Annotated in this window: 53 protein-coding genes (1 of these 53 running past the window's edge); 22 read left to right on the forward strand and 31 right to left on the reverse strand. The window is 72.1% G+C overall.

Annotation, left to right across the window (positions count from 1 at the left end; all coding sequences use genetic code 11):
* Both IEY30_RS07650 and IEY30_RS07655 read left to right on the forward strand, forming a co-directional pair.
* Positions 1–258: the 3' end of a long-chain-fatty-acid--CoA ligase gene (locus tag IEY30_RS07650; protein ID WP_030195057.1), read on the forward strand. 1,254 nt of this gene lie to the left of the window's left edge; only the last 258 of its 1,512 coding nucleotides appear in the window; its start codon lies beyond the left edge, outside the window; the stop codon is at positions 256–258.
* 181 nt (positions 259–439) lie between these two features.
* Positions 440–1,675 (forward strand): L,D-transpeptidase, encoded by a 1,236-nt coding sequence (locus IEY30_RS07655; protein WP_229674897.1) that lies wholly within the window; start codon positions 440–442, stop codon positions 1,673–1,675.
* Between the two features lie 86 nt (positions 1,676–1,761).
* Here the strand turns inward: IEY30_RS07655 and IEY30_RS07660 are convergent, their stop codons facing one another.
* On the reverse strand, positions 1,762–2,742 hold the full coding sequence (locus IEY30_RS07660; protein WP_030195053.1) for a uroporphyrinogen decarboxylase/cobalamine-independent methonine synthase family protein: 981 nt from the start codon (positions 2,740–2,742) through the stop codon (positions 1,762–1,764).
* Between the two features lie 165 nt (positions 2,743–2,907).
* Here IEY30_RS07660 and IEY30_RS07665 point away from each other — a divergent pair, with 165 nt between their 5' ends.
* Positions 2,908–3,795 (forward strand): GNAT family N-acetyltransferase, encoded by an 888-nt coding sequence (locus IEY30_RS07665; RefSeq protein ID WP_030195052.1) that lies wholly within the window; start codon positions 2,908–2,910, stop codon positions 3,793–3,795.
* A gap of 16 nt (positions 3,796–3,811) precedes the next feature.
* On the opposite strand, the gene mnmA is transcribed toward IEY30_RS07665, so the two are convergent.
* Complete coding sequence (gene mnmA, locus IEY30_RS07670) at positions 3,812–4,918, reverse strand: tRNA 2-thiouridine(34) synthase MnmA (RefSeq protein WP_030195049.1); 1,107 nt, start codon at positions 4,916–4,918, stop codon at positions 3,812–3,814.
* Positions 4,915–6,105, reverse strand: a complete 1,191-nt coding sequence (locus IEY30_RS07675) for a cysteine desulfurase family protein (protein ID WP_030195047.1) — start codon at positions 6,103–6,105, stop codon at positions 4,915–4,917. Before IEY30_RS07675 ends, mnmA begins: the two co-directional genes overlap by 4 nt.
* 111 nt (positions 6,106–6,216) lie before the next feature.
* Here IEY30_RS07675 and IEY30_RS07680 point away from each other — a divergent pair, with 111 nt between their 5' ends.
* Positions 6,217–6,690 carry a hypothetical protein gene (locus IEY30_RS07680; RefSeq protein WP_030195045.1) on the forward strand — a complete coding sequence of 158 codons (474 nt, stop codon included), beginning with the start codon at positions 6,217–6,219 and terminating at the stop codon, positions 6,688–6,690.
* Positions 6,691–6,831: 141 nt separating this feature from the next.
* Here the strand turns inward: IEY30_RS07680 and IEY30_RS07685 are convergent, their stop codons facing one another.
* Positions 6,832–7,797, reverse strand: a complete 966-nt coding sequence (locus IEY30_RS07685) for an electron transfer flavoprotein subunit alpha/FixB family protein (RefSeq protein WP_030195043.1) — start codon at positions 7,795–7,797, stop codon at positions 6,832–6,834.
* A gap of 39 nt (positions 7,798–7,836) precedes the next feature.
* Positions 7,837–8,619: an electron transfer flavoprotein subunit beta/FixA family protein gene (locus IEY30_RS07690; RefSeq protein ID WP_030195041.1), complete on the reverse strand. Its 783-nt coding sequence runs from the start codon at positions 8,617–8,619 to the stop codon at positions 7,837–7,839.
* A 248-nt stretch (positions 8,620–8,867) separates the two neighbouring features.
* Here IEY30_RS07690 and IEY30_RS07695 point away from each other — a divergent pair, with 248 nt between their 5' ends.
* Positions 8,868–9,665 (forward strand): SDR family oxidoreductase, encoded by a 798-nt coding sequence (locus IEY30_RS07695; protein WP_030195040.1) that lies wholly within the window; start codon positions 8,868–8,870, stop codon positions 9,663–9,665.
* 53 nt (positions 9,666–9,718) lie between these two features.
* Here the strand turns inward: IEY30_RS07695 and IEY30_RS07700 are convergent, their stop codons facing one another.
* The 3 genes from IEY30_RS07700 to IEY30_RS07710 are packed head-to-tail and all read right to left on the reverse strand — an operon-like array spanning position 9,719 to position 11,351.
* Positions 9,719–10,051: a YqfO family protein gene (locus tag IEY30_RS07700; RefSeq protein ID WP_030195037.1), complete on the reverse strand. Its 333-nt coding sequence runs from the start codon at positions 10,049–10,051 to the stop codon at positions 9,719–9,721.
* A complete protein-coding gene (locus tag IEY30_RS07705) occupies positions 10,048–10,827 on the reverse strand; it encodes an enoyl-CoA hydratase/isomerase family protein (protein ID WP_030195036.1) in 780 nt (259 codons plus the stop codon). The genes IEY30_RS07700 and IEY30_RS07705 overlap by 4 nt, the downstream gene beginning before the upstream one ends.
* Entirely contained in the window at positions 10,827–11,351 is a 525-nt protein-coding gene (locus IEY30_RS07710) for a YbjN domain-containing protein (protein ID WP_030195035.1), read from the reverse strand. Before IEY30_RS07710 ends, IEY30_RS07705 begins: the two co-directional genes overlap by 1 nt.
* A 78-nt stretch (positions 11,352–11,429) precedes the next feature.
* On the opposite strand from IEY30_RS07710, the gene glgX reads away from it, so the two are divergent.
* Entirely contained in the window at positions 11,430–13,574 is a 2,145-nt protein-coding gene (gene glgX / locus IEY30_RS07715; protein ID WP_030195034.1) for a glycogen debranching protein GlgX, read from the forward strand.
* Between the two features lie 15 nt (positions 13,575–13,589).
* Here the strand turns inward: glgX and IEY30_RS07720 are convergent, their stop codons facing one another.
* Positions 13,590–14,168: a TetR/AcrR family transcriptional regulator gene (locus IEY30_RS07720; RefSeq protein WP_030195033.1), complete on the reverse strand. Its 579-nt coding sequence runs from the start codon at positions 14,166–14,168 to the stop codon at positions 13,590–13,592.
* Between the two features lie 144 nt (positions 14,169–14,312).
* Here IEY30_RS07720 and IEY30_RS07725 point away from each other — a divergent pair, with 144 nt between their 5' ends.
* Positions 14,313–15,332, forward strand: coding sequence for an aldo/keto reductase (locus tag IEY30_RS07725; RefSeq protein ID WP_030195032.1), 1,020 nt, complete (start codon positions 14,313–14,315; stop codon positions 15,330–15,332).
* A 114-nt stretch (positions 15,333–15,446) separates the two neighbouring features.
* On the opposite strand, the gene glgP is transcribed toward IEY30_RS07725, so the two are convergent.
* A complete protein-coding gene (glgP, locus tag IEY30_RS07730; protein WP_030195031.1) occupies positions 15,447–18,035 on the reverse strand; it encodes an alpha-glucan family phosphorylase in 2,589 nt (862 codons plus the stop codon).
* Positions 18,036–18,157: 122 nt separating this feature from the next.
* Here glgP and IEY30_RS07735 point away from each other — a divergent pair, with 122 nt between their 5' ends.
* The 6 genes from IEY30_RS07735 to IEY30_RS07760 are packed head-to-tail and all read left to right on the forward strand — an operon-like array spanning position 18,158 to position 28,083.
* Positions 18,158–20,437 carry an alpha-1,4-glucan--maltose-1-phosphate maltosyltransferase gene (locus IEY30_RS07735; RefSeq protein ID WP_081920361.1) on the forward strand — a complete coding sequence of 760 codons (2,280 nt, stop codon included), beginning with the start codon at positions 18,158–18,160 and terminating at the stop codon, positions 20,435–20,437.
* Positions 20,438–20,440: 3 nt separating this feature from the next.
* Complete coding sequence (gene treS, locus IEY30_RS07740) at positions 20,441–22,147, forward strand: maltose alpha-D-glucosyltransferase (RefSeq protein WP_030195029.1); 1,707 nt, start codon at positions 20,441–20,443, stop codon at positions 22,145–22,147.
* On the forward strand, positions 22,147–23,574 hold the full coding sequence (locus IEY30_RS07745; RefSeq protein ID WP_030195028.1) for a maltokinase N-terminal cap-like domain-containing protein: 1,428 nt from the start codon (positions 22,147–22,149) through the stop codon (positions 23,572–23,574). The genes treS and IEY30_RS07745 overlap by 1 nt, the downstream gene beginning before the upstream one ends.
* Positions 23,571–25,913, forward strand: a complete 2,343-nt coding sequence (gene glgB, locus IEY30_RS07750) for a 1,4-alpha-glucan branching protein GlgB (protein WP_081920360.1) — start codon at positions 23,571–23,573, stop codon at positions 25,911–25,913. The genes IEY30_RS07745 and glgB overlap by 4 nt, the downstream gene beginning before the upstream one ends.
* On the forward strand, positions 25,910–27,556 hold the full coding sequence (gene pgm / locus IEY30_RS07755) for a phosphoglucomutase (alpha-D-glucose-1,6-bisphosphate-dependent) (protein WP_030195022.1): 1,647 nt from the start codon (positions 25,910–25,912) through the stop codon (positions 27,554–27,556). The genes glgB and pgm overlap by 4 nt, the downstream gene beginning before the upstream one ends.
* The gene (locus IEY30_RS07760; protein WP_030195018.1) at positions 27,553–28,083 is read left to right on the forward strand and encodes a hypothetical protein; all 531 of its coding nucleotides are present in this window, start codon (positions 27,553–27,555) and stop codon (positions 28,081–28,083) included. The genes pgm and IEY30_RS07760 overlap by 4 nt, the downstream gene beginning before the upstream one ends.
* 134 nt (positions 28,084–28,217) lie before the next feature.
* Here IEY30_RS07760 and IEY30_RS07765 read toward each other — a convergent pair whose 3' ends face one another.
* The 7 genes from IEY30_RS07765 to IEY30_RS07795 form a co-directional block, all read right to left on the reverse strand.
* Entirely contained in the window at positions 28,218–29,165 is a 948-nt protein-coding gene (locus IEY30_RS07765; RefSeq protein WP_030195015.1) for a tetratricopeptide repeat protein, read from the reverse strand.
* 14 nt (positions 29,166–29,179) lie between these two features.
* Entirely contained in the window at positions 29,180–30,166 is a 987-nt protein-coding gene (locus IEY30_RS07770; protein ID WP_229674898.1) for a DUF8094 domain-containing protein, read from the reverse strand.
* Between the two features lie 223 nt (positions 30,167–30,389).
* Positions 30,390–30,893: a GNAT family N-acetyltransferase gene (locus tag IEY30_RS07775; RefSeq protein ID WP_052358353.1), complete on the reverse strand. Its 504-nt coding sequence runs from the start codon at positions 30,891–30,893 to the stop codon at positions 30,390–30,392.
* The gene (locus IEY30_RS07780) at positions 30,886–31,200 is read right to left on the reverse strand and encodes a thiamine-binding protein (protein ID WP_030195005.1); all 315 of its coding nucleotides are present in this window, start codon (positions 31,198–31,200) and stop codon (positions 30,886–30,888) included. Before IEY30_RS07780 ends, IEY30_RS07775 begins: the two co-directional genes overlap by 8 nt.
* A gap of 70 nt (positions 31,201–31,270) precedes the next feature.
* Positions 31,271–32,278, reverse strand: coding sequence for a GNAT family N-acetyltransferase (locus IEY30_RS07785; protein WP_030195003.1), 1,008 nt, complete (start codon positions 32,276–32,278; stop codon positions 31,271–31,273).
* 209 nt (positions 32,279–32,487) lie between these two features.
* The gene (gene meaB, locus IEY30_RS07790) at positions 32,488–33,453 is read right to left on the reverse strand and encodes a methylmalonyl Co-A mutase-associated GTPase MeaB (RefSeq protein WP_030195001.1); all 966 of its coding nucleotides are present in this window, start codon (positions 33,451–33,453) and stop codon (positions 32,488–32,490) included.
* A 17-nt stretch (positions 33,454–33,470) separates the two neighbouring features.
* Positions 33,471–34,676 (reverse strand): acetyl-CoA C-acetyltransferase, encoded by a 1,206-nt coding sequence (locus tag IEY30_RS07795; RefSeq protein ID WP_030195000.1) that lies wholly within the window; start codon positions 34,674–34,676, stop codon positions 33,471–33,473.
* A 137-nt stretch (positions 34,677–34,813) separates the two neighbouring features.
* Here IEY30_RS07795 and mce point away from each other — a divergent pair, with 137 nt between their 5' ends.
* Complete coding sequence (gene mce / locus IEY30_RS07800) at positions 34,814–35,254, forward strand: methylmalonyl-CoA epimerase (RefSeq protein ID WP_030194997.1); 441 nt, start codon at positions 34,814–34,816, stop codon at positions 35,252–35,254.
* Here mce and IEY30_RS07805 read toward each other — a convergent pair.
* On the reverse strand, positions 35,237–36,484 hold the full coding sequence (locus IEY30_RS07805) for a glycoside hydrolase family 15 protein (RefSeq protein WP_229674899.1): 1,248 nt from the start codon (positions 36,482–36,484) through the stop codon (positions 35,237–35,239). The genes mce and IEY30_RS07805 overlap by 18 nt on opposite strands.
* Before the next feature lie 112 nt (positions 36,485–36,596).
* Here IEY30_RS07805 and IEY30_RS07810 point away from each other — a divergent pair, with 112 nt between their 5' ends.
* Entirely contained in the window at positions 36,597–37,409 is an 813-nt protein-coding gene (locus IEY30_RS07810) for a polysaccharide deacetylase family protein (protein ID WP_030194992.1), read from the forward strand.
* Here IEY30_RS07810 and IEY30_RS07815 read toward each other — a convergent pair.
* On the reverse strand, positions 37,340–37,990 hold the full coding sequence (locus tag IEY30_RS07815; protein ID WP_162180985.1) for a DUF998 domain-containing protein: 651 nt from the start codon (positions 37,988–37,990) through the stop codon (positions 37,340–37,342). The genes IEY30_RS07810 and IEY30_RS07815 overlap by 70 nt on opposite strands.
* Before the next feature lie 284 nt (positions 37,991–38,274).
* Between IEY30_RS07815 and ccrA the strand changes: the two genes are divergently transcribed.
* Positions 38,275–39,615, forward strand: coding sequence for a crotonyl-CoA carboxylase/reductase (gene ccrA, locus IEY30_RS07820; protein WP_030194985.1), 1,341 nt, complete (start codon positions 38,275–38,277; stop codon positions 39,613–39,615).
* 104 nt (positions 39,616–39,719) lie between these two features.
* Here ccrA and IEY30_RS07825 read toward each other — a convergent pair whose 3' ends face one another.
* Positions 39,720–40,151 (reverse strand): SRPBCC family protein, encoded by a 432-nt coding sequence (locus tag IEY30_RS07825; protein ID WP_030194983.1) that lies wholly within the window; start codon positions 40,149–40,151, stop codon positions 39,720–39,722.
* 204 nt (positions 40,152–40,355) lie between these two features.
* On the opposite strand from IEY30_RS07825, the gene IEY30_RS07830 reads away from it, so the two are divergent.
* Positions 40,356–41,807, forward strand: coding sequence for an AI-2E family transporter (locus tag IEY30_RS07830; RefSeq protein ID WP_229674900.1), 1,452 nt, complete (start codon positions 40,356–40,358; stop codon positions 41,805–41,807).
* 8 nt (positions 41,808–41,815) lie between these two features.
* On the opposite strand, the gene IEY30_RS07835 is transcribed toward IEY30_RS07830, so the two are convergent.
* On the reverse strand, positions 41,816–42,763 hold the full coding sequence (locus tag IEY30_RS07835) for an NAD(P)-dependent oxidoreductase (protein WP_229674901.1): 948 nt from the start codon (positions 42,761–42,763) through the stop codon (positions 41,816–41,818).
* Positions 42,764–42,865: 102 nt separating this feature from the next.
* Between IEY30_RS07835 and IEY30_RS07840 the strand changes: the two genes are divergently transcribed.
* Entirely contained in the window at positions 42,866–43,444 is a 579-nt protein-coding gene (locus IEY30_RS07840) for an LmrA/YxaF family transcription factor (protein WP_030194975.1), read from the forward strand.
* Between the two features lie 42 nt (positions 43,445–43,486).
* On the opposite strand, the gene IEY30_RS07845 is transcribed toward IEY30_RS07840, so the two are convergent.
* Together IEY30_RS07845 and IEY30_RS07850 are read right to left on the reverse strand one after the other, a co-directional pair.
* Entirely contained in the window at positions 43,487–43,795 is a 309-nt protein-coding gene (locus IEY30_RS07845) for an Rv1322 family protein (protein ID WP_030194966.1), read from the reverse strand.
* Between the two features lie 16 nt (positions 43,796–43,811).
* A complete protein-coding gene (locus tag IEY30_RS07850) occupies positions 43,812–45,590 on the reverse strand; it encodes a 3-hydroxyacyl-CoA dehydrogenase family protein (protein WP_030194964.1) in 1,779 nt (592 codons plus the stop codon).
* An 85-nt stretch (positions 45,591–45,675) separates the two neighbouring features.
* On the opposite strand from IEY30_RS07850, the gene nucS reads away from it, so the two are divergent.
* On the forward strand, positions 45,676–46,371 hold the full coding sequence (nucS, locus tag IEY30_RS07855; RefSeq protein ID WP_030194960.1) for an endonuclease NucS: 696 nt from the start codon (positions 45,676–45,678) through the stop codon (positions 46,369–46,371).
* 63 nt (positions 46,372–46,434) lie between these two features.
* On the opposite strand, the gene IEY30_RS07860 is transcribed toward nucS, so the two are convergent.
* The 5 genes from IEY30_RS07860 to murA all read right to left on the reverse strand — a co-directional run bounded on the left by IEY30_RS07860 (position 46,435) and on the right by murA (position 51,465).
* Complete coding sequence (locus IEY30_RS07860) at positions 46,435–47,097, reverse strand: DNA alkylation repair protein (protein WP_229674902.1); 663 nt, start codon at positions 47,095–47,097, stop codon at positions 46,435–46,437.
* Between the two features lie 26 nt (positions 47,098–47,123).
* Positions 47,124–47,471 (reverse strand): hypothetical protein, encoded by a 348-nt coding sequence (locus IEY30_RS07865; protein ID WP_030194958.1) that lies wholly within the window; start codon positions 47,469–47,471, stop codon positions 47,124–47,126.
* A 20-nt stretch (positions 47,472–47,491) separates the two neighbouring features.
* Complete coding sequence (locus IEY30_RS07870) at positions 47,492–49,573, reverse strand: ethylmalonyl-CoA mutase (RefSeq protein WP_030194957.1); 2,082 nt, start codon at positions 49,571–49,573, stop codon at positions 47,492–47,494.
* 40 nt (positions 49,574–49,613) lie between these two features.
* Positions 49,614–49,994: an STAS domain-containing protein gene (locus IEY30_RS07875; protein ID WP_052358351.1), complete on the reverse strand. Its 381-nt coding sequence runs from the start codon at positions 49,992–49,994 to the stop codon at positions 49,614–49,616.
* Between the two features lie 184 nt (positions 49,995–50,178).
* The gene (gene murA / locus IEY30_RS07880) at positions 50,179–51,465 is read right to left on the reverse strand and encodes a UDP-N-acetylglucosamine 1-carboxyvinyltransferase (protein WP_030194953.1); all 1,287 of its coding nucleotides are present in this window, start codon (positions 51,463–51,465) and stop codon (positions 50,179–50,181) included.
* A gap of 66 nt (positions 51,466–51,531) precedes the next feature.
* Between murA and IEY30_RS07885 the strand changes: the two genes are divergently transcribed.
* Both IEY30_RS07885 and IEY30_RS07890 read left to right on the forward strand, forming a co-directional pair.
* Complete coding sequence (locus IEY30_RS07885) at positions 51,532–52,173, forward strand: cob(I)yrinic acid a,c-diamide adenosyltransferase (RefSeq protein WP_030194951.1); 642 nt, start codon at positions 51,532–51,534, stop codon at positions 52,171–52,173.
* A 221-nt stretch (positions 52,174–52,394) separates the two neighbouring features.
* Positions 52,395–53,420, forward strand: a complete 1,026-nt coding sequence (locus IEY30_RS07890; protein WP_030194949.1) for a hypothetical protein — start codon at positions 52,395–52,397, stop codon at positions 53,418–53,420.
* A 125-nt stretch (positions 53,421–53,545) separates the two neighbouring features.
* Here IEY30_RS07890 and IEY30_RS07895 read toward each other — a convergent pair whose 3' ends face one another.
* Entirely contained in the window at positions 53,546–53,983 is a 438-nt protein-coding gene (locus tag IEY30_RS07895) for a DUF2550 domain-containing protein (protein ID WP_030194947.1), read from the reverse strand.
* 8 nt (positions 53,984–53,991) lie between these two features.
* On the reverse strand, positions 53,992–54,267 hold the full coding sequence (locus IEY30_RS07900) for a F0F1 ATP synthase subunit epsilon (protein WP_030194945.1): 276 nt from the start codon (positions 54,265–54,267) through the stop codon (positions 53,992–53,994).
* Positions 54,268–54,385: 118 nt separating this feature from the next.
* Between IEY30_RS07900 and IEY30_RS07905 the strand changes: the two genes are divergently transcribed.
* Entirely contained in the window at positions 54,386–54,823 is a 438-nt protein-coding gene (locus IEY30_RS07905) for a DUF6918 family protein (protein WP_030194944.1), read from the forward strand.
* A gap of 90 nt (positions 54,824–54,913) precedes the next feature.
* On the opposite strand, the gene IEY30_RS07910 is transcribed toward IEY30_RS07905, so the two are convergent.
* Positions 54,914–56,413: an NAD(P)/FAD-dependent oxidoreductase gene (locus IEY30_RS07910; protein WP_081920357.1), complete on the reverse strand. Its 1,500-nt coding sequence runs from the start codon at positions 56,411–56,413 to the stop codon at positions 54,914–54,916.
* Between the last annotated feature and the right edge of the window lie 9 nt (positions 56,414–56,422).

The following is a 56,422-nucleotide window of genomic DNA, read 5'->3' on the forward strand; positions in this document are numbered from 1 at the left end:
GAGGTGCTCTACACCCACCCCGACGTGCTCGAGGCCGCGGTCGTGGGCGTGCCGGACGATCTCATGGGTGAGGAGGTCGGTGCCGCCGTCGTGCTGCGACCCGGGTCGTCCGCGACCCTCGAGGACGTCCAGAACTACGTCAAGGAGCGCCTCGCCGCCTACAAGTACCCCCGCCGGATCTGGAGCCTCGACGAGCTGCCCAAGGGCCCCACGGGCAAGATCCTGCGCCGCGAGGTGCGTCCGCAGAACGCCTCCTGAGGAGCCCGCACGGCTCACCGGGACCGTGCGGGCAGGGTGCGACACGCGTAGCGGTTGGACTCGCCGTACGTTTTGGAGTATTGGCGCGTATCGGTGACACTGGAGCAGGGTCACTATCGACGTGTCGCACCCCGTCCCGCCCTGGGGCGCCCGGCGTCACGTCTGCGAAGGGTATTCACGCGTGAAGTTGAGCATCCGTTCCGCCGCAGTCTCGGGGATGGCCGTCCTGGCCATGCTGGGCGCCACGGCCTGCAACGCGACCGCCACGGCTGACAACGGCAAGCCGGCGAGCTCGTCTGCCGGCGCGTCGGACGGCTCGTCCGAGTCGCCCAGTCCCACGCCGACCACCGACCCGGTCGTGTTCACGACCACGCCCGCCGCCGGGGCCGAGGACGTCGCCGTCGACACGCGCGTCACGGCCTCCGCCCAGAAGGGCACCCTGACCAAGGCCTCGCTGTCCTACAAGAGCAAGAAGGGCAACCGCATCCCGGTCGACGGCACGCTCGAGGGAGGCACGTGGACGGCGGGCGACCTGCTCGAGCCGGGCGTGAAGTACACCCTGGACATGGAGGCCAAGGACGCCGACGGCAAGGTCACCGAGACCTCCAAGACGTTCCGGACCGCCAACCTCACCCTCGACGACCAGGTCTACGTCGCCGTGTCACCGCGTGACGGCGGCACCGTCGGCATCGGCATGCCGGTCGTCGTGCGCTTCGACCTGCCGGTCGTCGACAAGGCCAGCTTCGAGAAGCACATGAAGGTGACGGCGAGCCCGGCGCAGGAGGGCAGCTGGTACTGGCTCAGCTCCCGCGAGGCCCACTGGCGCCCCAAGACGTACTGGAAGGCCGGCAGCAAGGTGCACGTCGAGGCCAACCTCAACGGCGTGCCCGCGGGTGGCGGTCGCTTCGGCGAGATGTCACGCACCTCGGACTTCACGATCGGTCGCTCGGTCATCGCCAAGGTCAACCTCAAGACGGACCAGATGGACGTCATGATCGACGGCAAGCTGGCCAAGCGGATCCCGGTCACCGGCGGCCGGGACGGGTTCATCACCCGCTCGGGCGTCAAGGTCATCATGGACAAGCAGACCAACATCACGATGCGCGCCGAGACGATCGGCCTCAAGAAGGGTGACACGGGCTACTACTCCGACACCCCGGTCAAGTACGCCATGCGAGTCACCAACTCCGGCGAGTTCCTCCACACCGCACCGTGGTCCGTCGCCGACCAGGGCCATCGCAACGTCAGCCACGGCTGCACCGGCATGAGCGACGCCAACGGCAAGTGGCTCTACGGCCAGATGCAGATCGGCGACGTCGTCGAGACCACCGGCACCAACCGGCCCATGACGATGGGCAACGGCTACGCCGACTGGAACCTCAGCTGGGCCAAGTGGACGGCAGGCTCCGCGCTCTGAGTTCCCCCAGCGCCTGAAGAGGCCGGTCACCCCTGCGGGTGGCCGGCCTCTCGCGTTCCCCGGCCCCAGACCGGCACGACGTCCTCTCAGCCGACGCTGCGCTCCTCGAGCTCGCGGGCAGTCTCGACGGCGGCGCGCTGGACGGCCCGGGCCACGTCGGGCGAGGCACCCGCGAGCCCGCAGGCCGGTGTGACGACGACGTCGGCCAGCGAGGCGAGCGGCAGCCCCGTCCGGGTCCAGGCGTCGACCACGAGGGCCGCCAGGTCCTGCGGTCGCGTGCGGCTGCCGTCCGTGGGCACCACCCCGGCGTGCAGGCGTATGCCGTCCTCCACGGCCACCGCGACGCCCTCCCACTCGCGGGGGCGCAGCAACGAGACGTCGAGCGAGAGCGCGGTCGGGCCGGTCGCCCGCAGGAGCGCGAGGGGCGGGTTCGCCGCGCAGCAGTGCACGACGGTGTCCCCGTCGTGGGCGTCGAGCACGGTCCTCAGGCCGGCCGCCGCCACCTGGGGGTCCAGGCTCGGCAGCCGGCCGAAGCCCGACGACGTCGGCAGCCGTCCGGCGAGGACGGTGGGCAGGCTCGGCTCGTCGACCTGGAGCACGACCTGCGCGCCTGGGACGAGGCTGCGGACCGCCGCGACGTGCAGCCGGACTCCCTCGGCGAGCGACTCGACTAGGTCACGACGGGCCCCGTCGTCGACGATGACGCGCTCGCCGCGCGAGAGCCACACGTTCGCCGCCAGCGTCCACGGCCCGACGACCTGCAGCTTGAGGGCTCCCGTGTGGCCGTCGAAGGCCTCAGCGAGCTCGTCGAGGTCCTCGCGGAGCAGGGCGGCGGTGCGCGAGGCGTCGCGTCCGGGTCGGTCCACGAGCCGCCACCCGATCGGCTGGAGGTCCACGGGCAGCTCGACGAGCAGGCCCGCGGTGCGCCCCACCATGTCGGCGCCCGGCCCGCGCGCCGGCAGCTCGGGGAGGTAGGGCAGCTGCCCGTCGAGCAGCTCGCGCACCTGCGCCAGCGCGTCACGCACGGAGGTGCCGGGCCAGGAGCCGATGCCGGTAGCGAGAGTCACCGCGCCAGCCTAGGCGCAGCCGGTCCACCGCCTGACACGCCGTCTGACACGCCGCCTGACCGGCTGCTGGCCACGCTGCTGCCCACGATGCGGGTCGGCGGTCGACCCCGCCCGAGACGGCCTGCGGGGAGGGCGCCGCCCTCCCCCGGCGGTAGCGTGGCGCCGGTGCGACGCCACGACTTCTCCGGACCCGACGACCTGCGCGCGATGCAGGCGCTCGCCTCGCGGCTCTGGTCGCCGACGAGCCGCTTCCATCCCGGCCAGCTGGCGTGGAGCCGCTACTACCGGCCCGTCGACCCGGACGCCCTCGACGAGGGCGAGGCGATCGCGCTGTGGACCGACGGCGCCGAGGTGGTCGGCTTCGCTTGGGCCGAAGCCCCGGACTGGCTCGAGCTCCAGGTCGACCCGGCGCGGCCCGACGTGGCCGCAGAGGTCGTGGACTGGTTCGAGGAGGTGAGCGACGCCGAGACGCAGTCGGCTCTCGTCATGGAGGGCGACGTCGCCGAGAACGCCCTCGCCGCAGCGGGATTCGCGCCGCAGCCCGAGGAGCCGTTCTTCACCCACCACTCCCTCGACCTCGTCGACCTGCCCCCGGTGCCGAGCGTCCCCGGCTACCGCTTCCGCCACGTGGAGCAGCACGAGGCTGCGGCGCGCGCCGCCGTGCACGCCGCCTCGTGGTCCGACGTCGGGCCGTCGAGGGTGGACGAGCAGGCCTACGAGCAGGTCATGGGGGCGTGGCCCTACCGCCTCGACCTCGACTGGGTCGCCGTCGACGCGAACGGCGAGATGGTGGCCTCTGCGCTCGTGTGGCTCGACCCCGCCCAGGGCGCCGGGCTGGTCGAGCCGGTCGGGTGCGTGCCCGAGCACCGCGGTCGCGGACTGGCCGGTGCGGTCACGCTGGCCGCGCTGCACCGGCTCGCCGGGCTGGGCGCCGCCGTCGCCCAGGTCAGCCCGCGCGGCGACGACGGCTACCCGGGCCCGCAGCGGCTCTATCGCGCGATGGGGTTCCGGCCGCGCGCCCGCACCGTCACGTGGAGCCGTTCGCTGGACTGAGCCCGTCCCGGACGGCTCAGTCGACGACGGCGCGCTCGAGCCGGGACGCCGCGATCGTCGCGGAGCCGACGACGCGGGTGCCGTCGTAGAGCACGACCGACTGCCCCGGAGCCACACCGCGGATCCGGCTGTCGAGCCGCACCTCGACGTGGTCGCCGTCGGCCCAGGCCGTCGCGGCGTGCTCCTCGCCGTGGGCCCGCACCTGCGCGCCCACGCGCACCACGCCCTCGGGCGCCGGACCGCACCACCGGGCGTGGTCGCCGGTGATGGCGTTGACGCCGAGGAGCTCGGCCGCACCGACGACGACCTGGTTGGTCTCGGGCCGGACCTCGACGACGTAGCGCGGCTCGCCGTCGGCGGCGGGCCGCGAGAGCCCGAGCCCGCGGCGCTGGCCGACCGTGTAGGCGAAGGCCCCCTCGTGGTGGCCGACGACGTCGCCGCTGGTGTCGACGATGTCACCGGGCGCCGCGCCGAGCTGGCGCGTCAGCCAGCCGCGGGTGTCGCCGTCGGGGATGAAGCAGATGTCGTGGCTGTCAGGCTTCTTCGCGATGTAGAAGCCGCGCTCGGCGGCCTCCTCGCGGATCTGCGGCTTCCTCGTGTCGCCGAGCGGGAAGAAGGAGTGGGCCAGCTGGTCCGCGTCGAGCACGCCGAGGACGTAGCTCTGGTCCTTGGCCGAGTCGACCGCGCGGTGCAGCTCGCGCCGCACTCCCCCGTGGCCGTCGTCGGCCTCGACGACCTGGGCGTAGTGCCCGGTGGCGACGGCGTCGAAGCCGAGCGCGAGGGCCTTGTCGAGCAGGGCCGCGAACTTGATCTTCTCGTTGCAGCGCAGGCACGGGTTGGGGGTGCGACCCGCGGCGTACTCGGCCCGGAAGTCGTCGACGACGTCCCGGGTGAAGCGGGCCGCCATGTCCCAGACGTAGAAGGGGATGCCGAGCACGTCGGCCACGCGCCGCGCGTCACCGGCGTCCTCGATGGTGCAGCAGCCCCGGGCGGACTCGCGCAGGGTCGCTGCGCTCTGGCTCAGGGCGAGGTGCACGCCCACGACCTCGTGCCCAGCGTCGAGCATGCGGGCAGCGGCGACCGCCGAGTCGACGCCGCCGCTCATCGCCGCCACGACCCTCACGACGCGGTCGCCTCCCGGGCGCGACGGGCCCGCTCGATGGCCGCGGGGAGCGCCTCGACGAAGGTGTCGACGTCGGCCGCGGTCGAGGTGTGCCCGAGCGTCAGGCGCAGCGCCCCCCGGGCGTCGCTCTCGGCCACGCCCATGGCGAGCAGGACGTGGCTGGGCTGCGGCACGCCGGCCTGGCACGCCGAGCCGGTCGAGCACGACACCCCGGCCGCGTCGAGCAGGTAGAGCAGGGAGTCACCGTCGCAGCCCGGCACGAGCAGGTGCACGTTGCCCGGGAGCCGGCTCGCGCCGTCGCCGCGGTGCCACACCCCGGACGGGCGGATGTCGGGCGAGATCGCCATGGCGCGGTCGATGAGGTCGTCGCGCAGGGCCACGAGGCGCGCGGCCTCGGCCTCCATCGACGCGGTGGCCTCGACGAGGGCGGCGGCGAAACCGACGATGGCCGGGGTGTCGAGCGTGCCGGAGCGGACCTGCCGCTCCTGGCCGCCGCCGTGGGTGAGCGGGACGAGAGCGGCCCCGCGCCGGACGACGAGCGCCCCGACGCCGATGGGGCCGCCGAGCTTGTGGGCCGTGACGGACATGAGGTCGGCGCCGCTCGCGGCGAAGTCGACGGGTAGGTGCCCGGCGGCCTGCACGGCGTCGGTGTGAAGGGGCACCCCGAACTCGTGGGCGACCTCGGCGAGGGCGCGGACGTCCTGCACCGCGCCCACCTCGTTGTTGGCCCACATCACCGACACGAGGGCGACCGATTCGGGGTCGGACTCGATCGCGGCGCGCACCGTCGCGGGCTCGACGACGCCCTCGGGCGTGCACTCGAGCCAGGTGACCTTGGCGCCCTCGTGCGCAACGAGGAAGTCGACGCAGTCGAGCACGGCGTGGTGCTCGGTGGCGCCGACGAGCAGGCGCACGCGTGCGGGGTCGCGGTCGCGCCGGGCCCAGAAGGTGCCCTTGACTGCGAGGTTGTCGGACTCGGTGCCGCCGGAGGTGAAGACGACCTCGGAGGGTCGCGCACCGAGGCAGCGGGCGATCTTCTCGCGCGACTCCTCGACGGCACGGCGGGCCGCGCGGCCCGTGCGGTGCAGCGAGGAGGCGTTGCCCACGACCGCGAGCTGCTCCGTCATCGCCGCGAGGGCGGCGGGGAGCATCGGCGTCGTCGCCGCGTGGTCGAGGTAGGCAGTCACCCATCGATTCTAGGCCGCCACGACGTCTCTCCCGACCGCCGCCGATGGGGCTGCCGGCGGCCCTTCCGGTGCTCGCCCCACGGGCGCGGCCGCGTGCCTATGATCAGCCCCATGGGTGGCAGGCACGAGGGCACCGGCGGGAGCCGGCTGTGCGCGCCCGCTGCCCACCGGGCCGTCGCCGGGCTCGCCTGCCCGGTCGTCGGCTACTTCGTGGCCCGCCTGCTCGTGCGGCTCGTGCCGTCCCTGCCGACCGCGATGACGTATGCCGTGTGCCTGGCCGTCGCGCTCGCCCTGGGTTGGCGTGCCTGGTCGGCGCGCATCGAGCTCGGGACCCGGAGCCTGCGCGTGCACAACACGCTGGCCACGACCACGGTCGACCGGCGCGACGTGCGCCGGGTGTCGGCGAACGGGCGGCTCGAGTGGCGACGTGACAGTGGCCGGCCGGTGCGCCTGCCGTCGGAGGCGCTGCGCGGCGCGTGGTGGACCCTCGGCACGGGTCGCGAGGCCTACGCGTTCAACCGCGAGCGGCTCGAGAGCTGGGCGCGCCTGACGGCCCGGCTCGACCTCGACACCGAGCCCGCCTGACCCGCCCGAACCATGCCTGGGCCCGCCTGAGCGAGACGGACACACGTCGAGAGGCCACGAACCGGTCCGGTTCGTGGCCTCTCGACGTTCAGAGCTGGCGCAGATCTAGCGCAGGGCCCCGCGCCGTGGCGCGGGACGCGTTCAGTCCTTGGCGGCCTTGATCGCGTCGGTGGCCTGCGGGAGCACCGCGAAGAGGTCACCCACGACGCCGAAGTCGACGAGCTCGAAGATCGGGGCCTCGTTGTCCTTGTTGACGGCCACGATCGTCTTGGACGTCTGCATGCCGGCGCGGTGCTGGATCGCGCCGGAGATGCCGCAGGCGACGTAGAGCTGCGGGCTGACCTGCTTGCCGGTCTGGCCGACCTGCGAGGTGTGGGGGTACCACCCGGCGTCGACGGCCGCACGGCTCGCGCCGACCGCGGCGCCGAGCGAGTCGGCGAAGTCCTCGACCTTGGAGAAGTCGCCTGCGGTGCCACGACCACCCGAGACCACGATGGCGGCCTCGGTCAGCTCGGGGCGGCCGGTGGCCTGCTTCGGCTTGGACTCGGTGATGCGGGCGCCCTTGGCGGCGTCGGACGGGGTGAAGTCGAGCACCTCATCGGCGGCCGCACCCGCGAGCTCCTCGGGGGTGGCCGAGTTCGGCTTGACGGCGACGATGGGCGTGCCCTTCGTGACCGTGGCCGACACGGTGTACGAGCCGGCGAAGACCGACTGCGTCGTGGCGACGCCACCGCTGCCATCACCAGCGGCCTGGACGTCGACGGCGTCGGTGATCAGGCCCGACTCGGTCTTGACGGCGAGGCGCGCGGCGATCTCCTTGCCCTCCGGCGAGGACGGCACGAGGACCGCGGCCGGGGCCTTGTCGGCGACGAGCTGCGCGAGCAGCTCGGCCTGCGGCACGACGAGGTGCTCGAGCACCTCGGGCGACTCGACGCGGTAGACCTTCTCGGCGCCGAAGCGGGCGAGGGTCTCCTTGGCGGCGTCGAAGCCGGAGCCGACGAAGACGGCGGACGGCTCACCGAGACGGCGGGCGATCGTCAGCAGCTCGGACGTGGTCTTGCGGACCTTGCCGTCGACGTGGTCGACGAGCACGAGTACTTCAGCCATGGTGCGGATCTCCTTTGCTGGCTGGGAAGTTCAGGAGGGTCAGACGAACTTGCGCTCGGTGAGGAACGCCGCGAGCTTGGCTCCGCCGTCGCCCTCGTCGGGGACGATCTCGCCCTGCGTGCGCGGCGGGCGGGCGGCGAAGGACTCGACCTTCGTCCAGGCGGCGTCGAGGCCGACCTGCGCGGCGTCCACGCCGAGGTCGGCGAGGCTCCACGTCTCGACGGGCTTCTTCTTCGCGGCCATGATCCCCTTGAACGAGGGGTAGCGCGGCTCGTTGATCTGGTCGGTGACCGAGACGAGGGCCGGCAGCGTGGCCGTGATCGTCTGGGTCGAGGCGTCGCCGTCGCGGCGGATCGTCGCGACACCGCCGTCGACACTCAGCTCGGACGCGAAGGTCACGGCCGGCAGGCCGAGGCGCTCGGCGAGCATCGCGGGGACGACACCCATGGTGCCGTCGGTGCTGGCCATGCCGGTGACCACGAGGTCGACGTCTCCGATCTTCTTCACGGCCTCGGCGAGCACGAGCGAGGTGGCGACCGCGTCGGAGCCGTGGATGGCGTCGTCGCTGACGTGCACACCCTTGTCGGCGCCCATCTGCAGGGCCTTCTTGATCGCGTCGGCGGCGGCGTCGGGGCCGACCGTCAGCACGGTCACCTCACCCTCGCCGGCCTCGATGATCTTCAGGGCCTCCTCGACCGCGTACTCGTCGAGCTCGGACAGCAGGCCGTCCACGTTCTCGCGGTCGGTCGTGTTGTCAGATGCGTTGAACGTGCGCTCGGCCTGGGCGTCCGGCACGTACTTGACACAGACGACGATGTTCATGGGTGAACGTCCTCTTCCGTTGCTGGTGGTGGTGCTCATGGAGCTGCCGGAGGTCGCTCCGGCACTGCCTGCCATCCTCTCACTGAGCGCTCGCTCAGTCCGCACGCGTCAGGCGTGACGCTCACCACCAGAGCACCGAGGGCGTATGCCGCGTGCCCCCTCGCGCGTCGACGACCGGCACCCGGGGCGGGTCCGTCAGGGCCAAAACCCTTCGTGCGCGCAGGCGCCCCATGCAGAGGATGGGCCGCATGTCGCTCGCCTCCTCACCCCGTTCCGCCCCGCCGCGTGTCGCCCTCGTCACCGGCGTCGGGAGGCGCCGCTCCATCGGGGCGGAGCTCGCCCTCGGCCTGGCCGCCGACGGCTGGGACGTCGCCCTCGGCCACTGGCAGCCCTACGACGACCGCCTCGGCTACGAGCGCGGCGCGGACGACCCCGCGGCGGTGGCCGACGAGTGCCGCGCCCTCGGCCGTCGCGTCGAGCTGCTCCCGGGCGACCTCGCCGACCCGGCCACGCCGGAGGCGCTCGTCGCCGCAGCGACCGACCGGCTGGGACCGGTGACGGGGCTCGTCATGTCGCACTGCGAGTCGGTCGACAGCGGCATCCTGTCGACCTCGCTCGAGAGCTGGGACCGGCACTACGCCGTCAACGCCCGCGCGACCTGGCTGCTCCTCAAGGCACTCGCGGACCGGCTGCCGGAGGAGCCTCCGGGAGCGCCGGCCGCAGCCCGCGTCGTCGCGCTGACGAGCGACCACACGGCCCACAACCTGCCCTACGGCTCGAGCAAGGGCGCGCTGGACCGGATCGTCATCGCGGCCGCGGTCGAGCTCGCCGACCGCGGCGTCAGGGCCAACGTCATCAACCCGGGGCCGATCGACACCGGCTGGATGGACGAGCGGATCCGCGCCCTCGGCGTGGCCGAGACACCGGCGGGACGCCTCGGCACACCGCGCGACACCGCGGACCTCGTCCGCTTCCTCTTCTCGGACGCGGGCGGCTGGATCAACGGGCAGCTGCTCCACAGCAACGGCGGCTTCAGGCCCTCCTGAGCGCGGTCGCCCGCGGGCGGGACGGCATACGACCCTGAACGGCTCACCCGCGGTCAGCGGGCGTCGGGGTCGGCCGTCTCGACGACGTGGAACGCGGGCTCCTCGTAGGGGTGCGCGGCCCGGAGCGCGGCCACGACGTCGGCACGCAGGTGTCGGTCGAGGACGAGCTCGACGCGGTCCTCGGCGACGAGCGCGAGCTCGCCGACCGACCCGATCGTGGGGTTGGCGCCGGCCGTCGGGCGGAACCGGCCCCTGCCGCGGGTGACGAAGGCGCAGTCGCGGTAGTCCCCGACCGCACCCGCGCCGGCGGCGAAGACCGCCGCGAGGACGTCCTCGGTCGACTCGACGGGCGAGTAGAACACGAGGACGTCCAGCGGCTGGGTCATCGACCCTCGAACTGCGCCTTGCCCGGGCCGTGCTCGACGAAGGAGCTCATGCCGATCTCACGGTCCTTCGTAGCGAAGAGCGAGGCGAAGAGCATCCGCTCGATCTCGAGACCGCTCTCGAGGTCGACCTCGAGACCCCGGTCGATGGCCTCCTTGGCAGCGCGGACGGCGAAGGACGCGGCACCGACGAAGGTCGAGGCCCACTCGCGCGACGCGGTGTAGACGTCGGCGGCCGGGACGACCTTGTCGGCGAGGCCGATCGCGAGCGCCTCGGAGGCGTCGACGAAGCGTCCGCTGAAGATGATCTCCTTGGCGCGCGAGGCCCCGACGAGACGCGAGAGACGCTGTGTGCCGCCGGCACCCGGGATGATCCCGAGGAGGATCTCCGGCTGGCCGAGCTTGGCGTCGTCGGCGACGACCCGGAAGTCGCAGGCGAGCGCGAGCTCGCAACCGCCGCCGAGCGCATACCCCGTGATCGCCGCGATGACCGGCTTGGGGATGCGGGCGACCGCGCTGATCGAGCTCATGAGCGGGCCGGAGCGCTCGACCATGTCGGTGTACGACATGGACTGCATCTCCTTGATGTCCGCTCCGGCCGCGAAGACGCGCTCACCGCCGTAGACGATGACCGCCTTGACGTCGGTGCGCGCCGTGGCCTCGGCGGCCGCCGCGCGGATCTCCTCCTGGACCTGGACGTTGAGGGCGTTCATCTTCGGCCGGTCGAGGCGGATGGTGCCGATGCCGTCCTCGACCTCGAGCCGGACGAACTCGCCCATCAGGCGTCGCCGGGGGCGCCGGCAGCTGCGTCGTCCATGGGCAGCCAGGACTGGAAGAAGAAGCCGACGCTCTGGAGGATGTGGTTGACCGACAGCGGCACGAGGATGTCGAGGTCGGCGTTCGGGGTGATGACGTGCTCGGCAGAGACGACGAGGCTCTCCTGGACGAGCGAGAGCTTGACGATGTTGAGCTGCATCGTGAGGTCGTTGCAGCGGGCGAGGCGCTCGTTGCGGTCCGGCGACACGGGGTCGGCGAGCTGCCACTGGCCGAAGAAGCGCACGAGGGCCAGGTCGCCCTCGGCGACGCGGGCGAAGAGCGTCGTGCTCGTGCCCTGGTCGTCCACGATGGCGAACTCGAGGTCGCCGTCGCCGTCGACGCTCGCCTCGATCCCGAGGCCCTTCAGGACCTCGAGGATGCGGTCGCGCACCGGGGCGTCGCTGGCAGCGGCGCCGTTGGGGCTCGGGGTGGGGCCGGCGTCGGGCGCGCTCGGCATGAAGTTGGGCAGCGAAGTCGGATCGGTCATGCGTCAACCGTAACGAGCCTGCGCGGCGAGGTCGATCCGGCCCGGGCGTGCCGTGGGCCACCCCCTACGCTCTGACACATGTGCCCGCCCCTGCCCGCGACGCCCGACCTGCCTCCGGAGCTCGGGGCGCGGCTGACCGCTGACGGTGCACAGTTCTGCGTCTACGCCGGTCACGCCCGCTCGGTCGAGGTGTGCCTCTTCGACGACGCCGCGGACGGGACGACGACCGAGCGGCGCATCGCGCTGCGCCACCGGGCCCACGGGACGTGGTTCGACACCGTGCCCGGGGTCGCGGCCGGGCAGCGCTACGCCTTCCGGGTCGACGGCGACTGGGACCCCGACCGCTCCCTGCTGCACAACCCCGCCAAGCTGCTGCTCGACCCCTACGCGCGCGCCGTCGAGGGCGGAGTGCACCTCGACCCGGCCCTCTACGCCCACCGGGTCGGCCCCGACCTGCGCGGCGACCTCTGGGTGCGCGACGACCGCGACTCGGCGCCCTTCATGCCGCGCTGCGTCATCGTCGAGGACGAGTTCGACTGGGGCGAGGACGAGTTCCCGCAGCACTCGCTCACCGAGTCGCTCGTCTACGAGGTGCACGTCAAGAACGCCACGAAGCTGCACCCTGGCGTGCCCGAAGAGCTGCGCGGGACGTATGCCGGTCTGGCGCACCCCGCGTTCGTCGACCACCTGCTGGGGCTGGGCGTCACGGCGGTCGAGCTGCTCCCGGTCCACACGTTCACGCACGAGCCCGACCTTGTGCTGCGCGGGCTGAGCAACCACTGGGGCTACAACACGCTCGGCTTCTTCGCGCCGCACGCGGCGTACGCGTCGACCCGCGACCCGCAGGGCGCCCTCGACGAGTTCAAGACGATGGTCAAGGACCTCCACGCCGCGGGTATCGAGGTGCTGCTCGACGTCGTCTACAACCACACGGCCGAGAACTCGCGCGAGGGCATGACGCTCTCGTGGCGCGGGCTCGACCAGCGCGCCTACTACCGGGTCGACGGACGCGGGCGTGACATCGACGTGACGGGGTGCGGCAACACCCTCGACCTGACCCACCCGGTCGTCGCGCGCCTGGTGCTCGACTCGCTGCGCTACTGGGTGCAGGAGTGCCACGTCGACGGCTTCCGCTTCGACCTCGCCGTGGCGCTGGGGCGGGGCAAGGACGACGGCTACGACCGCGACCACCCCTTCCTCGTCGCGCTGCGCACCGACCCGGTCCTCTCGCGCACCAAGCTCGTCGCGGAGCCGTGGGACCTCGGCCTCCACGGCTGGCGCACCGGGCAGTTCCCGCCGCCGTTCTCCGAGTGGAACGACCGCTACCGCGACGCGACCCGCACCTTCTGGCTGCGCGACCTCGCGGCGTCCGCGTCGGGCGGCGTCGGTCACGGCGTGCGCGAGCTGGCCACGCGGCTCGCCGGCTCGCAGGACCTCTTCGACCGGCACGACCGCGGCACCATCGCCTCGGTCAACTTCGTCACGGCCCACGACGGCTTCACCCTGGCCGACCTCACGACTTACGACACCAAGCACAACGGCGCCAACGGCCACAGCGGCACCGACGGGTCCAACGACAACCGGTCGTGGAACCACGGCGTCGAGGGCCGCACCGACGACCCCGACATCGCCGACGCCCGGCGGCGGTCCATGCGCAACCTGCTCGGCACGCTGCTGCTGTCGACCGGCGTGCCGATGCTCAACGCCGGCGACGAGCTGGGACGCAGCCAGCGGGGGAACAACAACCCGTACTCGCAGGACAACGAGATCAGCTGGATGTCGTGGGACCTCGCGGCGTGGCAGGAAGACCTGCTCGAGACCAGCCGGCACCTCGTGCGGCTGCGCCGCGACCACCCGGTCCTGCGGCAGCGGACCTTCTTCTCCGGCAGGCAGGTCCACGCCGACGGCTCCACCGACCTCGCCTGGTTCGGCGCCGACGGCCAGCCCATGGGCGAGCGCTGGGACGGCCCTGCCGTCGCCGTGCTCCAAGGCCTCTACAACGGCGCCGCGATCTCGGAGCGCTCCGTGCTCCTCGTGGTCAACGGCTCGGCAGGGGCGGTGGACGTGACGCTCCCGACGGCCCCCGGCGCGGCGGCCTACGAGAAGCTCTGGGACAGCGCCGACGAGCGGCCCACTCCCCCGGGCCCGCCCGTGGCCGCCGGTGACTTCGTCACGATGCGCGCGGCCTCGATGCACGTGTGGCGTCCGGTCGAGAGGGCCTGAACCCCAGGCCGTCGGCTACCGCCTGCGGAGCCCCTCGATGACCAGGCCCACCATGTGCCGGGCGTCGTAGCGCGGGTTGCCACCGCCGATGCACAGGTTGCCGATGCCGCGCATCAGCTCGTAGGCATCCTGCCCGGAGGTGATCTCGCCGGCCTCGGCGGCGGCCCTCAGCAGCTTGTCGCACACCGGCACGAGCCGGTCGACGAAGTAGCTGTGCAGCGTCGCGAACGCGGCGTCGTCGGACTGCAGCGCCTCGGCCAGACCGCGCTTGGTCACGAGGAAGTCGACGAACAGGTCGACCCAGCGGGCGAGGGCGGCGTGCGGCGAGGCCGACTCCGCCAGCAGGCGTGGGCCGGCCTCGGCACAGGCCAGCACCTGGTGCCGGTAGACCGCGACGATGAGGTCGGCGCGGGTCGGGAAGTGCCGGTAGATCGTGGCCACACCCACCCCCGCCCGCCCGGCGATGTCGCGCACCGGCACGTCGACCCCGGACTCCACGAAGGCCGCGGCCGCAGCGTCGAGCAGCGCCTCCTCGTTGCGACGCGCGTCGGCGCGCTTGCGGGGCCCGGCGGTCTGGGCAGGGGTCTCGGCCACGGTTCTCCTCGACATGGGTTGGCAAAACGGAACGGCGTTCCGTATCGTGTGAACGGAACATCGATCCGTTTCAGGATGCCAGAGGGTGCGGAAGGACGTCCACGCACCCGGCTCCCACCCCTTCCCCGACCACGGAGGTCACCCATGCAGTACCGCACCCTCGGACGCACCGGCGTCCGGATCAGCACTCTCTCCCTCGGCGCGATGAACTTCGGCCGGCTCGGCCGCACGAGCCAGGAGGAGGTGACCGCCCTCGTCGACACCGCGCTCGAGGGCGGCATCAACCTCATCGACACGGCCGACGCGTACGGCCGGGGCGAGTCCGAGGAGATGGTGGGCCGCGCGATCGCCGGCCGTCGCGACGACGTCGTGCTGGCCACCAAGGCCACCCTGCCCATGGGCGAGGGGACCAACCACCGCGGCAGCTCCCGGCACTGGCTCATGACCGCGGTCGAGCACAGTCTCGAGCGGCTCGGCGTCGAGCACATCGACCTCTACCAGATGCACCGGTGGGACCCCGCGACGAGCGACGAGGAGACCCTCTCGGCCCTGACCGACCTCCAGCGCGCCGGCAAGATCCGCTACTTCGGCTCGTCCACCTTCCCCGCCCACCGGATCGTCGCCGCCCAGTGGGCCGCCCGGAAGCACCACCTCGGTCGCTACGTGACGGAGCAGCCGAGCTACTCCGCGCTCCAGCGTGGCGCCGAGACGCACGTGCTGCCCGTGGCCCAGGAGCACGGGCTCGGCGTGCTCGTCTGGAGCCCGCTCGCCTCGGGCTGGCTCTCCGGTGCGGTGCGCGAGGGACGCGAGATCGCCACGAGCCGCTCGAGCCTCATGCCCCAGCGCTTCGACACCACCGTGCCGGCCAACCGGGCGCGCCTGGAGGCCGTCGAGCGGCTCGCCGCCGTGGCGGACGAGGCCGGGCTCACCCTGGTCCAGCTCGCGCTCGGCTTCGTCACCGCGCACCCGGCCGTCACGAGCGCCCTCGTCGGGCCGCGCACCCCGGAGCACCTGGACTCCCAGCTCGCCGCCGCGGACACCGTGCTGGGTCACGACGTGCTCGACGCGGTGGACGCGATCGTCGCGCCGGGCCTCGACCTCGCGCCGGACGAGAAGTCCGACGCTCCGCCGGCCCTGCTCGACGCGTCGCTGCGTCGTCGGTGAGCCCGCGCCCGTCGGCCGCGACGAGACACCGCGACCCGGGCACACGGCATACGCGAAAGCCTGAGAGCCCGGACCCACGAGGGGTCCGGGCTCTCCGGTCGGTTCGAGGTGACGTCAGGCGTTGCGCGCGAGTCCGAGCTCGGCCGGGCCGGCGAGGCCCGCGTGCTTGGGCACGACGCGCACGCTGTAGCCGAACGAGCCCGTGCGGCGCAGCGGCTGCGAGCCGGCGAACTGGTGGCGGCCGTCCTCGTAGGACTCGACGAGGGCGAGCGGGGCGACCTCCATGCCCCACAGCTCGTCGGTGTCGTTGACGTGCCCGTGGACGAGCTGCACCTCGACGTCGTCAGGCGTCAGGCCGTCGAGCGTGACGTAGGCCCGCAGGTCCAGCACGTCGCCGATCTGCGGCGAGTCCGACAGGCCCGAGGGCTCGACGTGCTCGACCCTGACCTTCGGCCACGCAGCGCGGATCTTCGTCTTGTAGGCCGCGAGGTCCTTGGCCCCCGCGAAGTCGGAACCGCCGACCGAGCGGCCGGCACCGGCAGCGGGGCTGTAGAGCTGCTCGGTGTAGTCCTGCACCATGCGGCTCGCCAGGACCTTCGGGCCGAGCGTCTTGAGGGTGTGGGTCATCATGTCGATCCACCCCTGCGGCAGGCCCGCCGCGTCGCGGTCGTAGAACTTCGCGGCGACGTCGTGCTCGATGAGGTCGTAGAGCGCCGAGGCCTCGATGTCGTCACGACGGTCGGCGTCCTCGACACCGTCGGCGGTCGGGATGGCCCAGCCGTTGCGGCCGTCGAACCACTCGTCCCACCAGCCGTCGAGGATGGAGAGGTTGAGGCCGCCGTTGAGGGCTGCCTTCATGCCCGACGTGCCGCACGCCTCGAAGGGACGCAGCGGGTTGTTGAGCCAGACGTCGCAGCCCGGGTAGAGGTGCTGGGCCATGGCGATGTCGTAGTTGGGCAGGAAGACGATGCGGTGGCGCACCTCGGGGTCGTCGGCGAAGCGGACCATCTCCTGGATGAGGCGCTTGCCGGTCTCGTCGGCGGGGTGGGACTTGCCGGCGATGACGAGCTGGACCGGGCGCTCCGGGTGGAGCAGCAGGCGCTTGAGCCGCTCGGGGTCGCGGAGCATCAGCGTGAGGCGCTTGTAGGTCGGCACGCGACGGGCGAAGCCGATCGTCAGCACGTCGGGGTCGAGGATGTCCTCGACCCAGCCGAGCTCCGCATCGCTCGCACCACGCTTCTGCCACGAGGAGCGCACGCGACGACGGACGTCGGCGACGAGCTTCTCGCGCATGACGCGCTTGGTCGACCAGACCGCGTCGGCCGGCACCTCGTCGATGCGACCCCAGGCGTCCTCGCCGGCGATGTCGGCGGTGCCGAGGTACTTGCGGGCGACGTCGTAGACCGCCCGGTCGACCCACGTCGGGGCGTGGACTCCGTTGGTGATGCTGGAGATCGGGACCTCGACGTCGTCGAAGCCCGGCCACAGGCCGTCGAACATCTCGCGGCTGACGACGCCGTGCAGCTGGGACACGCCGTTGGCGCGCTGCGCGAGGCGCAGGCCCATGACGGCCATGTTGAAGATGCCCGGCTGGCCACCCTCGTAGTCCTCGGCCCCGAGGGCCAGCAGGCGCTCGACCGGCACGCCGGGGATGGCGTTGGGCCCGCCGAAGAAGAGGTTGATCTTGGCCGCGTCGAAGCGGTCGATGCCTGCGGGCACCGGCGTGTGCGTCGTGAAGACCGTTGCGGCGCGGACGGCCTCGAGGGCGTCGTCGAAGGTGAGGCCGTGGTCGCGGACGAGCTCGGTGATGCGCTCGACGCCGAGGAAGCCGGCGTGGCCCTCGTTGGTGTGGTAGACCTCCGGCGTCGGCGCGCCCGAGAGGCGCGACCACAGGCGAAGCGCGCGCACGCCGCCGATGCCGAGCAGCAGCTCCTGCTCGAGGCGCGTGTCGCCGCCACCGCCGTAGAGCGACTCGGTGACCCGGCGGGTCTGCTCGTCGTTGCCGGCGACGTCGGAGTCGAGCAGCAGCAGGGGCACGCGGCCGACCTGCGCCTTCCAGACGTGGGCGTGCAGCTCACGGCCGGCCGGCAGGCTCACGGTGACGACGGCGGGGGTGCCGTCCTCCTCGCGCAGCAGCGAGAGCGGCAGTCCGTCGGGGTCGAGCACGGGGTAGGTCTCGACCTGCCAGCCGTCGCGGTTGAGCGACTGCTTGAAGTAGCCGGTCTTGTAGAAGAGGCCGACACCGACGATCGGCACGCCGAGGTCCGAGGCGGACTTCAGGTGGTCGCCGGCGAGGATGCCGAGGCCGCCGGAGTACTGCGGCAGCACGGACGTGATGCCGAACTCGGGGCTGAAGTAGGCGATCGCGGCGGGCGCGGCCTTGCCGGCGGCCTCCTGCTCACGGCTCCACGACTGGTACCACCGCTCGTCGGTGAGGTAGTGGTGCAGGTCCTCGTTGGCGACCACGACGCGACCGACGAAGTCGTCGTCGGCGGCGAGCGCCGCGAGCTCGTCGGCGGAGAGGCGCGAGAGCAGCTTGACGGGATCCTCACCCGCCTGCGCCCACTTGCGCGGGCTGATGCTCTCGAACAGGTCGCGGGTGGGCGGGTGCCAGGACCAGCGGAGGTTGCTCGCGAGGACGCCGAGACCCTCGATGCGGCTCGGCAGGACGGTACGGACGCTGAAGCGACGGATGGCCTTCACAAGGGGACAGCATAGGGGTCGCCATGTCGGGTTTTTGCAACCCTTGCAGCGGGGTTTCACCCACTGGACCGACCCGCACCGCCTCATGGGCCAAACGCTGCAACTTCGATACGGTCGAACACGTGACTGGCTCAGCGAAGAAGTCCCGTTCCGGCAAGCCGAACCGCGTGCGCAGCGCCGCTCCCCCTGCGACTCCCCCAGCTCCTCCTGTTGATCCCGTTGCTCCCGCCGCTCCCGCCGCTCCCGCTGTGGCGACTCCCCCAGCCCCTCGGCGCGACGACTCCACACCGACCGCGGACTCCGCCTTCGTCGACGACACCGCGGCCGGTGCCGTCCACCTCGCTCCCGACCACGCCGTGAGCACTCCGCCGAGCGTGGAGGGTATGCCGGGTGGCGCGCTCCCCATGGGACGCATCCCCGTGAGCGACGTCCGTCCGCTCGTCGACGGCGGCACGCGCCCCGCGAAGTCGGTCGTCGGCGAGGAGTTCACCGTCCGGGCCAAGGTCTTCCGCGAGGGCCACGACGCGGTCAACGCCACCGCGGTCCTCACCGACCCCGACGGCCACGAGCACTACTTCGCCATGCACAGCGACAACCCCGGCCTGTCCGAGTGGTCCACGAGCGTCGTCGCAGACCGCGAGGGCTGGTGGACCTACCGCGTCGAGGGCTGGTCCGACCCCTACGCGACGTGGGTGCACGACGCCGGCATCAAGATCGACGCCGGGGTCGACGAGGACCTCATGTGCGCCGAGGGCGTCCGCGTGCTCCAGCGCTTCGCCGAGTCCGTCCGCGGCCTGGGCGTCGACGCGTCCGAGATCGACAAGGGCGTGCTCGCCCTCGGCGACACCCGCTCGCCCGCCGCCCACCGCTTCGGCGCGGCGACCTCGCCCGAGATCACGGGACTGGCCGCGCTCGTGCCGCTGCGTGAGTTCGTGTCGAGCTCACCGGCATACTCCCTGCTCGTCGAGCGCGAGCGCGCGCTCTACGGCGCGTGGTACGAGATCTTCCCCCGGTCCGAGGGCGCGCACCGCGACGAGACGACGGGTGAGTGGGTCTCCGGCACCTTCCGCTCCGCCGCCGAGCGGCTGCCCGCCATCGCCGACATGGGCTTCGACGTCGTCTACCTCACCCCGATCCACCCCATCGGCACGACGGCTCGCAAGGGGCGCAACAACTCCCTCAGCGCGCAGCCCGGCGACCCCGGATCCCCTTACGCCATCGGCTCCCCCGACGGCGGGCACGACGCCATCCATCCCGACCTCGGCACCTTCGAGGACTTCGACCACTTCGTCGCCGAGGCCGGTCGCGTCGGGCTCGAGGTCGCGCTCGACATCGCGCTACAGGCCTCCCCCGACCACCCGTGGGTGCAGACGCACCCGTCGCTCTTCACGACGCGCGCCGACGGCAGCATCGCCTACGCCGAGAACCCGCCCAAGAAGTACCAGGACATCTTCCCGCTCAACTTCGACAACGACCCCGCCGAGGCCTACGCCGAGGTGCGCCGGGTCATCCAGGTGTGGCTCGACCACGGGGTGCGCATCTTCCGCGTCGACAACCCCCACACCAAGCCGGTCGCCTTCTGGCAGTGGCTGATCGCCGACGTCGCCCTGCAGCACCCCGAGACCGTCTGGCTCTCCGAGGCGTTCACCAAGCCGGCGATGATGCACGAGCTCGCCAAGGCCGGCTTCCAGCAGAGCTACACCTACTACGCGTGGCGCAACGCCAAGTGGGAGCTCGAGGAGTACGGCCGCGAGCTCGCGGGCGAGACGACCGGGTCGGCCTACATGCGCCCGTCGTTCTGGCCCACGACGCACGACATCCTCACGCCCTACATGCAGTACGGCGGACCCACCGCGTGGAAGCTGCGAGCCGCGGTCGCGGCGACGATGTCACCGACCTACGGCATCTACGCCGGCTACGAGCTGATGGAGCACGTGGCGCGCCCCGGCGCCGAGGAGCAGATCGACAACGAGAAGTACGAGTACAAGGACCGCCAGTGGTACCTCTACGAGCCCGGCGGTCCGCTCGAGAGTCGTTCTCTCGCCTGGTATCTCAAGCGGCTCAACGACATCCGCGGCTGGCACCCGGCCCTGCGCTGGCTGCGCAACCTGCGCTTCCACGCCGCCGACGACGAGAACGTCCTCGTCTTCAGCAAGTCCCGCGTCGTCGACCGGGACACGGGTGAGCGGGACACGGTGCTCGTCATCGCCAACCTCGACCCGCACGCGACCCGTGAGACGTGGGTGCACCTCGACATGGAGGCTCTGGGTATGGCCACGTGGTCGACCTTCGAGGCGCACGACCACATCACGAACCAGACGTGGGAATGGCGCCAGGACAACTTCGTCCGTCTGGGGCCCGACTCCGAGCCCGTCCACATCATCCACGTGAGGAGCCACTGACGCATGCAGGGCCTCAACCTGTCCCAGCCCGGCCTGAAGCACGACCCGCAGTGGTTCAAGAAGGCGGTCTTCTACGAGGTGCTCGTCCGCGCCTTCGCCGACTCCAAGGGCTCCGGCGCCGGTGACTTCACCGGGCTGATCAACCGGCTCGACTACCTCCAGTGGCTCGGGGTCGACTGCCTGTGGCTGCCGCCGTTCTACGCCTCCCCCCTGCGCGACGGTGGCTACGACATCGCCGACTACAAGGCGGTGCTGCCCGAGTTCGGGACGCTGCCGGAGTTCACCGAGCTCGTCTCGCAGGCGCACGCCCGCGGCATCCGCATCGTCACCGACTTCGTCATGAACCACACGAGCGACCAGCACCCGTGGTTCCAGGCGAGCCGCGCGGAGCCCGACGGCCCCTACGGCGACTTCTACGTGTGGTCCGACACCGACGACGGCTACGACGACGCGCGCATCATCTTCGTCGACACCGAGGTCTCCAACTGGACCTTCGACCCGGTGCGCCGGCAGTTCTTCTGGCACCGCTTCTTCAGCCACCAGCCCGACCTCAACTTCGAGAACGAGGCCGTCCAGGAGGCGATGTTCGACATCGTGCGCTTCTGGATGGACCTCGGCATCGACGGCTTCCGGCTCGACGCGGTCCCCTACCTCTTCGAGGAGGAAGGCACCAACTGCGAGAACCTGCCGAAGACGCACGAGTTCCTCGCCCGGCTGCGCGCCATGGTCGACGCCGAGTACCCCGGTCGCATCCTGCTCGCGGAGGCCAACCAGCCGCCTGCGGAGGTCGTCGACTACTTCGGCACCGAGGAGGCGCCGGAGTGCCAGATGTGCTTCCACTTCCCCGTCATGCCGCGCCTCTACTACTCGCTGCGCGAGGAGAAGGCCGCGCCGATCATCGACGTGCTCGCCGACACCCCGGCGATCCCGAGCGGCACGCAGTGGGGCACCTTCCTGCGCAACCACGACGAGCTGACGCTGGAGATGGTGACGCCCGAGGAGCGCGCCGCGATGTACGGCTGGTACGCCCCGGACCCGCGCATGCGCGCCAACGTCGGCATCCGGCGCCGGCTCGCTCCCCTGCTCGACAACTCACGCCCTGAGATCGAGCTCATCCACGCGCTCATCCTGTCGCTGCCCGGCTCGCCCTGCCTCTACTACGGCGACGAGATCGGCATGGGCGACAACATCTGGCTCACCGACCGTGACGCCGTGCGCACCCCGATGCAGTGGACGCCCGACCGCAACGCCGGCTTCTCCAGCGTCGACCCGGGCAAGCTCTACCTGCCCGTCATCAGCAGCCTCGTCTACCACTACAACAACATCAACGTCGAGGCGCAGATGGCGTCGTCGGCGTCGCTGCTGCACTGGGTGCGCGGCATGCTCCAGATCCGGGGGCGCCACCCCGTCTTCGGGCTCGGTGACTTCCAGGTCGTCGAGGCCGACAACGACGCCATCCTCGCGTTCACGCGCACCATGGAGGCCGACGGCAACGAGCCCGGCGAGTCCGTGCTGTGCGTCAACAACCTCTCGAGCCGCCCGCAGGCCGCGACGATCCAGCTGCCCGAGCACCTCGCGGGCCGCGAGCTCATCGACCTCTTCGGCGGCAGCGGCTTCCCGTGGGTCGCGAGCGACGGGCGCGTCACCCTGACGCTCGGCTCGCGCGACTTCTTCTGGCTGCGCCTGCGCGGCGGGGAGGACCACGGCTGATGGCGATCGTGCACAAGGGCGCGAGCATCGTGCCGACCAAGACCGAGATGGTCACCGAGTGGATGCCGCGCCAGCGGTGGTACCACGGCAAGGGTCACGTGCCGCAGCTGCGGCGCGTCGGCGGCTTCCGCTTCGAGGACCCCGACGGCGAGGTCGGCTGCGAGACGCTGCTGCTCGCCGACGAGGCCGTGACGCCCGCCGTCGTCTACCAGGTCCCGCTCACCTACCGGGCCGCGCCGCTCGAGGGCGCCGAGCACGCCCTGCTCGGCACGATGGAGCACAGCGTCCTCGGCACCCGCTGGGTCTACGACGCCCCGCACGACCCGGTCTACGTCGGCCAGCTCATGGCGACGATCCTCGGGGCCGGCGTCTCCGACGAGGCCCAGGCCTCGGTCGGCAGCAACGCCCTCGCGACGGGCTCCTCGACGGGTCGCGCCCACGGGTCCGTGTCGTCGGCCACCGTGCTGAGCGGCGAGCAGTCCAACACCTCGATCATCTGCCGCATGACGGCGCCGGGCGGCGGTCCCGCCGAGCCCGTCATCGTCAAGGTGTTCCGCACCCTCCAGGACGGCGACAACCCCGACGTCGTCGTGCAGTCCGCTCTGACCGCCGAGGGTTCCGACCGGGTCCCGATGGCGATCGGGCACCTCTCCGGCGCCTGGGACTCCCCCGCCGACGGGTCGCCCCTGCACGGGCACCTCGCCTTCGCGCAGGAGTTCATCCCGGGAGTCGAGGACGCCTGGCGCGTCGCCCTCGTCGCCGCGGCGTCGGGCACGGACTTCACGGCCCGGGCGCGCGACCTCGGAGTCGTGACCGCCGAGATCCATGGCGCGCTCGCCTACTCCCTCGGCACCCACGAGGTGACCCCGGAGGCCCGCGAGGCCGTCGTCGCGTCGATGCGACAGCGGTATGCCGCGGCCGTGGCCCTCGTGCCCGACCTCGCCTCCCGCTCGGCCGCCGTCGACCGCGTCGTGGAGTCGGTCCGCGACGTGCACTGGCCGCCGCTGCAGCGCATCCACGGCGACTACCACCTCGGACAGGTGCTCGACGTGCCCGAGCGGGGTTGGGTGGCCCTCGACTTCGAGGGCGAGCCGCTGCGCCCGCTCGCCGAACGCGTACTCCCCGACCTCACGGCGCGCGACGTCGCCGGGATGCTGCGCTCGTTCGACTACGCCGCCGGCTCCGTGGCGCTGGCCGAGTCCCCCGTCGACGCCACGGCCTGGGCCGCCGCCTGCCGGGCGGCGTTCCTCGACGGCTACGCCTCCGTCGCGGGCGCACCCGACGCCGACGCCCAGGCGCTGATCCGCGCGCTCGAGCTCGACAAGGCGCTCTACGAGGTCGTCTACGAGGCGCGCAACCGGCCCACGTGGCTGCCGATCCCGCTCGGCGCCGTCGAGCGGCTCACCACCGAGGAAGGCACGCCATGACCACCGACACCACCCGGGGCCCTTCCCTGGACGACGCGGCCATCACCGCCTTCCTCCAGGGCCGCAACGGACAGCCGCACGACCTGCTCGGCCACCACGTCGGCCCGGGCGGCCTGACCATCACGGCCTACCGCCCGTACGCGACCCGCGTCGGCGCCCGGCTCGACTCCGGCGAGCGCGTCGAGCTGCAGCACGTCCGGGACGGCATCTGGTCGATGACGTCTCCCGACTTCGGCACGACGCACGACTACCGCCTCCTCGTCGAGTACGGCGACGGCGTCGAGCACGAGCAGGACGACCCGTACCGCTTCGCGCCGACCCTCGGCGAGATCGACCGGCACCTCATCAACGAGGGACGCCACGAGCAGCTGTGGACCGTCCTCGGCGCCCACGTGCGCCACTACCCCGGACCCCTCGGCGACGTCTGGGGCGTGTCCTTCGCCGTCTGGGCGCCCCGCGCCAAGGCCGTCCACGTCATCGGCGACTTCAACGACTGGGACCGTCGCTCGCACCCCATGCGCGCCCTCGGCGAGAGCGGCATCTGGGAGCTGTTCCTGCCCGGTGCCCAGGAGGGGATGAACTACCAGTTCGCCGTGCGCGGGCCCGACGAGCTCGTCCGGCTCAAGAGCGACCCGATGGCGCGCATGACGGAGGTCGCCCCCAAGCAGGCTGCCATCGTCACCGAGACCCACTACGACTGGCGCGACGACGACTGGATGGAGCGTCGCCGCACGAGCAACGCGCACCAGGGGCCCATGAGCATCTACGAGGTGCACCTCGGCTCGTGGCGCCAGGAGCTGGGCTACCGCGGTCTCGCCGAGCACCTCGTCAACTACGTGCGCGACCTCGGCTTCACCCACGTCGAGTTCCTCCCCGTCATGGAGCACCCCTACGTGCCCTCGTGGGGTTACCACGTCACCGGCTACTACGCCCCGAGCTCGCGCTGGGGCCGCCCTGACGACTTCCGCTACCTCGTCGACGAGCTCCACCGTGCCGGCATCGGTGTGCTGCTCGACTGGGTGCCGGGCCACTTCGCCACCGACGAGTGGGCCCTCGCCCGCTTCGACGGGCTGCCGCTCTACGAGCACCCGGACCCGCGCAAGGGATGGCACCCCGAGTGGGGCTCGAACATCTTCGACTACGGCCGCCCCGAGGTGCGCAACTTCCTCGTCGCCAACGCGCTCTACTGGCTGGAGGAGTACCACATCGACGGTCTCCGGGTCGACGGCGTCGCCTCCATGCTCTACCTAGACTACGCCCGCAACCCGGGCGAGTGGATCCCCAACAAGGACGGGGGCCGGGAGAACCTCGAGGCCGTCGAGCTGCTCAAGGAGACCAACGGCACCGCCTACAAGCGGGTCGGCGGCATCGTCACGATCGCCGAGGAGTCGACGACGTGGCCCGGCGTCACGAGGCCCACCGACCAGGGCGGCCTCGGCTTCGGCTTCAAGTGGAACATGGGGTGGATGAACGACTCGCTGAAGTACCTCGGCGAGGAGCCCATCTACCGCAGCTACCACCACGGTAAGCTGACGTTCTCGCTCATGTACGCGTTCGACGAGAACTTCGTCCTGCCGATCAGCCACGACGAGGTCGTCCACGGCAAGGGCTCGCTCCTGCGCAAGTCGCGCGGCCCGCGCGAGGAGCAGGTGGCGACGCTCCGCGCCTTCCTCGCCTACCTCTGGTGCCACCCCGGCAAGCAGCTGCTCTTCATGGGCTGCGAGTTCGGCCAGGAGTCCGAGTGGTCCGAGGGCCGCAGCCTCGACTGGTGGCTGCTCGAGCAGCCGCTGCACTACCGCGTCCACAACCTCGTCAAGGACCTCAACGGGATCTACCGCAGCCACCGCGCGCTGTGGGAGCTCGACGCCGACCCCTCGGGATTCGAGTGGCTCGAGGCCGACGACGCCGCCCACAACACGTTCTCGTGGCTTCGCTTCGGCACCGGCGACCGCGCGACGGACGCCCCCGTCGTCGCGTGCGTCATGAACTTCAGCGGCGAGACGCAGCAGTCCTACCGGATCGGCGTGCCGCGGGGCGGGAGGTGGACGGTCGTGCTCGACACCGCCGGCTACCACCCCGACGCGCCGAGCAGCACCGGTCTCGTCGTCGAGGCGCGCCAGGAGGCGTGGCACGACCAGCCGTATGCCGTCGACGTCACGGTGCCGCGCCTGTCGACCGTGTGGCTCGTCCCCGTCGACGAGCCCACGACCTCGGCGGTCGCAGGTGCCTCGGGGAGCTCGGCGGTCACCGCGACGGTCGACGGGGCTGCCACCGGTTCCGCATCCAGCGCCGTCGCCCCAGCACCTGCCGCCACGACCACGAACGGAGACCCCTCATGACCCACCCTCGCGCCGGTCAGCCGGCACAGGCCGAGGACCTCGTCGACGTCGACGCGCTCGTCGGCGCCTACTACGACCGCCACCCGGACGTCGACGACCCCGACCAGCAGGTCGCCTTCGGCACGTCGGGGCACCGGGGGTCGAGCCTGCGCACGGCCTTCAACGAGGACCACATCCTCGCCACGACGCAGGCCATCGTCGACTACCGCGTGTCGCAGGGCTTCGACGGTCCGCTCTTCATCGGGCGCGACACGCACGCCCTGTCCGAGCCGGCATGGCGATCGGCGCTCGAGGTGCTGGTGGCCAACGGCGTGCAGGTGCTCGTCGACGACCGTGACGGCTACACGCCGACGCCCGCGGTGTCGCACGCGATCCTGCGCGCCAACCGCGGGAAGGCTTCCGGGGCAAGCGGTCTCGCGGACGGCATCGTCGTCACGCCGTCGCACAACCCCCCGGCCGACGGCGGTTTCAAGTACAACCCGCCGCACGGCGGCCCGGCCGACACCGACGCCACGTCCGTCATCGCCAAGCGTGCCAACGACCTCATCCGTGGTGGGCTGCGCGACGTCCGCCGGGTGTCCTTCGAGCAGGCACGCGGCGAGGCCGGCTCCTACGACTTCATGGGCACCTACGTCGACGACCTCCCCAACGTCGTCGACCTCGCCAAGGTCCGCGAGGCCGGCGTCCGCATCGGCGCCGACCCCCTGGGTGGCGCGTCGGTGGCCTACTGGGGCGAGATCGGCGAGCGGCACGGGCTCGACCTCACCGTCGTCAACCCGCGCGTCGACCCGCAGTGGGCGTTCATGACGCTCGACTGGGACGGCAAGATCCGGATGGACTGCAGCTCCCCCTCGGCGATGGCCTCGCTCATCCACGCCAAGGACGCCTACGACATCTCGACGGGCAACGACGCCGACGCCGACCGGCACGGCATCGTCACCCCGGACGCCGGGCTGATGAACCCCAACCACTACCTCGCCGTCGCCATCCAGTACCTCTACGGCGGGGCGCGCCCCGGCTGGCCGGCGACCACGGCCATCGGCAAGACCCTCGTGTCGTCCTCGATGATCGACCGCGTCGCCGGCGACCTCGGCCGCACGCTGCTCGAGGTCCCTGTGGGCTTCAAGTGGTTTGTGCCCGGCCTGCTCGACGGCTCGGTGGGCTTCGGCGGCGAGGAGTCCGCCGGCGCCAGCTTCCTGCGCCAGGACGGCACCGTCTGGTCCACCGACAAGGACGGCATCCTGCTCGCGCTGCTGGCCTCCGAGATCCTCGCCGCGACCGGCAGGACCCCCAGCCAGCACTACGCCGAGCTGACCGCGAGACACGGCGACCCGGCATACGCCCGCATCGACGCCGCCGCGTCGCGCGAGGAGAAGGCCAAGCTCGGTGCCCTCTCCCCCGACGACGTGACCGCGGAGACCCTTGCGGGAGAGCCGATCACGGGCAAGCTCACCGAGGCTCCCGGCAACGGCGCCAAGATCGGCGGCCTCAAGGTCACGACGGAGAGCGCGTGGTTCGCCGCGCGTCCGTCGGGCACCGAGGACGTCTACAAGATCTACGCCGAGTCCTTCCAGGGACCCGAGCACCTCGCGCGCGTGCAGGCCGAGGCCAAGGACGTCGTGTCGGCGGCCCTCGGCGGATGAGCGACCCCGACGAGACCGGTCCGCGCGGCCGGCTCCTGCTCGTGACGGCGGCCCGGGCCTCGGCCCGGGCCGCTCTCGCATCCGCCGTAGCCGCACGGCTCGAGCGCGCCGTCGTCGTGGACGGGGCGGTGCTCGAGCAGGCGCTCACCGCCGGCGACGTGCCCGGCTGGGACGAGCCTCCGACGCCCGAGCAGCTGCGGCTGCGGCTGCTGCGCTGGTCGGCGGCCCTCGCCGTCGCCGAGACCTACCAGCTCGAGGGGTTCGACGCCGTCGTCGCCGAGGACGCGCTCGGCGACCGCCTCGAGGACTTCCTCGACCTCGTCGAGCCCGAGCCCGTGCACGTCGTCGTCGTGCGCGACGGGGCCGACCCGCGCACCCCGCACTGGGGGCTCTGGGTCGACACCGAAGGGGCCGAAGGGGCCGAAGGGGCCGAAGGGGCCGAAGGGGCCGAAGGCACGGACGGCACCGCCGACGACGTGGTGGCGCGCCTGTCGGACGCCCTCGTCCTCACCGCCGAGACCGACTGACGTCGCCGACGCGCCCTGGCGCCACCGACCCGCTCTGTCGGCACCGAGCCACTCTGTCGGCACCGCGGTGGCACGACAGCGCCGAGCCACCCCTACCCGGGTGGCTCGGCGCTGTCGGCGTGGCTCGGAAGCCTCTAGAAGAGGGCGCTCATGAGGGACTTGCGGGCCCTGGCGACCCGCTCGTCGGTGACCCCGACGACCTCGAAGAGCTCGACGAGGTGCTCACGGGCCTTGTTGCGGTCGGCGTCGGCCGTGACCCGCACCGTGTCGATGAGGCGCAGGAACGCGTCCTCGACGTGGCCACCGAGCAGGTCGAGGTCGGCGACGAGGATCTGCGCGTCGACGTCGGTCGGCGCGGCGGCCGCGGCGGCGCGAGCGGCCTGGAGGTCGGCGCCCTGGGTGCGCTGCATGAGGCCCACCTGGGCGAGGCCGAGCTTGGCGTCGGTGTCGGCCGGGCTCTGCGCGAGGGCCTCGCGGTAGGCCGCGGCGGCGGTGTCGAGGTCCCCGGCCTCGATGGCGTCGAAAGCCTTCTGGTGGAGCGGCGGCAGGGGCTGCTCCGGCTCGGGCTCACCGGCCTCGGCAGCGGCGCCGTCGCCCCCCGGGACGGTGCCCGTGACGCCGTGCTGGGCCGCGAGCTGCAGGACCTGGTCGATGACGGCCGCGACCTGCGCCTCGGGCTGCACGCCCTCGAAGAGGGGGACGGGCTGGCTCTGGACGAAAGCGAAGCTCACGGGGACGGCCTGGACCTGGAAGGCCTGCAGGATCGTCGGGTTGGCGTCGACGTCGACGGTCACGAGCTGGAAGCGGCCGCCGTAGCGGCGCGCGACCGAGCCGAGGGTCGTGACGAAGTCGGCCGACTCCTGGAGCCGCGGTGACCACAGCACCATGACCACGGGGTGCCGGTCCGAGGCCGCGATGACCTCGCGGATCGAGGCGTCAGTGCCCTCGATGACGAGGCCAGCACCGTCCGCGGAGGTGGAGGCCGCGCCGGATGCGGGGCCAGCCGGCGGGGCCGGACGCTTGAGCGATGACAGGTCGACGGCACCGCGAAGTGCTGCTGCGGTGAATGGCTGGTGACTCATAGATCAATCCTGCCTCACCGACCCGAGCCGGCGACGAGCTGGTCGGACGCGGCGACGATGCGCGCCTGTCCCGACGCGGGGATGACGACGGCGATGATCTCGTTCGAGGTCAGGTTGGCCTCGGTCGTGATCTGCTTGATGCCGGTCAGGAGCGTGAGGTCCTTGGCCGGGGTGAGCTTGACGGGAGTCCGCATGGCGATCGCGTCGTTGCGCACGAGGTGGGCGAAGACGATGGCGCCCTTGCCGTCTTTGAGCCGCAGACCGCCGATGATGCCCTTGGGCTCGTGCTCCTGGGTGAAGGCGCCCTGGTTGTTGAGGGCCTGCGACTGGGCGCGGGCCGACTGGCGCAGCTGCTCCGAGAGGGGGTCGGCGGCGAGCACCTTCGTGGCCGTCGGCTCCGGGAACTTCACCGAGGCGGCGAAGGCCGCGACGACGTCGTCGGGCTTGGCGCTGAGGCCCGAGCCGTCCCCGACGGCTGCCGAGCCGTCGGTCGTCGGGTCGAGCGCGTCGAGCTTGGCGTCGGGGAGCATCGGCGTCACGGCCGCCGCCTTGAACGGCGCGCCGGACTGACCGCCGACGAGCAGCACGAGGACCGCGGCGCCCGTCTTCTTGAGGGTCGTCTGCGCGAGCACCTGCTGGGGGGTGTCACCACTGCGGGAGATCGCAAGCACCTTGACGCCGGTGGTCGCGAGCTCGGCGTCCGCCTTCTCTGCCGCCGTGCGGCCGGGGAGCGTCTTGGCGTACGCGTTGGCCGACTCGAGGGCCGCGCCGACGAACGCCTTGTCCCGGGCTGCCGCGCCGGCAGCCGTCCCGTCGAGGGACGACGTCGCCGCTGCACTCACGGCCGAGGCGGCCGTGGTCTGGGCCGAGTCCGGGGCGACGGCAGGGGTGCCCGCGGCGCTGCTGGTGCCGTCATCGGAGTTGCCGGTGCAGGCGGAGAGCATGGCAGCACAGGCGAGCGCGGCGGCCAGAGCACGTCGACGGGTCGCGGTGCGGGGCATGGAAAAGCCTTTCGGTGACACAGGAGGACAGGCCGAGCACGCTCGGCCGCGACCCACGATACGCAGGCACCGTGCTGGATCCCCAATCCGTCGAAGCGGCTCGCCGGGGACATTTCCGGACGGTCCGGGCGCGGATCGTGCGCAGGAGACGGATCGGTGTCAGGCCGGTCACGCCGCGCCCGATGCGCCTGATGACCGATATGCGCATTTCGTCCTGCACGCTTCAGGCGCGCCGGATCATCCTCACCTCGGGCGTCCCGGTGGCCGGGTGCACGTCACGCCCGCCCTCGAGGGCGAAACCGCGGCGGGAGTAGAAGGCCCTCGCCCGGGCGTTGCCGTCGACGACCCACAGCGTCGCGTCCCTGGCGCCGAGCAGCTCGTCGAGGAGCCGGTCCGCGACACCCGTGCCGCGGGCCGGTGCGGCCAGGTTCACGGCATACAGCTCCCACTCGGTGGGCGCGTCCTCGTCACGGCTCGGCCCGGCGCTGCCGAAGCCCGCGAGCTGGCCGTCGGGACCGACGACGACGAGCGTGCCGCCGGGCTCGTCCGCCGGGCGCGCCGCGATCCGACGCCAGTTGTCGGCGCAGCGTTCGTCACTGAGCCCCGCGAGGTAGTCCGCGGGCATGAGGCCGGCGTACGCGTCCCGCCAGACGGCCATGTGGACGCGACCCAGCTCGTCGCAGTCCTCGATCGCGAGCGGCCGCAGCTGCCAGTCCGGCTCAGTCATCCTGCTGACGACCGAGGGCATCCTCGAGACGCTCGAGCTTGCCGTCCAGCTCGCCGGTCCACCCGGGCCGGATGTCCGCCTTGAGCACGAGCCCCACCCGCGGCGAGGTCTCGGCGAGCACGTCGCAGCACTGCTTGACGACAGCCATGCACTCGTCCCACTCCCCCTCGATCGTCGTGAACATCGCATCGGTGCGGTGCGGCAGGCCCGAGTCGCGCACGACGCGGATGGCTCGGGCGACGGCGTCGGACACCGATCCGGTGTCGTCGGCCGCGACGGTGGGGGCGACGGAGAAGGCGATCAGCATGCGATCACCGTATGCCGCCGGCGGACCTGTCGCACGGCCACCCCCAGCCCTGCCTCGACCACGCGCCGGCTCAGAAGGCCTTCCTCATCGTCAGTGCCTCCTCGATGATCTCGAAGCCGAGGTCCTGGTTGATGCGGACCATCCAGGGGTTCTGCTCGTCGTTCATCGTCTGGACCGAGCGTCGTTCCGGCGCAAGGCGGCCCAGCTCCCTGAGGTTGGCCGCCTTGACGGCCATGCCGAGGCGGTGACCCCGGTGCTCCGGCAGCACGAGGGTGCCCCACTGGAAGACGACATCAGGGTCTCCGGACGGGACGGCGAGGTCGGTGTAGGCCGCGACGACCCCCGTCTCGCGGTGCACCGCGACCGCCGTGACCATCGTGCGACCGGTGTCGCGCAGGTGGGCGAGCAGCGTCTCGTAGTCCTCCACTGTCATGGACTCCGGCTCGAACTCGACGTCGCCGGTGGGTGCGTCAAGGATGAGCCGGTTCGAGGCGTCGCAGACGCCCTGGCGGAGCTCGTCCGGCACGCCGTCGACGTGGACGGTGAGCTCGAACAGGTCGCCCATGGCCTCGGCGGCCCGGGACTCGTGACCGGCCAGGACGTCCGAGTCGACAGGTAGCGGCAGCGAGCGCACGATCTCGACGCTCGACACGGCATACCCACGCTTCAGGGCGAACTCGCGGTCCGCGTGGGACTCACGGTCGCCGACGGGGACGAAGACCTCGGTGAGCAGCATGTGCCGACCCGCCGTCTCCGCGCGCTGCTCCGCCCACTCCGCGAGCGCCGAGCCCACGCCCTGACGGCGGTGCTCGGGGTCGACCTCGAGCTGCGACCAGGACTTGTCGAGGTTGTCGCGCTCCGGGAGGAAGAGCCGGACCCACCCGACAGGCGCGCCGTCGACGACCGCCACCGCGGTCTCCTCTCGCTCGCCCGGGAACGAGAAGCGCGCCATCTTGAGGAACTCCTCCTCGGTGCGCTGGATGGGCTGCACGCGCGAGACCGCCTCGCTGCGCGTGGCCACGCCGTGGAGCGCCTTGAGCATGACGTCGTCGTCACGGTCGAGCGGGATGATGTCCATCCCTCGACGGTGACACCGGGGGCCGTTGCCGCGCCAACGAATTACGTATGCCGCGTGCCCCGCACACGGCTGAGCCTCGCTCCCCGACGGGGCCCCTCCTGGTCGTGCATGAGATCGGGCGCCAGGTGCGTCATGACGACATCAGCTGCGCGACCACGCGCACGACCTCGCGCCGCACTCAGCGTGGACGGTGTGGCGGCGCGACTCCGTCAGGTGCCGAGCTGCTCGAGGAGGCGGTCGGCGGCGGCATACGGGTCGATGCGTCCCGCGACGACGTCGCGGGCCAGAGCGGTCACGCCCTCGCGGCCACCGAGGTGACCGAGCCGGGTGCGCAGGGTGGCTAGCGCGATCGTCTCGATCTCGTCGGCGACCCGGCGCTCACGGCGCCGGTCGAGCTCGCCGTCCTCCTCGATGAAGGCCCGGTGCTTGTCGAGCGCCTCCATGACCTCGTCGATGCCGATCTTCTGTGCCGCAACGGTTTTCACGACCGGCGGACGCCACAGGCCCGGCTCGGTGCGGTCGCCGAGCGAGATCATGTGGCGCAGGTCGCGCACCGTCGCGTCGGCGCCCTCGCGGTCGGCCTTGTTGACGACGAAGACGTCGCCGATCTCGAGGATGCCGGCCTTGGCGGCCTGGATGCCGTCGCCCATGCCCGGCGCGAGGAGCACGACGGAGGTGTCGGCCAGACCGGCGATCTCCACCTCGGACTGCCCGACCCCGACGGTCTCGACGAGCACGACGTCGCAGCCCGCGGCGTCGAGCACGCGGATGGCCTGCGGCGTCGTGAAGGACAGCCCGCCGAGGTGCCCGCGCGAGGCCATCGAGCGGATGTAGACCTCGGGGTCGAGCGCATGGTCCTGCATGCGGATGCGGTCGCCGAGCAGGGCGCCGCCGGAGAAGGGCGAGCTCGGGTCGACCGCGAGCACCCCCACCCGCAGGCCCCGCTCGCGGAACGCGCCCACGAGCGCCGTGGTCGTCGTGGACTTGCCGACACCGGGCGAGCCGGTGATGCCGATGACCCACGCGTTGCCGGCGTGCGGCGCCAGCGCGGCCATGACCTCACGCAGCGAGCCGTGGCCGTCCTCGACGAGCGAGATGAGCCGGGCCACGGCGCGCGGAGAACCCGCCCTGGCCGACTCGACCAGGGCGGGGACGTCGACGGATCGGCGTGCCACGAAAGAGGATTCGACCGTCAGGCGCTCTTGGGCACGCGGACGATGAGGGCATCGCCCTGGCCACCGCCACCGCAGAGCGCGGCCGCACCGACACCGCCACCGCGACGCTTGAGCTCGAGCGCGAGGTGCAGCGCGATGCGGGCGCCGGACATGCCGATCGGGTGGCCGAGCGCGATGGCGCCGCCGTTGACGTTGACCTTGTCGACGTCGATGCCGAGCTCCTTGGCCGAGGCGAGGCCCACGGCCGCGAAGGCCTCGTTGATCTCGACGAGGTCCAGGTCGGCGGGCGTGATGCCCTCCTTCTCGCAGGCGCGCGCGATGGCACGGGCCGGCTGCTGCTGGAGGGTCGAGTCCGGTCCGGCCACCATGCCGTGCGCACCGATCTCGGCGAGCCACGTCAGGCCCAGCTCCTCGGCCTTGGCCCGGCTCATGACGACGACCGCGGCGGCGCCGTCGGAGATCTGCGAGGCGGAGCCGGCCGTGATCGTGCCGTCCTTGCTGAAGGCCGGGCGCAGGCCCCCGAGTGACGCGGTCGTCGTGTCGGCGCGGATGCCCTCGTCGCTCTTGAAGACGACCGGGTCGCCCTTGCGCTGCGGGATGTTCACCGGGACGACCTCGTCGTCGAAGAGCCCGTCCTTCCACGCCTTGGCGGCGAGCTGGTGGCTGCGCGCCGAGAACTCGTCCTGCTCCTCGCGGGTGAAGGCCTGCGAGCCGGTGTTGGCCTGCTCGGTCAGCAGCCCCATGGCCTGGTCCGTGAAGGCATCCCACAGCCCGTCGTAGGCCATGTGGTCGCGCATCGTCACGTCGCCGTACTTGTAGCCCTCGCGCGACTTCGTCATGAGGTGTGGAGCGTTCGTCATCGACTCCTGGCCGCCGGCCACGACGACGTCGACCTCGCCGGCGCGGATCAGCTGGTCGGCCATGGCGATGGCGTTGATGCCGGAGAGGCAGACCTTGTTGATCGTCAGCGCGGGAACCGTCATCGGGATGCCTGCGGCGTGCGCGGCCTGACGGGCCGGGATCTGGCCGGCGCCGGCCTGCAGCACCTGGCCCATGATGACGTACTCGACCTGCTCCGGGGCGACGCCCGCCTTCTCGAGAGCGCCCTTGATGGCAACGCCACCGAGGTCCGATCCGGAGAAGTCCTTGAGCGAGCCGAGCAGGCGCCCCATGGGGGTCCGGGCACCGGCGACGATCACGGAGGTGGGACGGTCAGCAGTCATGGGTGAAGCCTCTTCCGACGTCTTTGGGGGTGTCCGGACAACTGTAGTCGGGGCGCCTGCGAGGCTCCCGACGAGCATGACCAAGCGCACACGTCATACGCGGGTCATATGCCGTCACGCCCCCTACGTTGGGAACCATGAGCGCCACTCCCGACCCCCTCTTCACCCACATCGACCACGTCGGCATCGCCGTGCCCGACCTCGACGCGGCCATCGCGTTCTACGAGGAGAAGTACGGCATGACGATGCTGCACGAGGAGACCAACGCGGAGCAGGGCGTGCGTGAGGCGATGATGGGCGTCGGTGCCTCCGGGTCGTGCATCCAGCTGCTCGCACCGCTCTCCCCCGAGTCGACGATCGCGAAGTTCCTGGACCGCAGCGGCCCAGGCATCCAGCAGCTGGCCTACCGCGTCAGCGACATCGACGCCGTGTGCGCGACGCTGCGCGAGCGCGGGCTGCGGCTGCTCTACGACACCCCGAAGCGCGGTACGAGCGACAGCCGGGTCAACTTCATCCACCCCAAGGACGCCGGCGGCGTCCTCGTCGAGCTCGTCGAGCCCTCAGCCCAGGCCCACTGACGCGTCGACGCCGGCCTGCCGGGCGGCGAGCTCGCTCTCGGTCAGCACGACGAGTGCGGCCGTCCACGCGAGCGGCGCCGGCCCGGCGGGGCTGCCGTCGGGCAGGACCTTCTCGGGCAGGCTCCCCCAGCTCGTGCAGTGGCGCTCGAGCCAGGTCATCCAGTGCTCGGCGACGAGCGGGTGCCCGGACGCCGCGGCGGTGTAGGCGACCATCGCCGTCTCGGGGGTCCAGGACACGCCGTCACTCTTCCAGTCGACGCCCGGCGCCAGCCCGCCCGCTCCCCGCAGCGCGAGGACCGGGTAGCGGGCCCAGGCCCGCTCGGCCGCACCGTCCCCGAGGTCGGCGAAGGGCGGCATGAGCATCGCCACGGCGGCGTCGAGCCCGCCGGTGTGGCCGTGCCGCTCGTAGTCGGGCCCGAACTCCGAGCGGATCAGGGCCCGCAGGCCGCTCGCGGCGTGCGCGGCTCGACCAGCCCGTCCGCCGTCGCCCTCCGCGGCGAACGTCCGGGACGCCGCCTCGAGTCCGGCCGCCAGCGGTGCGGCCGTGCCCAGGGTGACCCGCCGCTCGGAGACCTCCCAGTAGTCGGGAGACACCTCCGGCAGCCGCCTGCCACCGTCGGTCTGCGCCATGGAGAAGGCGAACGCGCGGTCGCGCAGGCGCCGGAGCGCCGGCGGCAGCACCCGGTCGGCGCTCACCGCCCGGACCCTCTCGAGCGACCAGAGGACCCACCCGGCGCCGTCGGTCTGACGTGGACGGTCGTCCGGCGGCCCCGACCCGTCGAGCCGGTAGCGGGCCTCGAAGCCGCCGTCCGGGAGCTGGACCCGCGCGAGGAAGTCCAGCACCCGGCGGGCGTCGGCCTCGTGGCCCGTCTCGGCATAGGCGACGGCCACGAACGCGGAGTCCCGCGGCCAGGCATACGCCCACGGCCCGTCGGGCCCGGCCGCGACGGCGCCGTTCGGGCGGGTCAGGGCGTGGAGGTCCCGCAGCGCCTGCGCGGTGACGTCCGTGCGCGGTCCGGCCACGGGGACCGTCCCGTCGGCGACCCAGACCGCCTCTGCCACCGGGTCGACCAGCCGCGCGCCGAGCGTCGTCGGGGCGAGCACGGACCGCGCCCGCCAGCCGGCGTCGTTGCGCAGGACCGGCAGGGGCTCCTCGTGCGTGAGCCGCGGCACGAGGCCGCAGCCGGCCACGACCACCGCGGCCAGGGCGCCCAGCACGGCACGTCGCACGCGCACCTCCCCTCGATCCCGGTCCGAGCTCCCCGTGGACCGGGCGCCAGTGTGGCACGCGACGGGCCGAGCCGCCTGAGGATCGGCCGGGCGGCCCGTAGCATCGGCTGCCATGGAGGTGACACGCCGGCAGGCCCTGACCGCGGCGGCCGGGGCGGCCGTCGGTGCGGCGGGCGCAGTGGGCGCCCTCCGGCTCGAGGAGCACCTCGACCAGGACACGCCACTGCCCTTCTACGGCAGCCCCGTCAGCGCGATCCGACCGGACCGGTCCGCGCCGGCAGCGGCGGCGGGATCGGTCGTGTGGGCGGGCTCGGGCACCGAGCGTCACGTCGCGCTGACCTTCGACGACGGTCCCCACCCGGACTGGACGCCGCGCGTGCTCGCGGCGCTCGCGGCCGAGGACGTGCCGGCCACGTTCTTCTGCCTCGGCCGCGACGTGCGCGACCACGGCGACCTGCACCGCGAGAGCGTCGGACGCCACGAGCTGGCCAACCACACCTTCGAGCACCCCGACCTGGGGCGGCACGACTGGGCCGAGTGCCGCGACGAGATCGAGCGCACCAGCCGCCTCATGAAGGACACGTACGGCGTCGCCCCCACGCTCTTCCGACCGCCGTACGGGCACGTCGGCGGTGCCGCCCTGCTCGCTGCCGCGGAGGCACGCCTGACGACCGTCCTGTGGTCCGCCCAGGCGCGCGAGGACCTCGTCGCGGACCGTCCGGACGGCATCGTCGAGGACATCGCGGGGCAGGTGCGGCCCGGCTCCATCGTGCTCGCTCACGACACGGGGTCGCAGGACCGCCTCGTCACCATCGACCGGCTGCCCGCGATCATCCGCCGGCTCCGCGACGACGGCTACACCTTCGTCACGGTCTCCGCCCTGCTGGCCGCCAGCGCGAGCGCCACGACCGCGAGCCACGGGTAGGCGGGCCACAGGGCCAGACGCTCCAGGCCACCCACCCACGTCGCGCCACCGAGGCGCAGGCCGAAACCGGCGGCCGCAGCGAGCGTCACCGCACCGACGACGAGCCCCGAGCCCGACACTGCGCGGCCCACGACCCGTGACCGCCGCAGCGCCACGGCCGTCACGAGGACGGCGAGCGGCTGCAGCACGAAGACGGGCAGCGCGGCGACGACGTGCCAACTGGGCTGCTGGTCCACCGGCACCAGACCGACCGCAGCGGCCGCGAGCGCCGAGACGACCCACAGCACGACCGCCGCCGTCGCCCACCGCCCGGCACCGAGGGCGGGCCGCAGGAGCACCGCACCCGCCGCCCTGAGCAGCCCGAAGACGACGAAGGCCGCGTTCATCCCGACGTGCCACGGCGAGCACACGTCGACGAGCGACCCCGCGTGGCCCGGCGAGCAGGTCAGCATCCCGAGCGCACTGATCGTGTCGTCCCGCAGTGAGTAGGCCGCCGAGGCGCCGGCCGCGACGAGGAGCTCGGTGAGCAGGTAGGCCGGCTGCGCGAGCCAGCACGCCACTCCCGCGATCTGTCGTCGCACGCGCTGACCGTACCCCGTCGACGGATGCGTCCGACCGGACCGACGGACCGCCAGAGCACGGCGGCACGGCGGTGACCAGGTGGGGCGACCACACGGCATACGACCTCGTGGCGGTCCTGCGGACCACCTGCCCGACCCGGGCCGGGGCTCGTGACCCAGGTCACCTGTGGTGGCCGTCTCAGAACGGGCTACCCGCGGGTCACGTCTCGCTACGTTCGGTGGCACCACGCACTGGCTCGACACTGCCTCGACCCACCAATGACGCTGCGACGTAAGGACCTTCAATGCAGGCCATCCGCGACGCCATCCTCTCCGGCGACCGCACCCAGGAGACCTACGCGAACATCGAGATCCCCGCGACCTATCGCGGGGCCACCGTCCACAAGGACGAGGTCGGCATGTTCGAGGGGCTCGCCACGCGCGACAAGGACCCCCGGAAGTCCCTGCACATCGACGAGGTACCCGTCCCCGAGCTCGCGCCGGGCGAGGCGCTCGTCGCCGTGATGGCGAGCGCCATCAACTACAACACCGTGTGGACCTCGATCTTCGAGCCGGTCTCGACGTTCGGCTTCCTCGAGCGCTACGGCCGCATGTCGGAGTTCTCCAAGCGCCACGACCTGCCCTACCACGTCGTCGGCTCCGACCTCGCGGGCGTCATCCTGCGCACCGGACCCGGCGTCACCAAGTGGAAGCCGGGCACCGAGGTCGTCGCGCACTGCCTGTCGGTCGAGCTCGAGGACGCCGAGGGCCACAACGACACGATGATGGACCCGCAGCAGCGGATCTGGGGCTTCGAGACGAACTTCGGCGGCCTCGCCGAGCTGGCGGTCGTCAAGGCCAACCAGCTGATGCCCAAGCCCGCCCACCTGACGTGGGAGGAGGCGGCCTCGCCCGGGCTCGTCAACAGCACCGCCTACCGCCAGCTCGTCTCCAAGAACGGCGCCGCGATGAAGCTCGGCGACCGGGTCCTCATCTGGGGCGCATCGGGCGGCCTCGGCTCCTACGCCACCCAGATGGCCCTCGCCGGCGGCGCCACCCCGATCTGCGTCGTCTCCTCGCCCGAGAAGGCCGAGATCTGCCGCTCCATGGGCGCCGAGCTCATCATCGACCGCAACGCCGAGGGCTACCGCTTCTGGAACGACGAGGGCACCGAGCAGGACCCGCGCGAGTGGCAGCGGCTCGGCAAGAAGATCCGCGAGCTCACCGGGGGCTACGACGTCGACATCGTCTTCGAGCACCCGGGCCGCGAGACCTTCGGCGCCAGCGTCTACGTCGCGCGCAAGGGCGGCACCATCGTCACGTGCGCCTCGACGTCGGGCTACATGCACGAGTACGACAACCGCTACCTCTGGATGAACCTCAAGCGGATCGTCAGCTCGCACTTCGCCAACTACCGCGAGGCGTGGGAGGCCAACGAGCTGATCAACCGCGGCCTCATCCACCCGACGCTGAGCAAGACCTACACGCTCGACGAGGTCGGCCAGGCGGCGCTCGACGTCCACCGCAACGCCCACCAGGGCAAGGTCGGCGTGCTGACGCTCTCCCCCGAGCCGGGCCTGGGCGTCACCGACCCGGACAAGCGCGCGGGCTTCGCGGCGGCGATCAACCGGTTCGCCGACCAGTAGGCCGCGCGACCCGAGCGACCCGAGCGACCCGTCACGACGAGGGCCGGCCCACCGTCACGGTGGACCGGCCCTCGTCGCGTGCGCTAGTCGTGGTGACCAGGGCGTCAGCGCGCGTCGAGCACCCGCGTCAGCTGCTCCTCGGTGTCGTTCGCCAGCTTCTCGAAGACGAGCTTCATCGCGGGCGCCGCGAGGTTGGCGAGGCCGTGCATGTCGAGGTCGGCGTGGTAGGTGATCTCGCTGCCCTCGCCGGACGGCAGCACGGTGATCGTGTCGGTCGAGGTGGCGCTGTCGTTGCGGCCGACCAGCACGACCCGCGAGTCGGTGAGCTCGGTCAGCTCGTAGTCAAGCTCGGTCGTCACGCCGGCGATCTTGGAGACGTTGTGCCACCGCGAGCCGACCGCGACGGGTCCGTCGCCGACGCGGGTGCACGACTCCGTGCCCGGGTCCCACTCCTCGGCGTTCGCGAAGTCCTTGAGGTAGTCGATGACGGCCGCCGGTGCGGGTCGGACGGTGAAGCTGCGGGTGACGCTGGGCATGGGTGCTCCTCGTGCTGGGCTGGGTGCGTGGCGGTCGGGTGGCGCTCGGGGCGTCACGGAGTTCTCATTCACCCCTGCCGTACCCGTATGCCGGGTGCCTCGGATCGCCGGCGCACCCGGCCCCGCCGTGGCGGGTCCGGAACCGGGCTGACACGCCTCGGTCATCCCGGGCTCGCGCGAGGCGCCTGACGTAGGCTCGCGACCGTGAGCATCTGGGGACGGTGGACGCGCTACCGCCGCGCCCAGCGCGCCCGGATGGACGAGTTCCGGGCCCGCGACCTCGGCTTCGACGAGAACGCCTCGCACGCGGCCTACGGCGCCCCCGCGGCGCCGGGAGATTCACAGGACGCACGCCCCGACACCGGTCCGTCGGCGGCGCGGTCGCCCGAGCCTGACCTCCTGGCCGACGCGCTCCCCCTCGACACCACCGAGGCCGACACCACGGGCGCCGACAGCACGGGCGTCGACACCGGTACCAGGGGCGCCGGCACCGAGCCGACGCCGCCGGGCGTGGCCGCCCCGCCCGCCCTGTCCGCCCCGTCCGCCCCGTCCGACGCACCCGGCGACGGCAAGCGGGGCAAGGGACCGCGCAAGGACTTCGGCCAGAGTGGCACACCCTTCAACCGGCAGTCGCCCTTCTACATCGGGTTCGTGGGCGCCATCGGTGTGCTCACGGCCTACGCCGTCGTGCAGGCCGTCGGTCGTCTCGGCACGGTCATCACGCTGCTCGTCATCTCCTTCTTCCTGACGCTGGCGCTCAACCCGCTCGTCGAGGCGCTGACCCGCCGCAGCGTGCGTCGCGGCTGGGCCGTGACCATCGTCTTCCTCGGTGTCCTGGCGGTCTTCACGCTCGTCGGGTGGGTCGTCATCCCACCGGTCGCCCAGCAGGGCAGCGAGCTCGCGACCAACGCGCCGCGGATGTTCGACAACCTGCTCGCCAACCCATGGGTGCAGGACGTCGATCACCGATACCAGCTCGTCCAGCGCATCCAGGAGGAGGTCAACAAGCGGGTCGCCGACGGCAACCTCTGGGCGGGCGTCTTCGGCGGGGTCCTCGACGCCGGCAAGGTCATCGCGTCCGGCGTCTTCAGCGGCCTGACCGTCCTCGTCCTCACCCTCTACTTCCTGGCCTCGCTCCCGGCGGTCAAGCAGGCGGCATACGCCCTCGTCCCGGCCAGTCGCCGGCCGCGCACCGTGTCGCTGGCCGAGGAGGTCATGCGGCGCGTCGGGTCCTACGCCATCGGCCAGGTGGCGGTCGCCGCGATCAACGCGTTCTTCGCCTGGATCATGATGAGCCTCATCGGCCTGAAGTTCGCGGCCGTGCTCGCCGTGGCGGTCGGCTTCCTCGGCCTCGTGCCGATGATCGGCGCCACGCTCGGCGCGTCGGTCGTGGCCATCGTCGCGTTCTTCGACGAGCCCAAGAAGGCGCTCATCGTCATCATCTACTTCATCGTCTACCAGCAGATCGAGAACTACGCCGTCATGCCGCGCATCATGCAGCGGACCGTGGCGGTGCCGGGGGCGGTGACCGTCGTCGCCGCGCTCGCCGGGGGCGCGCTGCTCGGCATCCTCGGCGCGCTTCTGGCGATCCCCTTCGCCGCGGGCGCGCTGCTGCTCTACGAGGAGGTCCTCGTTCCCCGGCAGCGTCGGCACTAGCGGCGGCCCTAGGCTTCGGCGCCCACCGATGGCGTATGCCGTGTGGTCGGCGAGGGCACGGCCGGTGCCGTCGCGGAGGGGTCCGTGTCGCGCTGCTCCAGCGCGCTGACGACGGCGGCCATGTCGAGGCCACCCAGCCCGGCAGCCTCCGTGGCACGGAACAGCTCCCGGGTCGCGTCGAGCAGGGGGCTCGCGGCCCCGACGCCACGGGCCGCATCGGCGATGAGGCGCGTGTTGGTGTGCACGTCCTTGACGGCCGCCTGGGGCTCGAAGTCTCCGGCCACCAGCTTGGCCAGCTTCACGCAGGACACCGCGCTGGCCATGGGTCCGGAGTCGAGTGCCCTCCGGAACAGCTCGAGGTCGAGGCCGAGTCGGTCGGCGAGGTGGTAGGCCTCGGCCAGCCCGGCGACCATGGTGCAGAGGTAGAGGTTGACCGCCAGCTTGGTGCCGGTTCCGGCGGGCACGGCGCCGCAGCGCAGGACCTCGCGACACATCGGCGCGAGCAGGGGCTCGACCCGGTCCAGCACGGCCTCCCGGCCGGCCACGAGCGCGACGAGCTCGCCGCGCTCGGCAGGGATCCGCGAGCCCGAGACCGGCGCCTCGACGTAGTCACCGCCGGCCGCCTCGACGTCGCGCCCGAGCCCGGCCGAGTATCCCGGCGACGTCGTGCCGAGGTGCACGACCGTGCGACCCGAGACCATCGCGTCGAAGGCGTCGGTGGCGCGCTCGAGGACCGCGTCGATCGCAGCCTCGTGGGCCAACATGAGGAACACGACGTCGCTCGACGCGAGGACGGCGGCCGGCGAGGGCTGCGCCGTTGCCCCGAGCGCCACGAGCGCCTCGACCGCCTCCGGCGACCGGTTCCACACGGACAGAGGCGTGCCCGAGCGACGGAGGTTCGAGGCCATGGGGCGGCCCATGATGCCCAGACCGATGAATCCGACCCTGACGTCCACGACGACCTCCACCCACGCCCAACTCACTATGACAGTCGTCATAGTAGCGCCGTAGTCATGACAGGTGTCATAGTCGGACCAGCATCGAGCACCGGAGGGCAGATGGCAGCCACCAGCCGCGGGCACCGCGAGCGCATCGTCTACGAGACCGCCCAGCACCTGCGCCGGTCCGGGGTCGGGGGCACGGGCCTCCGGCAGGTGGTCGCCGATGCCGGGGCGCCGCGCGGCTCCCTCCAGCACTACTTCCCGGGCGGCAAGGACCAGCTCGTCGGCGAGGCGCTCGACTGGGCCGGCACGTGGGCGGCTCAGCGGGTCGAGGAGCACGTCGCCCGGATGAGGCGTCCGACGCCCGCACGGCTCTTCACGGCGATGACCCAGGACTGGGCGCGCGACCTCGAGGCCCGGGACCACGCACGCGGCTGCCCCGTCGCAGCGGCGGTCGTCGACTGCGCCGACACCAACCCAGCGGTGCGGGAGGCCGCTGCGTCGGCCCTCGAGACGTGGCGGCGGCCCATCACCGCTGCACTGGTGTCCATGGGACGCCCCCGGCGCCGGGCCGACGCGCTGTCGACCCTCATGCTGTGCGCCCTCGAGGGCGCCATCGTGCTGGCGCGCGCCCAGCGCGACACGGCCCCCCTTCGCCTCGTGGCCCGAGAGCTCGCACCGGTCCTCGACGCCTGACTGCGTCGACCCGGCCCCACGGGCTCCGGGTCGAGAGGGACGTCAGCGGTAGGAGTTGCCGGGCGGCCGGGCGTCACGGCGCTGCCAGCACCCGGTGTGCCAGTGCCGCCGGTCGCCGAGACCGCCGACGCCCTCCGCCGGCCACACGACGACGTGCGGCACGCCGGGCGGGATGTCCTGCTGGCAGCCGGGGCACAGGTAGTCGCGGGTGGCGGTCGCCCCGCTCACGGAGCGCACGGTCCAGCGCGTGCCGGCATACGACTCCTCGCGGGTCGATCCGCCCTGGATCCGCGTCACGTCCAGCGGCACGTGCTCGCGCGCGTGCTTGCTGGGACGACGGCGCGAGGGCATGGACCCAGCGTAGGTGTCAGGCGTAGGTGCGGAAGCCGCGCCCCGTCTTGCGCCCGAGGTAGCCGGCCGTCACGAGGTGCTCGAGCAGCGGCGCGGGCGCGTAGCCGCGCTCGCGGAACTCGAGGTAGAGCTCGCGCTCGATGGCGAGCGACACGTCGAGGCCGACGACGTCGAGCAGCTCGAAGGGGCCCATCGGCAGGCCGCAGCCGGTCTTCATCGCTGTGTCGATGTCGTCGGCCGTCGAGTAGTTGGCCTCGAGCATCTTCACGGCGTCGTTGAGGTAGGGGAAGAGCAGCGCGTTGACGATGAAGCCGGCGCGGTCGCCGCACGTGACGGCGTGCTTGCCGACCGTCGCGCAGAGCGCCTGGACGGTGGCCACGACGTCGTCGGCGGTCGAGACGGTGTGCACGACCTCGACGAGCTTCATGACCTGCGCCGGGTTGAAGAAGTGCATGCCGATGACGTCCTGCGGACGCTTCGTCGCGGCCGCGCACTCGACGACGGGCAGCGAGCTCGTCGTCGTGGCGAGGATCGCACCGGGCCGGCAGATCTCGTCGAGGTTCTCGAAGAGGGCACGCTTGACCGAGAGGTCCTCGACGACGGCCTCGACGACGAGGTCGACCTGGGCGAGGTCCTCGAGCCGCGTCGTGCCGCGGACGAGGGCGAGCGCCGCGTCGCGCTCCGCCTCGGTGGCCTTGCCGCGCTGGACGGCCTTCTCGAGGCTCTTGGCGAGGGCGGCGCGCACGGCCTCGACCTTGGCGTCGCTGCGCGCCACGAAGGTCACGTCGAGTCCGGCCTTGGCGAAGACCTCGACCATGCCGGTCGCCATGGTGCCCGAGCCGACGACGCCGACGGTCCGGACGGGACGGGTGCCCGCGACCGTGCCGTCGACACCCTGGGGCGTCAGGGAGTCCTCGACGACCTGCGAGCTGCCCGGAGCGGCGTACGTGTAGAAGCCCCGGCCGCTCTTGCGGCCCTTGAGCCCGGCGCTGACCATCTGCTTGATGATCGGGCTGGGGGCGTGCAGGCGGTCGCGGCCCTGCTTGTACATCGTGTCGAGGATCTCGTAGGCCGTGTCGAGGCCGATGAGGTCCATGAGGGCGAGCGGACCCATCGGGTAGCCACAGCCGAGCTTCATCGCGGCGTCGATGTCCTCGCGCGTGGCGTACTTGCTCTCGAACATCGCGACGGCGTGGTTGAGGTAGCCGAAGAGCAGCGCGTTGGCGATGAAGCCGGCCTTGTCGCCGACGATCACGGGCTTCTTGCCGAGTCGCTCGGCGAGCCCCTTGACGTCCTCGAAGATCTCGTCGCTCGTGATGACGGTCTTGATGACCTCGACGAACTGGAGCACCGGGGCGGGGTTGAAGAAGTGCATGCCCACGACGCGCTTGGGGTTGATCGTCGCGACGGCGATCTCGGTGACGGGCAGCGAGCTCGTGTTGGTCGCGAGGATCGCGTCGTCCGAGACGATGGCGTCGAGCTTGGCGAAGATGTCCTTCTTGAGGTCGAGGTGCTCGGGCACGGCCTCGACGACGAGCTGGCACTCCTTGAGGTCGGCCATGTCGCTCGTGAACTGCACCCGGGCGTGCAGCGCTGCCTGGTCCTGCTCGCTCAGCTTGCCGCGCGACACGGCGCGGTCGGTCGAGTGCTGCAGGACTCCCCTGCCCTTCTCGACCGCCTCGTCGGTGACCTCGACCGCGACGACGTCGATGCCGTTGCGGGCGAAGACCTCCACGATGCCGGCACCCATGGTGCCGAGTCCGATGACGCCGACCTTGGTGAACTCACGAGCCATGGGCGAGAGTCTCGCAGAGGGGCCGCCCCGGCCACACCCGTCCGGGGCGTGACGCTTCCCACGCGCCCTCCCTTAGGGTGGTCCGGTGCGTCTCGTCATAGCCCGGTGCAGCGTCGACTACGACGGTCGTCTCACCGCCCACCTCCCGCTCGCGACCCGGCTGCTCGTCGTCAAGGCCGACGGCTCGGTCCTCGTCCACAGCGACGGCGGCTCCTACAAGCCGCTCAACTGGATGTCGCCGCCCTGCACGATGGCCGAGGTCGACCCCGACGAGGGACAGACGGGCGAGGGGGTCGTCGCCGTGTGGCGCGTCCAGCACGCGAAGAGCGAGGACCGCCTCACCGTCCTCATCCACGAGGTGCTGCACGACTCCGACCACGAGCTCGGCGTCGACCCCGGCCTCGTCAAGGACGGCGTGGAGGCGCACCTGCAGAGGCTGCTCGCCGAGCACATCCACACCCTCGGCCACGGCTGGTCGCTCGTGCGCCGCGAGTACATGACGGCCATCGGGCCCGTCGACATCCTCGCCAAGGACTCGACCGGCACGAGCGTCGCCGTCGAGATCAAGCGACGCGGCGAGATCGACGGCGTCGAGCAGCTGACCCGCTACCTCGAGCTGATGAACCGCGACCCGCACCTCGCGCCCGTCACCGGCGTCTTCGCCGCGCAGCAGATCAAGCCGCAGGCGCGCACGCTCGCCGAGGACCGCGGCATCCGCTGCGTCGTGCTCGACTACGACGCCCTCAAGGGCATCGACGACGCGGAGTCGCGCCTCTTCTGACCGACCGACGGCGTATGCCGTGCGGCCGGCTTAGCGCGACCACGGGGTCGCGGCTTCGCAGGGTCACACCCAGCGGGACCGCACCTCGGGCGCCAGCTTCTCGACGGCCAGCCGGACCGCCGGTCGCGACATGTCGGCGACGTGCTCGTCGAGGAACGCCACGAGACTGTCCTGGTCCCGGACTCCCGCGTGCTTGAGGAAGATGCCGACAGGCTTGTGCACCAACGGATCCCGGTCGGCCGCCAGCAGTCCGGCGAGCTCCCAGCCGACCTCGACGTCGGGGGTGTCGAGCAGCCCGAGCGGGGCCGTCATGGCGGTCCGTCGACGCAACGGCTCGCGCGAGCCGGCGAGGTCACGCAGGACCTGCTTGTCGCGGCCGACCAGCCACAGCCCGATGACCCGCGGCGCCGCACGGTCGACCATGTCCCACGTCGTGATGCGGTGGTGGTGGGCGAGGTAGGTGCGGGCGAGCGTGCCGCGCCCGTGGCCGTCGATGCGCTTGCGACGTGCCTTGAAGTCGAGGATGCAGAGGGCCGCCAGCCGGGGCTCGTACGCCGGGTGCGCGAGCAGCCGCTCGACCTCCGAGAGGGGTAGGCGCGTGTGCCGTTTCGCGACGGCGAAGAGCGTGCCCATCCGCACCCCGATCGCCTCCTCGTCCGGGGCCAGCCGCCGGCGCACCGCGGCGAGCGCCTCGTCACTGCGCTCCGCCTCGAGCTCGGCGACCACCGCGTCGGCGGACGTCGGCGCGGGACTCAGGACAGTCCCTCGAGCGGCGCTCGCGTGGTGCCGTCGGCGTCGACGAGGAGCAGCACCGGCTCTGAGGCGTCGCCACCCCGCACGACGACGACCGTCTCGCCCCGGTGCCGGTCGACGAGCTCCTCGAGACCCGAGGACCCGTCGTGCAGGTCACCGTGGCCGAGGTGCGACGGGACCCCGAGGTCGTCGGCCAAGGACTCGACGGGACCCGTGTCGGGGACGTCGTCGGCGGCATACACCGCCTGGACCTTCTCGAGGTGGACGGCCGACGCCAGCCACGGGACGTCCGCCAGCCCCGGCGGGTTGACGACGATGATGCGCGCGGCGCACTGCAGGTCGCTCATGCCTGCGACGCTACGCCTGCTCAGACCGGCGCGGACTCGAGTGGCGCGAGACCGCGTGCGGCACGGATCACACCGACCATCTCGCCCATGATGTCGTTGAGCCCGAAGTCCTTCGGCGTGAAGACCATGGCGACCCCGGCCTCGCGCAGCGCGGCGGCGTCGGACTCGGGGATGATCCCGCCGACGACGACCGGCACGTCGCCCGCCCCCGCCTCGCGCAGGCCGCGCAGCACCTCGGGGACGAGCTCCATGTGCGAGCCGCTGAGGATCGAGATGCCGACGAGGTGCACGTCCTCGGCCACGGCGGCCGCGACGATCTGGTCCGGCGTCAGGCGGATGCCCTGGTAGACCACCTCGAAGCCGGCGTCGCGGGCCCGGACGGCCACCTGCTCGGCGCCGTTGCTGTGACCGTCGAGTCCCGGCTTGCCGACGAGGATGCGCAGCTTCTCGCCGAGCTCCTCGCCGGTGCGTGCGACGAGGTCGCGCACGCGGGACAGGGCGTCTCCCGGCTCGCTCGAGGAGACACCCACCGAGCCGGAGACCCCGGTGGGAGCGCGGTACTCGCCGAACTGCTCGCGCAGTGCCGCAGCCCACTCCCCCGTCGTGACCTCGGCGCGAGCGCACTCGAGGGAGGCCTGCATGAGGTTGGCTCCCGACGCGGCGTCGGCGCGCAGCCGCTCCACGGCAGCAGCTGCACGGGCTCGACGCTCGGGGTCGGCGTCACGGCTCTCGCGCCACTCGCGCACGGCCTCGGACGCGTGGCGCTCGACGTCGGCGTCGACCGTCTGGATGGCCGCGTCGAGGTCGGCCGTCAGCGGGTTGGGCTCGGTCGTCCCGAACTTGTTGAGACCGACGACGACGGACTCGCCCGCCTCGATGCGGCGGCGGCGCTCGGCGTGGGAGGCGACGAGGGCGGACTTCATGTAGCCGGACTCGACGGCGGCCACGGCCCCGCCCATCTCCTCGACGCGCGCCATCTCGGCCTTGGCGCCGGCGACGAGCTCGGCGACCTTGGCCTCGACGACGACGGAGCCGGTGAAGAGGTCGTCGTACTCCAGCAGGTCGGACTCGTAGGCGAGCACCTGCTGCATGCGCAGGCTCCACTGCTGGTCCCAGGGCCGCGGCAGGCCGAGCGCCTCGTTCCAGGCCGGCAGCTGGATGGCACGGGCGCGGGCGTCCTTGGACAGGGTCACCCCGAGCATCTCGAGGACGATGCGCTGGACGTTGTTCTCGGGCTGGGCCTCGGTCAGGCCGAGGCTGTTGACCTGGACGCCGTAGCGGAAGCGGCGTGCCTTGGCGTCGGTGACGCCGTAGCGCTCGCGGGTCAGCTCGTCCCAGAGCTCGACGAAGGCCCGCATCTTGCACATCTCCTCGACGAACCGCACACCGGCGTTGACGAAGAAGGAGATCCGGGCGACGACGCTGGCGAACTCCTCGGCGGGCACCTGTCCCGAGTCGCGCACGGCGTCGAGGACCGCGACCGCGGTCGACATGGCGTACGCGATCTCCTGCACCGGCGTGGCCCCGGCCTCCTGCAGGTGGTAGCTGCAGATGTTGATGGGGTTCCACTTCGGGATCTCGCGGACCGTGTAGGCCACGAGGTCGGTGATGAGCCGCAGCGACGGGCCGGGCGGGAAGACGTAGGTCCCTCGCGAGAGGTACTCCTTGATGATGTCGTTCTGCGTCGTCCCCGCCAGGGCGTGCACCCACTCGGCGGGGTCCTCGCCCGCGGCTTCCGCCTGGCGCTCGGCCGCGACCTGGTAGAGCGCGAGCAGCCACATCGCCGTCGCGTTGATGGTCATCGAGGTGTTCATCTCGCGCAGCGGGATGTCGGCGAAGAGCGCCGCCATGTCGCCGATGTGGCTGATCGGCACGCCGACCTTGCCGACCTCGCCGCGCGCCAGCACGTGGTCCGGGTCGTAGCCCGTCTGGGTCGGCAGGTCGAAGGCGACGGACAGGCCCGTCTGACCCTTCGCGAGGTTGCGGCGGTAGAGCGCGTTGCTCGCAGCGGCACTCGAGTGGCCGGCGTACGTGCGCATGACCCACGGGCGGTCGGGCGTCACCCGGGCCGCCGGGTGCGGTGTGCTCTCCGTCGAAGACATGGCTCGACGGTAGCGGCGGGGTCGCGCGGTGGGCAGGCGCTCAGGCGGTGAGAGGCGCCACAGTCACGCCGGCCGGCGTGGGACCCCCGGAGCTGTGCCGGGGGGCGAGGATGCGCTCGAGCCGGCAGCCGCGCAGCAGCCGCGTCGTGCGGTCGCTCGCGTCGACGAGCAGCAGCCGGCGCTCGGCGCGGGTGGCCCGCCGGTGGAGGTGGACGATCACCCCGAGACCGGTGGCGTCACCGATCTCGGCGCTGCCGAGGTGCAGGCGCAGCTCGCCGGGCCCCTCGTTGATGACCGCGTGGATCGCATCGCGGATGTCCGGGACCGTGTGGACGTCGAGACGGCCCTCGATGATGACATCGTGGCCGTCAGGCGCGTCGAGCACTCGGACCGGACCCCTGCGGTGGGTGTTCAGCGTCATGTAGACCCCTCTCAACGCTGTGCCGTCACCATGATGACGCCTCAGCCGACGAAAACGTTGCCCCTAGGAGTCAAGAAGTGGTCAAGAAATACGACCTCGGGGCCAACGCGTGACGCGGCACCATGACCCGGTCGGAGCACATCCGACAAAGCAGGACGAACCGCCGACGGGCGGCGCCGGCGCGCTAGTCGAAGGTCGGCTCGTCGTCGGGCTCGCGGGTGACGTCGGCCCCGAGGGCACGCAGCGCCTGCTCGAACCGCGGGTAGCCGCGGTCGATGTGGTGGACGCCGCTGACGAGGGTCTCGCCCTCGGCCACGAGGCCCGCGATGACGAGGGCGGCGCCCGACCGGATGTCGCTGCTCTCGACGGGAGCGCCCGAGAGGATCGGGACGCCGTGCGTCATGACGTGGTGGCCGTCGACCTGGGCGTCGGCGCCGAGGCGGGCGAGCTCCTGGACGGTGCGGAAGCGCGCCTCGAAGAGGTTCTCCGTCACCATGGCCGAGCCGTCGGCGACGGCGTTGTAGGTCAGGGCGAAGGGCTGCAGGTCGGTCGGGAAGCCGGGGTAGGGCAGCGTCGCGACGTCGAAGGCGCGGGGGCGCCGCTCACGCGCCGAGACCCGGAAGCCGCGGGCGGTCGTCTCGACGTGGCAGCCTGCTGCCTCGAGGGCTCCCAGCGGAGCGCGCAGGTGGTCCGCGACCCCACCGACCACCTCGATGTCGCCACGGGTCGTCGCCGCCGCGAAGGCCCACGTGCCGGCCGCGATGCGGTCGGAGACGACCGCGTGCTCGGTCGGCTGCAGCGACTCGACGCCGTGCACCGTGATGCGGGACGTGCCGGCACCCTCGACGCGGGCGCCCATCGAGACGAGCATCTCGGCGATGTCGACGATCTCGGGCTCCTTGGCCACGTTGTCGATCGTCGTCGTGCCGCGAGCGAGGACCGCTGCGGTAAGGATGTTCTCGGTCGCGCCGACGCTCGGGAAGTCCAGTCGGATGTCGGCGCCCGTCAGCCCGCGCGGTGCGGTGGCGACGAGGTAGCCGTGGGTCACGTGGACCTCGGCGCCGAGCGCCTCGAGCCCCGCCGCGTGCAGGTCGAGCCCTCGGGAGCCGATCGCGTCCCCGCCGGGGACGGCGACGTCGGCCTCCCCCACGCGGGCCACGAGTGGACCGAGCACCGAGATCGAGGCCCGCAGGGCGCGGACGAGCTCGTAGTCGGCGCGGTGACCGATGCGCTCGGGCACGTCGAGCACGACGACGCCGGCCGCCGCGTCGTAGTCGACGCCGACCCCGAGGCGCCGCAGCAGCTCGGCCATGATCGTCACGTCGGCGATCGCCGGGACGTTCGTCAGGGTGCTGCGGCCGACCCCCAGCAGGGCCACGGCCATCAGCTTGAGGGCGCTGTTCTTGGCGCCCACGACGGACACCTCACCCATGAGGTGTGCGCCACCGACGACGCGAAATCGCTCTCTCACCCACCGAACCCTAGCGGGGACGTGGGCGCTCGCCGGACGACGAGGGGCGGGTGAGAGAGTGGCCCCATGGTCAACCTGACGCGGATCTACACGCGCACCGGCGACGACGGCACCACGAGCCTCGGCGACTTCTCACGGGTGAGCAAGAACGACGCCCGGCTGCACGCCTACGCGGACTCCAACGAGGCCAACGCGGCGATCGGCATCGCGGTCGCGTGCGGCGGGCTGACCGACGAGGTGACGGCCACCCTGCAGCGCGTGCAGAACGAGCTGTTCGACGTCGGCGCCGACCTGTCGACGCCGCTGCGCGAGCGCTACGACTACCCGCCCCTGCGCGTCGAGCAGCCGTGGGTCGACGACCTCGAGAAGGACTGCGACCACTACCTCGAGCAGGTCGAGAAGCTGCGCTCGTTCATCCTGCCCGGAGGCACGCCCGGCTCTGCGTACCTCCACCTCGCGACGACGATCGTGCGGCGGGCCGAGCGGTCCGCGTGGGCGGCCGTCGACCAGCACGGCACCGAGCCGGCGGCCGAAGGCACCGATGCCCGCGGTGTCGGCGGTGTCAACGTGCTGACGGCGAAGTACCTCAACCGCCTCTCCGACCTGCTCTTCATCCTGGCCCGCATCGCCAACAAGCCCATCGGCGGCGACGTGCTGTGGCAGCCCGGCGGCGGCAGGGTCGACAAGCCCGAGCGCAAGCGGCACTGACCCGCGCGGGACCCGCCCACGCGGCATACGGCATACGGTAGCGCGCCTGATCGGGCGCGAGATCGTGCAGCCCGTGTCTCCAGACCGCAGCACCGGCGCGATCACGCGCACGACCAGACGCCGGATCTCGCGCATCCACACCCTCTCGGCCCGGACACTGCCCGTCCACAGCGGTGGCCCAGCCGCTGGTCGTGGGTGCGGGCGCTGAGCACAGTGGCCGCATGGACCGCACCCTCTCCCCGTTGCTGCGAGACATCGCGCAGCACCAGCACGGCGTCCTGACGCGGCGCCAGCTGCTCGACGGGGGCGTCACGCCCGCACAGCTGCGCACCCGCCTCGGCCGGGAGTGGCGGCTCGTCCTGCGCGGGGTCGTCCTGCTCTCCAACGGCACGCCGAACGAGCAGCAACGCCTCATGGCCGCCCAGCTCTTCGCGGGACCACGCAGCTGGCTCGCAGGTCCCACCGCGGCAGCGCTGCACGGCATCGGTGACCTGACGGTCACCAACCCCGTCCACGTGCTCGTCCCGGCACCGCTCCGGTCACGCACCCACGCCTGGGTCGTCGTGCGCAACACGACCCTGCTCGACGAGCCGCTGCACCGGCGCGGACCGCTGCGGCTCTCCTGCCCCGCCCGCGCCGCCGTCGACGCCGCGGCAGCCGCCCCGTCCGACGAGCTGGCCCGGGCCGTCCTCGTCTCGGCGGCGCGCTCACGGACGGCGCGGATGGGCGACCTGCTGCACTGGGTGCTCGCCGGGGGTCAGGTCGGCTCGCACCGCCTCCACGCCGGCCTGTCCCTGGCGGCCACGGGTGCCTGGTCGCTGCCCGAGGCGGAGCTGCTCGCCCTGCTGTCCACCTCGAGCGTCCTGCCGCCGCTGCTCGCCAACCCCGAGCTGCGCGACGGCGAGGGGGGCCGGCTCACCACCCCCGACGTCTGGGTCGACGACGTGGCGATGGCGGTCATGGTGCACAGCCGGAAGTGGCACGCGGGCGAGCGCGAGTGGGAGTCGACCATCGAGCAGGACACCGACCTCCAGGCCGCACGCGTCGTCGTCGTCGGGGTGACCCCCCACTCGATCCGCGCCCGACCCCGCTGGGTGCTGGAACGCGTCGAGGCGGCATACCTTCGTGCGAGGACGGCGGGCGTGCGCGCGGACGTGGTCGCGACGCCGCGGGACCCGTGGCAGGGCGGGCTGCTCCAGCCGCCCGGCCCGGTGCCTGAGTCCGGAAGGGTCCGAACCCGTTCCTGATGGTGCGGCTGGTCGCGCAGGCGCTGTCGCCAAGGCGCACCAGCGGCGCGATCTCGTGCCCGATCTCGCGCCTGATCTCGTGTCTGATCTCGAGGCTCAGCCGCCCCCGTCGAGGCGTCGAGGCGTCAGGCGACGTTGACGTTGTAGCCGGGCGGAGCGGCCTCCTGCCACGACCGCAGCGCGGTGTAGGCAGGTCCCTGCAGGGCGAGCTCGAAGTCGTTGTCGCCGTCGCTGCACGGCACCCGGCTCGCGCCCGGCAGCAGCGGGATCGAGTCGCTGCCCCGGAGCAGCTCCGGCACGTCGAGCAGAAGTCGCTGGCGCAGCCAGCGGTGCCTCGGGCGCACGGAGACGCCCCCGAGGGTGTACCACTCGAGGGCGTTGTCGCCGAACCTGATCAGGCCCAGGCGCCAGCGGTCGGACGACGACCGGCGCATGCCGCACAGCGTCAGCGGCAGTCCCTTGGCGATGTAGCGGCGGCGCAGGAAGGTCGTCGCGAGGACGACCACGGCGATCACCAGCAGCGTGCCGATCACGATCTCGGTGGAGACGAGAACGGACGGCACGCGCGGCCTCAGTTCGTCTGCAGCGACGAGGCGTCGACGTGCTCGGCGACGATCGTCACCACGTCGGAGTCGACGGAGAGGAACCCGCCGTCGACCATCACGGTGCGGCGCTCGCCCTCGAGGGACTCGATGGCCACCTCGCCCTCGACGAGGACACCGAGCAACGGGGTGTGGCCCGGCAGGATGCCCAGCTCGCCCGAGATGGACCGAGCGCGTACGAACTTGGCCTCGCCCTCCCAGACCTTCCGGTCGGCGGCAACCATCTCTACCTTGAGCGAACTCACGTTTCCTCCGGATCGTGGGGTTGTGATCTGCAGTTTAGTGCCTCTGCGAGGATGCTCCGTACGCGAGGTGGCGCAGGCCGCCCGCTCCGATCCCCAACCCTCCACAGGAGTCCTGTCCATGAGCACAGCCGTGTCCGACGCCCTTCTCGAGCCGGCCCGCCGACCCGTGGCCGTCGCCACCCTGACCGACGTCATCGACGCCGAGGTGGCCGACAAGTCCGGCTTCGGCGGCGCCGCCGTCAAGGCCGGCTACGCCGCCGCCAAGAAGCTCGGCGGCAATTTCGTCACGAGCGCCACCGACCGCCTGCTCCCCCAGTTCGCGACCGCGCTCGACCCGTTCTGGGCCACGAAGGGCGAGCAGCCCTTCGGTGCGCACCTCGCGGCGCAGCCCGACGCCGCCGCCGACGCCCTGCTGGCGGTGACCGACGCCAAGGCCGCGACGACCTCGCACGGCTCCGCGGCCAAGGTCTACGGTTCGCTGCGCGGCAAGGCCAAGGAGCACGTCGTCGCCGCCCTCCCGCGTCTCGGCGCGGCGGTGGAGCGTCTCGTCCCCTGACGTGGCTCCGGCTCCGGCGGGTTCACCGAGCAGGTATGCCGTCGGGCCGGCTCCCATGGGGAGCCGGCCCTTCGTGCGTCCGCCGGTGGGTCAGTCGACCCGCGCGTCCGTGGCGGCCCGGCCGTCGGACGGCGCTTCGCGCAGGGCGTCGGGCGTGGCCTCGTGCGGGGCCTCGTTCTGGGCCTGGTTCTGGCCCTCGTGCTGAGCCTCGTGCTGAGCCTCGTGCGGGCGGTCCTCGGCGACGCGCGGCAGCTCGGGACTGAACTCCGACCCGAGGTCGGAGATGGCCTGCCTGGCGAACACCTGCTGCTCGGTCACCACCCGCTCGGACCGGCCGCGGCCGATGAAGGTGACGACCCAGTGCAGCAGCGTCGTGATGCGGTGCTTGAAGCCGATGATGTAGACGAGGTGGACGGCGAGCCACAGCAGCCAGGCGAAGAACCCGCTGAACTGCGCCTTGCCCACCGACGCGACGGCCGAGAAGCGCGAGATCGTGGCCATCGACCCCTTGTCGAAGTACTCGAACGGCCCCTTGGGCTCCTGGCCAGCGAGCCGGCGCATGATCTGCTCCGCCGCGTAGCGCCCGCCCTGGATCGCGACCTGGGCCACGCCGGGCAGGTTCTTCAGGGCCATCATGTCGCCGACGACGAAGACCTCGGGGTGGCCGGGCAGCGTGAGGTCGTCCTGGACCTCGATACGGCCGGCCCGGTCGAGCGACGCGCCGGTCTGGTCGGCGAGCTGGCGCCCGAGCGGTGAGGCGCTGACGCCGGCCGCCCAGACCTTGCAGACCGACTCGATGCGCTCGCGGCTGCCGTCGCCGTGCTCGACCTCGATGCCGGTCGAGTCGACGTCGACGACCTTGGCGCCGAGGCGCACCTCGACCCCCATCTCCGTGAGGCGGTTGACGGCGCGGTCACCGAGCTTCTCGCCGAAGGAGCCGAGCACCGCCGGGGCGGCGTCGAGCAGGATGACCCTGGCCTTGGTGGGGTCGATGCGCCGGAAGTCGCGCTTGAGGGTGCGTCGGGCGAGCTCGGAGATCTGTCCGGCCATCTCGACACCGGTCGGACCGGCGCCGACGACGACGAAGGTCATGAGCCGGTCGATCTCGGCCGGCGTGGTCGCGAGCTCGGCGAGCTCGAACGAGCCGAAGATGCGGCCACGCAGCTCGAGCGCGTCGTCGATGGACTTCATGCCGGGGGCGTGCCGGGCGAACTGGTCGTTGCCGAACCATGACTGTCCCGCGCCGGCAGCGACGATGAGCGAGTCGTAGGGGGTGACGGTCTCGCGGCCGACGGCCGTGTGGGTCACGGTGCGCGCCTCGAGGTCGATGTCGGTCACGTCGCCGAGCAGCACCTTGGCGTTGTCCTGACGGTGCAGCACCTCGCGCGTCGACGGCGCGATCTCGCCCTCGGACAGGATGCCGGTGGCGACCTGGTAGAGGAGCGGCTGGAAGAGGTGGTGGGTCGTGCGCGCGATGAGGGTGACGTCGACGTCGGCGCGCTTCAGCTTCTGCGTGCTGAACAGGCCGCCGAAGCCCGATCCGATGACGACGACCCGGTGGCGCGTGGCCTGCTGGGTGGAGCTGCTCACGATTCTCCT

The organism is Terrabacter tumescens, assembly GCF_014646815.1.
Classification (GTDB): Bacteria; Actinomycetota; Actinomycetes; order Actinomycetales; family Dermatophilaceae; genus Terrabacter; species Terrabacter tumescens.

What these genes read in the sequence shown, in the direction of transcription:
- IEY30_RS07680 (WP_030195045.1), top strand. Translation starts at nt 6,217, where the DNA reads ATGGGTGGCAGGCACGAGGGCACCGGCGGGAGCCGGCTGTGCGCGCCC.
- IEY30_RS07685 (WP_030195043.1), bottom strand. Translation starts at nt 7,797, where the DNA reads ATGGCTGAAGTACTCGTGCTCGTCGACCACGTCGACGGCAAGGTCCGC.
- IEY30_RS07690 (WP_030195041.1), bottom strand. Translation starts at nt 8,619, where the DNA reads ATGAACATCGTCGTCTGTGTCAAGTACGTGCCGGACGCCCAGGCCGAG.
- IEY30_RS07695 (WP_030195040.1), top strand. Translation starts at nt 8,868, where the DNA reads ATGTCGCTCGCCTCCTCACCCCGTTCCGCCCCGCCGCGTGTCGCCCTC.
- IEY30_RS07700 (WP_030195037.1), bottom strand. Translation starts at nt 10,051, where the DNA reads ATGACCCAGCCGCTGGACGTCCTCGTGTTCTACTCGCCCGTCGAGTCG.
- IEY30_RS07705 (WP_030195036.1), bottom strand. Translation starts at nt 10,827, where the DNA reads ATGGGCGAGTTCGTCCGGCTCGAGGTCGAGGACGGCATCGGCACCATC.
- IEY30_RS07710 (WP_030195035.1), bottom strand. Translation starts at nt 11,351, where the DNA reads ATGACCGATCCGACTTCGCTGCCCAACTTCATGCCGAGCGCGCCCGAC.
- glgX (WP_030195034.1), top strand. Translation starts at nt 11,430, where the DNA reads ATGTGCCCGCCCCTGCCCGCGACGCCCGACCTGCCTCCGGAGCTCGGG.
- IEY30_RS07725 (WP_030195032.1), top strand. Translation starts at nt 14,313, where the DNA reads ATGCAGTACCGCACCCTCGGACGCACCGGCGTCCGGATCAGCACTCTC.
- treS (WP_030195029.1), top strand. Translation starts at nt 20,441, where the DNA reads ATGCAGGGCCTCAACCTGTCCCAGCCCGGCCTGAAGCACGACCCGCAG.
- IEY30_RS07745 (WP_030195028.1), top strand. Translation starts at nt 22,147, where the DNA reads ATGGCGATCGTGCACAAGGGCGCGAGCATCGTGCCGACCAAGACCGAG.
- glgB (WP_081920360.1), top strand. Translation starts at nt 23,571, where the DNA reads ATGACCACCGACACCACCCGGGGCCCTTCCCTGGACGACGCGGCCATC.
- pgm (WP_030195022.1), top strand. Translation starts at nt 25,910, where the DNA reads ATGACCCACCCTCGCGCCGGTCAGCCGGCACAGGCCGAGGACCTCGTC.
- IEY30_RS07760 (WP_030195018.1), top strand. Translation starts at nt 27,553, where the DNA reads ATGAGCGACCCCGACGAGACCGGTCCGCGCGGCCGGCTCCTGCTCGTG.
- IEY30_RS07765 (WP_030195015.1), bottom strand. Translation starts at nt 29,165, where the DNA reads ATGAGTCACCAGCCATTCACCGCAGCAGCACTTCGCGGTGCCGTCGAC.
- IEY30_RS07770 (WP_229674898.1), bottom strand. Translation starts at nt 30,166, where the DNA reads ATGCCCCGCACCGCGACCCGTCGACGTGCTCTGGCCGCCGCGCTCGCC.
- IEY30_RS07775 (WP_052358353.1), bottom strand. Translation starts at nt 30,893, where the DNA reads ATGACTGAGCCGGACTGGCAGCTGCGGCCGCTCGCGATCGAGGACTGC.
- IEY30_RS07780 (WP_030195005.1), bottom strand. Translation starts at nt 31,200, where the DNA reads ATGCTGATCGCCTTCTCCGTCGCCCCCACCGTCGCGGCCGACGACACC.
- IEY30_RS07785 (WP_030195003.1), bottom strand. Translation starts at nt 32,278, where the DNA reads ATGGACATCATCCCGCTCGACCGTGACGACGACGTCATGCTCAAGGCG.
- IEY30_RS07795 (WP_030195000.1), bottom strand. Translation starts at nt 34,676, where the DNA reads ATGACTGCTGACCGTCCCACCTCCGTGATCGTCGCCGGTGCCCGGACC.
- mce (WP_030194997.1), top strand. Translation starts at nt 34,814, where the DNA reads ATGAGCGCCACTCCCGACCCCCTCTTCACCCACATCGACCACGTCGGC.
- IEY30_RS07810 (WP_030194992.1), top strand. Translation starts at nt 36,597, where the DNA reads ATGGAGGTGACACGCCGGCAGGCCCTGACCGCGGCGGCCGGGGCGGCC.
- ccrA (WP_030194985.1), top strand. Translation starts at nt 38,275, where the DNA reads ATGCAGGCCATCCGCGACGCCATCCTCTCCGGCGACCGCACCCAGGAG.
- IEY30_RS07825 (WP_030194983.1), bottom strand. Translation starts at nt 40,151, where the DNA reads ATGCCCAGCGTCACCCGCAGCTTCACCGTCCGACCCGCACCGGCGGCC.
- IEY30_RS07840 (WP_030194975.1), top strand. Translation starts at nt 42,866, where the DNA reads ATGGCAGCCACCAGCCGCGGGCACCGCGAGCGCATCGTCTACGAGACC.
- IEY30_RS07845 (WP_030194966.1), bottom strand. Translation starts at nt 43,795, where the DNA reads ATGCCCTCGCGCCGTCGTCCCAGCAAGCACGCGCGCGAGCACGTGCCG.
- IEY30_RS07850 (WP_030194964.1), bottom strand. Translation starts at nt 45,590, where the DNA reads ATGGCTCGTGAGTTCACCAAGGTCGGCGTCATCGGACTCGGCACCATG.
- IEY30_RS07865 (WP_030194958.1), bottom strand. Translation starts at nt 47,471, where the DNA reads ATGAGCGACCTGCAGTGCGCCGCGCGCATCATCGTCGTCAACCCGCCG.
- IEY30_RS07870 (WP_030194957.1), bottom strand. Translation starts at nt 49,573, where the DNA reads ATGTCTTCGACGGAGAGCACACCGCACCCGGCGGCCCGGGTGACGCCC.
- IEY30_RS07875 (WP_052358351.1), bottom strand. Translation starts at nt 49,994, where the DNA reads ATGACGCTGAACACCCACCGCAGGGGTCCGGTCCGAGTGCTCGACGCG.
- IEY30_RS07885 (WP_030194951.1), top strand. Translation starts at nt 51,532, where the DNA reads ATGGTCAACCTGACGCGGATCTACACGCGCACCGGCGACGACGGCACC.
- IEY30_RS07890 (WP_030194949.1), top strand. Translation starts at nt 52,395, where the DNA reads ATGGACCGCACCCTCTCCCCGTTGCTGCGAGACATCGCGCAGCACCAG.
- IEY30_RS07905 (WP_030194944.1), top strand. Translation starts at nt 54,386, where the DNA reads ATGAGCACAGCCGTGTCCGACGCCCTTCTCGAGCCGGCCCGCCGACCC.